Annotated in this window: 41 protein-coding genes, 2 tRNA genes, 1 other RNA gene and 1 pseudogene (1 of these 45 cut by a window edge); 24 read left to right on the forward strand and 21 right to left on the reverse strand. The window is 40.3% G+C overall.

The genetic code is table 11. From position 1 onward, the window contains the following. Positions 1 to 86: 86 nt before the first annotated feature. The 5 genes from M917_RS04690 to rsgA form a co-directional block, all read right to left on the reverse strand. Positions 87 to 3,071 carry an Eco57I restriction-modification methylase domain-containing protein gene (locus tag M917_RS04690; RefSeq protein ID WP_021813629.1) on the reverse strand — a complete coding sequence of 995 codons (2,985 nt, stop codon included), beginning with the start codon at positions 3,069 to 3,071 and terminating at the stop codon, positions 87 to 89. Positions 3,072 to 3,288: 217 nt separating this feature from the next. Continuing rightward, a complete protein-coding gene (gene secB, locus M917_RS04695; RefSeq protein ID WP_021813630.1) occupies positions 3,289 to 3,741 on the reverse strand; it encodes a protein-export chaperone SecB in 453 nt (150 codons plus the stop codon). A gap of 168 nt (positions 3,742 to 3,909) precedes the next feature. After that, on the reverse strand, positions 3,910 to 4,173 hold the full coding sequence (gene grxC / locus M917_RS04700) for a glutaredoxin 3 (protein WP_021813631.1): 264 nt from the start codon (positions 4,171 to 4,173) through the stop codon (positions 3,910 to 3,912). Between the two features lie 292 nt (positions 4,174 to 4,465). Continuing rightward, complete coding sequence (locus M917_RS04705; protein ID WP_021813633.1) at positions 4,466 to 4,921, reverse strand: rhodanese-like domain-containing protein; 456 nt, start codon at positions 4,919 to 4,921, stop codon at positions 4,466 to 4,468. 158 nt (positions 4,922 to 5,079) lie between these two features. Next, positions 5,080 to 6,183: a ribosome small subunit-dependent GTPase A gene (gene rsgA / locus M917_RS04710; RefSeq protein WP_021813634.1), complete on the reverse strand. Its 1,104-nt coding sequence runs from the start codon at positions 6,181 to 6,183 to the stop codon at positions 5,080 to 5,082. A gap of 323 nt (positions 6,184 to 6,506) precedes the next feature. On the opposite strand from rsgA, the gene orn reads away from it, so the two are divergent. Then, positions 6,507 to 7,094, forward strand: a complete 588-nt coding sequence (gene orn / locus M917_RS04715; RefSeq protein ID WP_021813635.1) for an oligoribonuclease — start codon at positions 6,507 to 6,509, stop codon at positions 7,092 to 7,094. Positions 7,095 to 7,168: 74 nt separating this feature from the next. Here orn and M917_RS04720 read toward each other — a convergent pair whose 3' ends face one another. After that, a complete protein-coding gene (locus tag M917_RS04720; protein WP_021813636.1) occupies positions 7,169 to 8,017 on the reverse strand; it encodes a UDP-2,3-diacylglucosamine diphosphatase in 849 nt (282 codons plus the stop codon). Positions 8,018 to 8,090: 73 nt separating this feature from the next. Continuing rightward, positions 8,091 to 8,606: a peptidylprolyl isomerase gene (locus M917_RS04725; RefSeq protein WP_152513956.1), complete on the reverse strand. Its 516-nt coding sequence runs from the start codon at positions 8,604 to 8,606 to the stop codon at positions 8,091 to 8,093. Between the two features lie 305 nt (positions 8,607 to 8,911). Here M917_RS04725 and M917_RS04730 point away from each other — a divergent pair, with 305 nt between their 5' ends. From M917_RS04730 to M917_RS04750, 5 genes are all read left to right on the forward strand, one after another. Further along, positions 8,912 to 10,651, forward strand: a complete 1,740-nt coding sequence (locus M917_RS04730) for a glutamine--tRNA ligase/YqeY domain fusion protein (RefSeq protein ID WP_021813639.1) — start codon at positions 8,912 to 8,914, stop codon at positions 10,649 to 10,651. 392 nt (positions 10,652 to 11,043) lie between these two features. Then, positions 11,044 to 11,634 carry a TFIIB-type zinc ribbon-containing protein gene (locus M917_RS04735; RefSeq protein ID WP_021813640.1) on the forward strand — a complete coding sequence of 197 codons (591 nt, stop codon included), beginning with the start codon at positions 11,044 to 11,046 and terminating at the stop codon, positions 11,632 to 11,634. A 189-nt stretch (positions 11,635 to 11,823) separates the two neighbouring features. Next, positions 11,824 to 12,462, forward strand: coding sequence for a peroxiredoxin (locus tag M917_RS04740; RefSeq protein ID WP_021813641.1), 639 nt, complete (start codon positions 11,824 to 11,826; stop codon positions 12,460 to 12,462). A 306-nt stretch (positions 12,463 to 12,768) separates the two neighbouring features. Beyond that, on the forward strand, positions 12,769 to 13,431 hold the full coding sequence (locus M917_RS04745) for a glutathione S-transferase family protein (RefSeq protein ID WP_021813642.1): 663 nt from the start codon (positions 12,769 to 12,771) through the stop codon (positions 13,429 to 13,431). A 194-nt stretch (positions 13,432 to 13,625) separates the two neighbouring features. Further along, entirely contained in the window at positions 13,626 to 14,588 is a 963-nt protein-coding gene (locus M917_RS04750) for an META domain-containing protein (RefSeq protein WP_040642006.1), read from the forward strand. 91 nt (positions 14,589 to 14,679) lie between these two features. Here the strand turns inward: M917_RS04750 and ruvC are convergent, their stop codons facing one another. Continuing rightward, positions 14,680 to 15,264, reverse strand: coding sequence for a crossover junction endodeoxyribonuclease RuvC (gene ruvC, locus M917_RS04755; protein WP_021813644.1), 585 nt, complete (start codon positions 15,262 to 15,264; stop codon positions 14,680 to 14,682). A 153-nt stretch (positions 15,265 to 15,417) separates the two neighbouring features. Here ruvC and M917_RS04760 point away from each other — a divergent pair, with 153 nt between their 5' ends. Then, entirely contained in the window at positions 15,418 to 16,038 is a 621-nt protein-coding gene (locus tag M917_RS04760; protein WP_021813646.1) for an FxsA family protein, read from the forward strand. 153 nt (positions 16,039 to 16,191) lie between these two features. On the opposite strand, the gene ssrS is transcribed toward M917_RS04760, so the two are convergent. Beyond that, positions 16,192 to 16,387, reverse strand: a non-coding RNA gene (ssrS, locus tag M917_RS13905) — 6S RNA. 244 nt (positions 16,388 to 16,631) lie between these two features. On the opposite strand from ssrS, the gene gpmI reads away from it, so the two are divergent. Further along, positions 16,632 to 18,290, forward strand: coding sequence for a 2,3-bisphosphoglycerate-independent phosphoglycerate mutase (gene gpmI, locus M917_RS04765; protein ID WP_021813647.1), 1,659 nt, complete (start codon positions 16,632 to 16,634; stop codon positions 18,288 to 18,290). Positions 18,291 to 18,335: 45 nt separating this feature from the next. After that, a complete protein-coding gene (locus tag M917_RS04770) occupies positions 18,336 to 19,838 on the forward strand; it encodes a S41 family peptidase (RefSeq protein ID WP_021813648.1) in 1,503 nt (500 codons plus the stop codon). A gap of 218 nt (positions 19,839 to 20,056) precedes the next feature. On the opposite strand, the gene M917_RS04775 is transcribed toward M917_RS04770, so the two are convergent. The 3 genes from M917_RS04775 to M917_RS04785 all read right to left on the reverse strand — a co-directional run bounded on the left by M917_RS04775 (position 20,057) and on the right by M917_RS04785 (position 24,322). Then, the gene (locus M917_RS04775) at positions 20,057 to 21,769 is read right to left on the reverse strand and encodes a sigma-54-dependent transcriptional regulator (RefSeq protein WP_021813649.1); all 1,713 of its coding nucleotides are present in this window, start codon (positions 21,767 to 21,769) and stop codon (positions 20,057 to 20,059) included. A gap of 90 nt (positions 21,770 to 21,859) precedes the next feature. Continuing rightward, complete coding sequence (locus tag M917_RS04780) at positions 21,860 to 23,650, reverse strand: sensor histidine kinase (RefSeq protein WP_021813650.1); 1,791 nt, start codon at positions 23,648 to 23,650, stop codon at positions 21,860 to 21,862. Between the two features lie 36 nt (positions 23,651 to 23,686). After that, positions 23,687 to 24,322, reverse strand: coding sequence for a response regulator (locus M917_RS04785; protein ID WP_021813651.1), 636 nt, complete (start codon positions 24,320 to 24,322; stop codon positions 23,687 to 23,689). 412 nt (positions 24,323 to 24,734) lie between these two features. Between M917_RS04785 and M917_RS04790 the strand changes: the two genes are divergently transcribed. Together M917_RS04790 and M917_RS04795 are read left to right on the forward strand one after the other, a co-directional pair. Next, complete coding sequence (locus tag M917_RS04790; protein WP_021813652.1) at positions 24,735 to 25,817, forward strand: serine hydrolase; 1,083 nt, start codon at positions 24,735 to 24,737, stop codon at positions 25,815 to 25,817. Between the two features lie 115 nt (positions 25,818 to 25,932). Beyond that, entirely contained in the window at positions 25,933 to 26,601 is a 669-nt protein-coding gene (locus tag M917_RS04795) for a thiamine phosphate synthase (RefSeq protein WP_021813653.1), read from the forward strand. 51 nt (positions 26,602 to 26,652) lie between these two features. On the opposite strand, the gene M917_RS04800 is transcribed toward M917_RS04795, so the two are convergent. Further along, entirely contained in the window at positions 26,653 to 26,982 is a 330-nt protein-coding gene (locus M917_RS04800) for a TraR/DksA family transcriptional regulator (protein WP_021813654.1), read from the reverse strand. A 673-nt stretch (positions 26,983 to 27,655) separates the two neighbouring features. On the opposite strand from M917_RS04800, the gene M917_RS04805 reads away from it, so the two are divergent. The 5 genes from M917_RS04805 to ruvB all read left to right on the forward strand — a co-directional run bounded on the left by M917_RS04805 (position 27,656) and on the right by ruvB (position 32,860). Continuing rightward, the gene (locus M917_RS04805) at positions 27,656 to 28,870 is read left to right on the forward strand and encodes a phosphoglycerate kinase (protein WP_021813657.1); all 1,215 of its coding nucleotides are present in this window, start codon (positions 27,656 to 27,658) and stop codon (positions 28,868 to 28,870) included. 251 nt (positions 28,871 to 29,121) lie between these two features. Next, entirely contained in the window at positions 29,122 to 29,508 is a 387-nt protein-coding gene (locus tag M917_RS04810) for a hypothetical protein (RefSeq protein ID WP_021813658.1), read from the forward strand. 436 nt (positions 29,509 to 29,944) lie between these two features. Further along, the gene (fba, locus tag M917_RS04815; RefSeq protein WP_021813659.1) at positions 29,945 to 30,982 is read left to right on the forward strand and encodes a class II fructose-bisphosphate aldolase; all 1,038 of its coding nucleotides are present in this window, start codon (positions 29,945 to 29,947) and stop codon (positions 30,980 to 30,982) included. 115 nt (positions 30,983 to 31,097) lie between these two features. Next, positions 31,098 to 31,721, forward strand: coding sequence for a Holliday junction branch migration protein RuvA (gene ruvA, locus M917_RS04820; RefSeq protein ID WP_021813660.1), 624 nt, complete (start codon positions 31,098 to 31,100; stop codon positions 31,719 to 31,721). A gap of 158 nt (positions 31,722 to 31,879) precedes the next feature. After that, positions 31,880 to 32,860 carry a Holliday junction branch migration DNA helicase RuvB gene (gene ruvB, locus M917_RS04825; RefSeq protein ID WP_040642011.1) on the forward strand — a complete coding sequence of 327 codons (981 nt, stop codon included), beginning with the start codon at positions 31,880 to 31,882 and terminating at the stop codon, positions 32,858 to 32,860. A gap of 197 nt (positions 32,861 to 33,057) precedes the next feature. Here the strand turns inward: ruvB and M917_RS04830 are convergent, their stop codons facing one another. The 4 genes from M917_RS04830 to M917_RS04845 form a co-directional block, all read right to left on the reverse strand. Continuing rightward, a complete protein-coding gene (locus M917_RS04830; protein WP_021813662.1) occupies positions 33,058 to 34,716 on the reverse strand; it encodes an ABC1 kinase family protein in 1,659 nt (552 codons plus the stop codon). 98 nt (positions 34,717 to 34,814) lie between these two features. Further along, positions 34,815 to 35,510 carry a ubiquinone biosynthesis accessory factor UbiJ gene (locus M917_RS04835; RefSeq protein WP_021813663.1) on the reverse strand — a complete coding sequence of 232 codons (696 nt, stop codon included), beginning with the start codon at positions 35,508 to 35,510 and terminating at the stop codon, positions 34,815 to 34,817. 97 nt (positions 35,511 to 35,607) lie between these two features. Then, complete coding sequence (ubiE, locus tag M917_RS04840) at positions 35,608 to 36,423, reverse strand: bifunctional demethylmenaquinone methyltransferase/2-methoxy-6-polyprenyl-1,4-benzoquinol methylase UbiE (protein WP_152513958.1); 816 nt, start codon at positions 36,421 to 36,423, stop codon at positions 35,608 to 35,610. Between the two features lie 459 nt (positions 36,424 to 36,882). Beyond that, the gene (locus M917_RS04845) at positions 36,883 to 37,596 is read right to left on the reverse strand and encodes an FFLEELY motif protein (protein ID WP_021813665.1); all 714 of its coding nucleotides are present in this window, start codon (positions 37,594 to 37,596) and stop codon (positions 36,883 to 36,885) included. A gap of 250 nt (positions 37,597 to 37,846) precedes the next feature. On the opposite strand from M917_RS04845, the gene M917_RS04850 reads away from it, so the two are divergent. Both M917_RS04850 and M917_RS04855 read left to right on the forward strand, forming a co-directional pair. Continuing rightward, positions 37,847 to 39,541, forward strand: a complete 1,695-nt coding sequence (locus M917_RS04850; protein WP_040641914.1) for an ATPase — start codon at positions 37,847 to 37,849, stop codon at positions 39,539 to 39,541. A gap of 617 nt (positions 39,542 to 40,158) precedes the next feature. Further along, positions 40,159 to 41,766: an inorganic phosphate transporter gene (locus tag M917_RS04855; RefSeq protein ID WP_021813667.1), complete on the forward strand. Its 1,608-nt coding sequence runs from the start codon at positions 40,159 to 40,161 to the stop codon at positions 41,764 to 41,766. A gap of 119 nt (positions 41,767 to 41,885) precedes the next feature. On the opposite strand, the gene M917_RS04860 is transcribed toward M917_RS04855, so the two are convergent. Then, positions 41,886 to 43,565 carry an aminotransferase class I/II-fold pyridoxal phosphate-dependent enzyme gene (locus tag M917_RS04860; RefSeq protein ID WP_021813668.1) on the reverse strand — a complete coding sequence of 560 codons (1,680 nt, stop codon included), beginning with the start codon at positions 43,563 to 43,565 and terminating at the stop codon, positions 41,886 to 41,888. Between the two features lie 321 nt (positions 43,566 to 43,886). On the opposite strand from M917_RS04860, the gene msrB reads away from it, so the two are divergent. The 4 genes from msrB (at position 43,887) to M917_RS04885 (ending at position 45,502) form a co-directional block, all read left to right on the forward strand. After that, positions 43,887 to 44,312, forward strand: coding sequence for a peptide-methionine (R)-S-oxide reductase MsrB (gene msrB, locus M917_RS04870; RefSeq protein WP_021813670.1), 426 nt, complete (start codon positions 43,887 to 43,889; stop codon positions 44,310 to 44,312). Positions 44,313 to 44,479: 167 nt separating this feature from the next. Continuing rightward, positions 44,480 to 44,965 (forward strand): glutathione peroxidase, encoded by a 486-nt coding sequence (locus M917_RS04875; protein WP_021813671.1) that lies wholly within the window; start codon positions 44,480 to 44,482, stop codon positions 44,963 to 44,965. A gap of 333 nt (positions 44,966 to 45,298) precedes the next feature. Beyond that, positions 45,299 to 45,374: transfer RNA gene (locus tag M917_RS04880), tRNA-Val, on the forward strand. A 51-nt stretch (positions 45,375 to 45,425) separates the two neighbouring features. Continuing rightward, positions 45,426 to 45,502, forward strand: a tRNA-Asp gene (locus M917_RS04885). Between the two features lie 345 nt (positions 45,503 to 45,847). Here the strand turns inward: M917_RS04885 and M917_RS04890 are convergent. Then, positions 45,848 to 46,336 (reverse strand): annotated as a pseudogene (locus M917_RS04890) (5-methylcytosine restriction system specificity protein McrC); the annotation flags it as partial. Positions 46,337 to 46,554: 218 nt separating this feature from the next. On the opposite strand from M917_RS04890, the gene M917_RS13910 reads away from it, so the two are divergent. Together M917_RS13910 and M917_RS04900 are read left to right on the forward strand one after the other, a co-directional pair. Beyond that, a complete protein-coding gene (locus tag M917_RS13910) occupies positions 46,555 to 46,713 on the forward strand; it encodes a transposase (RefSeq protein WP_161626691.1) in 159 nt (52 codons plus the stop codon). A 434-nt stretch (positions 46,714 to 47,147) separates the two neighbouring features. Next, on the forward strand, positions 47,148 to 50,903 hold the full coding sequence (locus tag M917_RS04900) for a CHAT domain-containing protein (protein ID WP_021813673.1): 3,756 nt from the start codon (positions 47,148 to 47,150) through the stop codon (positions 50,901 to 50,903). Between the two features lie 81 nt (positions 50,904 to 50,984). Here the strand turns inward: M917_RS04900 and M917_RS04905 are convergent, their stop codons facing one another. After that, positions 50,985 to 51,713 (reverse strand): hypothetical protein, encoded by a 729-nt coding sequence (locus M917_RS04905; protein ID WP_040641916.1) that lies wholly within the window; start codon positions 51,711 to 51,713, stop codon positions 50,985 to 50,987. Next, positions 51,619 to 57,671, reverse strand: partial view of a hypothetical protein gene (locus M917_RS04910; protein ID WP_021813675.1) — the 3' portion only. It continues 262 nt past the right edge of the window; 6,053 of the gene's 6,315 nt are visible here — the last part of the coding sequence; its start codon lies off the right edge, out of view — the gene reads right to left on this strand; it ends in the stop codon at positions 51,619 to 51,621. Before M917_RS04910 ends, M917_RS04905 begins: the two co-directional genes overlap by 95 nt.

A 57,671-nucleotide genomic window follows, 5' to 3' on the forward strand; every position in this document is an offset into this window, starting at 1 on the left:
AAAGAATCTAATTTGCTCATCGCTTAAGTCATACAAGATATAGACTAAGCTATCCAGTTGATTCCATAATTGTTTGAGAATAGATTTTAATATAGTTCTATTATTAGGATTTTTTTATACTGGCATTGTCTTTCTTCAATATTTTTTGAAATTTCTGAAAGTTTTAGTATTAGCTCGGGAGAGTTATTGAAATTTTCTATAGGAAAAGGAATAGGTTCCAGAAATTGTTTATTAAATTTAAAATATCCACCATCTTGAGGGTTTGCAATTGATCGAGCCAAAACAGAAAATATAATAGAGTTTACAATTGCTGCAACCGCATAGAGCTTCTCTTTATTAGAGTCGGGTAACTCAATAAACCACATATTTGCATTATCTGCATATATTCTTTCAGAGTTACTTACAGTAGCAAATGTATCTAGAGCTGTCATCGGAATAAATATTTTTGGAGAAACTTTCGTTAAGTTATTGGGTCGAGTATAGAGGTGCCAAAAGTTTGCGCTGTACTTTTCAGGATGCTTCATAGGCATAGTCTCTACACCTCCAGCTTTACCTTTCGGTCCTTCTAATCTTGCTTTTTGGCCTTTAAGATATGCTCCTGCTAAAGGAAACCTTTTGCAAAACTCATCATAAGGAATATCTCTTTTTTTACCATTCTTAATATCATAAGGAAATATCACATAAGTATTTGTACTAGTTGGTCTGAAAGCATAAAAATTTTCATTACAGAATAACGGTCGGCATGCATCAACTTCAATTTCTATGTTATCTACCCATTGGCTACTACCAATTATTATATCATCTTTAAAATATTTTATTTTGATATGATATGCAGCATTTTTAAGCGCCTGAGGACCACCTTTGATTGTTACATAGTCACCAAACTTTCCATTTAATAGAAGTTTATTTCTAATATCAAAGCAGTCAAATGCCCATTCAGTATCTTTGAAATCATTAGTAGAGATGACTTCATATTCAACAGAGCTTACTTCTGGTATAGGCAAGTTGTTTAGGTATGTTGGGATTGATTTACCGTTTTCTTTTATTAAATGGTAGTAAAATTTTTCGTACCCCGATCTATCTAAGATTAAGGTAGCTATATAAGTCAATTGATCCTTAAAGATCGATGTACTACTGAAATCTATAAAAGAAGATAAATAATGATTATCTACAATAAAATTACGTATTTTACTACCATAATTAGTCTTAAATTGACGCTTCTGTACTATAAATCCTAAACGCCCATTATCATTCAAAACAGATAACCCTTTTTCAATAAAAGGAACTGCAAGGTCTATTTTTCCGTTATCTGCAGTAATATATTTGTCTTTAATAAATGAGTGCATATAAGGCATTTCTTGATTAAAGTGTTTAACTTCAACATAGGGAGGGTTACCAACAATGAAATCAAAACCTTTTTTATTTTTGAACACTTTCATAAACTGAACTTCGTTATTCCAGTTGAAAGCATTGGTTTTGAATAACTGTTCGTCATCATTTAATATTTCAGGATATTCTTTATAGACTAGTTCATTGACAAGGGAATTGCCACATACTATATTAAGACCTACTCCATTTAGTATTTGCTTACCAAAGAGACCGATTCTAGTAGAGTCTTCTGGAGATCCTTCGTTATCAATTACTTTCAAAGCAAGAGACATTCTTGCAACCTCTACCGCTTCAGGATCTATATCTATTCCATAAATACAATTATTTAATATAGCTTGCTTACCTTTTAAGTTTAAGACTAATTTACTTTCTGCTTGAGTAAATAAATAGCTATAACTTTCGCTATACGAATTTTCTTGGATTTCAATTATTATACCTTCCAAGTAATCGTAAAGACCGATCAGGAAAACACCGCTACCACAACAAATATCTAATGCAGATATATTTAAAACTCCTTCAATACCTGAGCGTATTAACTTCTTCTTTAGTAAGGTTCTCTTAATTATATCATCTACTATAAATTGTGGTGTAGTCACAGCTCCTTTTGATTTTATATACTCCGTCTTGAATGTATCTAAAACAACTCCTTCATTTAAGATTAGTTTTTTAGAAAGGAATATTTCGTAAATATCACTAAGTAGTTTTGTAGGTATAACATCAAACCTGTAAGGTGATGGGTAGTACAAGTAAGATAAAAGTCCATTGAAAATGTCGTTGTCGATAATAAGGTTGTTAATAACATCTACACGTTCAAATAGAGGACCATCATAATGGTGATAAAAATCTAAATAAGAAGATTTTTTAAATTCTTCCCAAAAACCTTGTTTTTGGAAATATACAAGCAATTGCTTCTCTTCTAATTTTCTTGCTTCACATACTCTAATAAATAAAATTCTATTTATTATAACTTGAACAATATAGCTCAATAAAGAATTGTTATTTGAAATAGCTTCATTATTATTTTTAAGTATATTCTTAGCTAAATCAAGTCTAAAATTTGAGAGTAATTCAGCAAAAGCAAAGTCAATACTAATTCTTCTAAGGCCATCAATCTGAGTTGCTGAATATAATTTTGCTAATTGCCCATTGTAGATATTAGGCTTGTACAAGTAGTTATCTAATAATTCAAAGTTTTCGATATACTCATCGATTCTAAAAATAGATCTACCAATATTTGCTGCTTGCCCTTTCTCTGGTTGGTAACCACAATCATAAATTGCAAATTGTTCGAAGTTAGATATAAATGCACAAGGTGCTGATATTGACCAACCATATGCTTTGATTTGAAAAGCAGCATTCTTATCAGTATTTAAGTCAACTGTAATATCTTTAGCATCTAAAAAGGTTACTTTCTCTTTACCTATTTTAAATGTATAGTCTGGCTGACTATGTGTTGAGTCAATTGTTTTTAATCTTTCTCTTTCTGCTTTCGTTAATGTTTTTTCCTGCAATATCTGAGATGTATCTTGAACGTCCCATCCAAATATGCCTAACATTTCATTTAGCCAAGTACGAATCGTTTCCTCTGAAGTCAGGTCTAGTCGACCTTCTAATTTATATTGCTTATAGCGACTTACAAGCTCTATTAATGCTATGCGTCTTTGTTCAATATCTCTAATCAAAATTGACTCACCTTATTAAATTTTATATCTTTAAATGTAGTCCGCTCATTACAATACTGATACGATATTAATACAGCTAACCATAATAATATATCGGCTATATTATATATAGCCATAAATAAGTTTTATTTGCTGTCAATTTATAAAAAAACCGCTTACTTATAATAAGTAAACGGTTTCCAAATGCAGTTGTACTAATGCGCTATCAAGTCAGAGCTTATGCATTACCTTGAGCATCAACCTGTGCTTGCTGCTGGCTTTGTGCGTATGCCTGATCAAAGTTTACTGGAGCAAGCAACAATTGCGGGAAGCTACCACGTGTTACGATGTCGCTGATGACTTCACGAGCATATGGGAACAACACATTTGGGCAGTATGCACCCAGAATTTGACCGATTTGATCTTCTGGAATGTCTTTTAATAAGAAAATACCTGCTTGATGAACTTCGGCGATAAATGCCGCTTCGTCAGCGTTTTTAGCGGTAACACTTACGGTTAAGACGATTTGATAATGCTCATCATCCAGCTTTTCAGCGTTGCTAGATAGGTTGATATCAAGCTCTGGGTTCCACTCTTTGGTGAATACGCGCGCGCCTGGGACTTCAAGTGACATGTCTTTTACATAAATGCGTTCTAATGCCAACTGTGGTTGAGCTTGTTCTTCAGCCATGATAATTCCTCTAAAGTTAAATCAAATGATTGGGAAAACTGTTATTTTAATAAAAGTGCATTGTAATATAAATCGAAACAAAATCTTGATGTTCTTATTACTCTCTTTTATCTTTATCGCTGTCTATCATTGCACAGGCAAAGACAGACAGAGACAAAAGGTAGCAGACTAACCAGCCAATAGCTCGTCTAGTTTGCCTTGTTGATTCATTTGGTTAAGCTCGTCAAAACCGCCAACAAAGGTTTCACCAACAAAGATTTGTGGCACAGTGCGGTAGTTATTGGTTTTTTTCATTAATGCTTGGCGCTCTTCGCTGCTCATGTCATGCATGCCGATTTCTTCATAATCAACGCCTTTAGTTTTTAGCAGTTGTTTGGCGTTTGAGCAGTATGGGCAGATAGGGGTCGTGTAAACTTTAACAGATACAGTCATGATAAATCCTTATTTATAGGTGTAGAAGGTAACCGTTTTATTATAAAGAGTATTATAAGCAATCATTGAATAAAAATGATTATAATCCGTTACCAACCAGTAAATTGAAAGTGTATTCGATGATGCTTCCTACTAAAGTGGGGATAAGCGTTGTAAATTCAAGTTGCTTAGCGATAAAAGGTTTGACAGTGTAATAAATGCCCCACAAAAAAAGACACCTAACAAAGAGGTGTCTTTTGGTTCGCCAGTATAAATCAGACATCAATTAATATTGGCTTAACATCGCGTTGAATTACTTGTGCAGACTCGGTTTCGCTTTGCTTTTCTTTTTAGGCGTGGTGTCTTTTAACCCAACCAATGGCATGCCAGCCCCTTGCCAGCCACCAATACCGCCTTCCAAGCGATAAACACTGTCTTTACCAATCATTTGAATGGCAGCGCCTGCTTGTACGCCCATATCACAGATGATAATCACTGGCTGCTCAATCGCACGGATTTCTTCTATGCGGTCTTTGAGTTCAGTGAAAGGTATGTTGCGGCTGCCTTGAATATACCCTGATTCAAATTTCTTTTTGGCGCGAATATCGATAAGCTGCGCATTCTGCGAGTTGACCATCATACCTAAGGTATTAGGTGATATTTTTCTGCCACTACGTTTGTTTTCAATAGTAAAAAATAGCACGGCAAGTACGGCTAATATACCAAATAAAAACGGGTGGTTGCCCACAAATTCCAGCGCACGATCCAAACCATACCTCCAAAAAAATAAGTGTTCTGTTAGCCTGAGAAAACAGCCTAACGATATTGAACAAGGCGCTATTATACCGATTAGACCATCCATAGTAAACGTGCGATGGTCAACCTAGTGCATAACAGTTAATAAGGCAGTGTTTAATGAGGCAATGCTTAGTACGGTTTAGTATCAGCCTCTTCTCTTAGGATGACAAGATTTTCAACACGTCGCTGCAATACCTCACCGTCAGCAACTGCTTGCCATAATGCGCAGCCTTTACTGTTATGAGTATGGCGACAGTCGCGGAATTGGCAGTCACCTGCTAGTGGCGCAAGTTCAACGAAGCCTGAGATAATATCATCAGGGGTCAAATGCCAAATGCCATACTCACGAATACCTGGTGTATCGACGATGCCGCCTTGGGTTAAATCGGCTGGATTGAAGGGTAGCAAACGGCTAGTCGTCGTCGTGTGCTGACCAAGCTTAGAGTTCTCAGAAATGATATTCACACTTTGACCAGATGCTGGCAATAGGGCATTGATTAAACTGCTTTTGCCAACGCCAGACTGACCAGCAAAGATAACCAGCTTTTTGTCTATATAGCGTTTTAGCTCATCCAGACCTTCTTGCTCATCACTATCAGCGATATTTTCGGGACAGTCTACCGAGGTCAGCACGCTCTCATAGCCAAGGGCCGCATATTGTGCCAATAGTTCATTGGTATCAACGCCGTTTTCTTGTGCCAATAAATCGGTTTTATTGAGTACCAATAGCGGCTTTACGCCAGCATGATGACAAACGACCAAGTAACGATCGATCAAGGTAGGGGCAGCAGCAGGCAACGGCGCGAATACAATAGCCAGAATATCGACATTGGCAGCCACAGGTTTGAGCTTATGATAACGATCTGGACGTGAAATGAGAGAGGTGCGTGGTTTGACTGATTCGATACGGCCAAAGCCCGTATTAGAGTCGGCGTTCCAGCGCACTTGATCGCCCGCGGCCAGCATCGGCAAGTTGGTACGCACATGACAACGCCAAATATCGCCCAAGGCTAATGTTTGCCAAAATGGCTCAGGGTCATCGGGCGCAAACTCCGGTTGCATCGGTATGACGGCTGGTAAGCTGGTAACTTGTACTTCTAGTTGCTTGCCATAATGCGCCATGACCACGCCATCCATCAAACTCTCATCGATGCTGTCTTGACTTGCCAGCTGTTGTTTGTCGATGCGACGAATCTGTTGTTTGGTCAGCTTGCGTTGCCGAATTAATGCCATGGGTTTTGACCTATTAAAAAAATATTGCTAAGTGTAGCTTGAAAATTTGCTAACATACAGCCTAAAGCGTCTGTACCAGACAGTGGTTTTGTAATAATTTGGATTTTTAAAGTAAGATAAGCAAGCAGGTGCGTAGTAATATATAGCTAAGCCAATATAAAGGGATACAGCGAGACTGGGATAAATTTTTTGTAGCCTCTGTCTGCAACGGCACAGCAAGCAAGAAAAATTTGTGCCAGTCTCGTATCATAATTTTATATATCTACTTTACTCAGTATCGTTAATTTTAAATAAAAGCAGCTCAACCATTATTAGGATATTTTATGACTACCGGCGATCATCCCAACAAGATCAAAATCAAAAATCAAGGCAAAAAAGGGCTGATATGGATTGACCTAGAAATGACCGGACTTGATACCTTAACTGATGAGATTATCGAGATTGCTACCGTGGTCACTGATGAAGATTTGAACGTACTTGCCGAAGGGCCTGTATTTGCCATTAAGGTATCGGATCAAACGTTAAACAAAATGGATGACTGGAATACCAAGCAGCATGGACAGTCAGGATTGGTGGATCGTGTGCGCCGTAGTACCGTGACGCTGGCAGAGGCGGAAGCTGAGACCATCAAATTTTTGAATAAATGGGTCGATAGTGGCAAGTCGCCAATGTGCGGCAACTCAATCTGTCAAGATCGCCGTTTTATGGCGCGCCAAATGCCAGAACTTGAAAAATTCTTTCATTATCGCAATCTTGATGTGTCGTCAATTAAGGAGCTGTGTTTCCGCTGGCGTCCTGATATCTTGCGAAACTTTGAAAAAGGCGGCAGTCATTTAGCATTAGATGACATTCGTGATTCCATTCGTGAACTTAAGCATTATCGTCAGCATTTCTTTCAATTAATGCCTTAAGGTGAGCCTCTATATTAAAAATAAAAGGGTCTGTTGCATATGCGACAGACCCTTTTTTAATAACACACGCTTCATTAGATCATATTACAAGTAAACTCAACCAAACTAAATTCCGCATCGTCATCGTTTTCAGTCACCGCACCAATCACCGCACTCACTTTTGGTTGACGTTTGTTTTTATCGAGCAATCGCCAATCGCCAAGCACGTAGCGTTTTTTATCAGTGGTAGCTTGATGAATGTCTGGACGATGGGTATGTCCATGCAATAGTGCATCGCTAGCAGTGATTGCTTGACGCACCGCCACATCATTCACATCCATAATATGCGCCGCTTTACTGGCATTATTTTGCTGGCTTTTTTGCCGCATTTTATTAGCGATAGCCAAGCGTTTTTCTAGTGGCTTATTGAGCAAATACCACTGAGTTAGAGGGTTGCGCATGATTCTACGAAAAAACTGATACTTTTTATCATCAGTACATAGTGCATCACCATGTTCTAAGCGATAGTTTTGTTGACCGACCATCAAGTTATATGGCTCATAAATAAGCTCGCCGCCGAATAGATTACAAAACGGCTGACCTAATAAAAAATCACGGTTGCCATGCATGACCAAAATTTCACAGCCCGCCACTCGCAGTTTTTTTAACTTAACGATAAGCGGTGTTAGCCAATGCGCTTGACGCTCAGCTTCTGACCTTTTCTCTTTTAAGAGGGACAGATACATATCATCACCCAGCCATACCTCAAACCAATCGCCTAAGATATACAGACGTTTGAGCGCTGGCAGAGCAAGGCAGTCATCAAGCAGCGCCAAAAAAGCCTGCACTAAGGCAGGCTCTTGCGGCGATAAATGCAAATCACTAATCAATACTTGCCGCACTTCATGAGGGCGGGTCGTCATTAAATGATTAAAACTTTGCATTTATCTTTGTCCTTGTGACTTATAGCGAGCATTGCCTAATAAAATTTATTGAGTAATGCTCACTACTTTACCATTATTCAGAAACGATAGTCGCTGATGTGATAACAACAGGCTCTTTTGGTACATCAGCATGCATACCGAAACGACCTGTTGGTACGCCGCGTATTTTTTCGATAACGTCCATACCGCTTGTTACTTTACCAAATACGGTGTAACCCCAACCTTGCATGTTTTTGCCAGAGTGGTTGAGGAAGTCATTGTCTTTTACGTTAATAAAAAACTGGCTAGTTGCTGAATGTGGATCTTGCGTACGTGCCATAGCAATCGTACCTTTGTCATTTTTCAGACCGTTGTCCGCTTCATTTTCAACTGGGGCATTGGTTGGCTTTTCATTCATCTCAGCGTCCATTCCGCCGCCTTGAATCATGAAACCATCAATGATGCGATGGAAAATCGTACCGTCATATTGACCAGATTTTACGTAGTTCAAAAAGTTCTCTACGGTTTTTGGGGCTTTTTCTTCGTTGAGTTCGATAACGATTGCACCCATATTGGTGTTAAGCTCTACTACTGGTGGCATGTCTACCATGTGATATTCCTTTTTAATTGCAGCGCCTAAAACGACGCTGTTAAGTGGTTGATAAAAAGTTGGTTGATAAAAAGTCATGGGTAGTCTAACGGCTTTTTTATCCCATGTCATGTATCAGGCTGTTAATGCGTTCGCAAAAGCTGATAGAATAACGCAACTTTACCCATTTTTGATAAATTTTGATAATGCGGTCGCACTGTCTGATTTTTTATATTCCGATTTATTTTAATACTTTAGTTTGAATGTTTTGTGATGCGTGATGGCACGCATCATGAACCGACAATTTGCGTTAGGAGCAATGCCCGATGAGTGAGCACTCAAGCAACAATGCACAAAAAAATGAGCAAAAAAACGATTTTATTCGTAATATCATTCGTGACGATGTCAATGCGCAAAAATACCAGCAAATTGTAACGCGTTTTCCACCGGAGCCAAATGGGTACTTGCACTTAGGTCACGTAAAGTCTATCTGCCTAAACTTTGGGGTGGCCAAAGAGTTCGGCGGTGTGTGCAACCTGCGTTTTGATGACACCAACCCAACCGCCGAAAAGCAAGATTTCATTGATAATATTGAAAATGATGTGAAATGGCTCGGTTTTGAGTGGGCAGGAGAGGCGCACCATGCTTCAGGGTACTTTGATCAGCTACATGCATGGGCAATACAGCTGATTGAGCAAGGCGATGCGTATGTCGATTTGCAAACGCCTGAGCAAATTAAAGAAAACCGTGGCTCATTCAATGAGGCAGGCACACCATCTCCGCAGCGTGATGCCAGTGTCGCAGAAAACTTAGCGCTCTTTAACGATATGAAAGCTGGTAAATACGCCGAAGGCAAAGCCGTGTTGCGTGCCAAGATCGATATGGCTAGCCCAAATATGAATCTGCGTGACCCTGTTATCTATCGCGTTATGCATCAAGCCCATCATCAAACTGGTGACAAATGGTGTATCTATCCGATGTATGATTTTGCGCATCCACTCTCTGATGCACTCGAAGGTATTACCCATTCGTTGTGTACGCTGGAGTTTGAAGATCATCGTCCCTTTTATGACTGGGTTATCGAAAAAATTGGCTTTGACGTGCCGCCGCATCAGTATGAGTTTAGCCGTCTAAATGTTGATCACACATTGACTAGCAAGCGTAAGCTCAAGCAGCTGGTAGATGAGGGTATCGTCAGCGGTTGGGATGATCCACGTATGCCGACCGTCGCTGGCATGCGCCGCCGTGGTTATACAGCAGAAGGTTTACGTGATTTTTGTGAGCGTGTGGGTGTGACCAAAGCAGATAGCGTGGTTGATTTTCGCTTATTAGAGTTTAGTGTCCGTCAGTCGTTAGAGACGACAACTGGGCGCGGCATGGCAGTATTAAAGCCGTTAAAAGTGACCATTACTAATTTTGCGGAAGCAGTAAGTAGCTGGGAGTCCCAAAAAGCTGATAGCGTCAATGCACGTTTTGATGATGCCACGCAGACGCTTTGGTTGACTCAGCCGAACCATCCAAACGTCGATATGGGCGAGCGTGAGATTCCATTTACTGAAACCTTGTATATCGATCAAGGTGATTACGAGATTGAACCACCAGCAGGCTACAAGCGTCTATCACCAGAAAAGCCAGAGATTCGTTTGCGTAATACTTATGTGTTGGCGGTAACTGAGCATATTACTGACGATAGTGGCAATGTGGTTGAGCTAAAAGCGACAATCGATCCTGCTACTTTGGGTAACAACCCTGAAGGCCGTAAGGTTAAAGGCGTGATTCATTGGGTATCGGCGAGCCAAGGCGTACCAGCGACGATACGCATGTATGAGCAGCTATTTAGCGTCGAAGACCCAAGTAGCGTTGCTGATGTCCATCAAGCGCTAAACCCTAACTCGTTAACTGAGCTAAACGCAGTGGTCGAGCCATCTTTAGTCAATGCCGATGCTGGCACGCGTTTCCAGTTCGAGCGTGAAGGTTATTTCATCTCTGATGCCACAGATCATACTAGCGACAAGCCAGTGTTTAACCAAATCGTCAGCTTGCGTGATAGCTACAAGCCAGCTTAATACTGGTTCAATATATTAAGGACATCACTGCTAAAGTTGATGTTTTTAAATAATACTGAACAATAGTAGTTTGCAAATAAGCCCATTTCTAGTACGCTAGGGATGGGTTTTTTTGTGAACAATGTTCCGTTCTAGAATAAGTTGGCACATTTAGGACGATGTTATGTCAAACATAGCAAATAAAAGCGTTAATCGCAGTTAAAAACATTACATCTTAGGCTTTAAATTAGCCGTTATTGAAAGTATAGAAAAAGGAGATATGACCTACAAACAAGCACCGTTTAATCCACTTAACAAACGCATAGTCAGTCGGCTCAATATAAAAACCATAATCTGACCTGACATTTAATTACCCAACTCTACCTATTATCAAAGGCTCAAAGGAGAGCATAATGAGTTTGCATTGTTATCACTGTACAGCAGAACCCCTTTTACCTACGAAGTTAGACGACACCTTACCGGCGTTGTCTTGTAAAAAATGTCAGGGCATTTATCTTGATTTGTTGACGTACCGCTCATGGCTAGAGAGCCATGCTGCTCACAAAACAAGCGAGGACAGTGAAGCGGCAGAATCAGATAAACAATCATCAAAGACGTTTGATGCAAGCGAGTTAAAAAACACCGACAACGCACTGGTGTGTCAGCGCTGCCGCAAATTTATGCTCAAGTATCGCATCAATAATGAGCATAAGAACACTATCAACGTCTGCCACACTTGTGATGATGTATGGCTTGATCGCGGTGAATGGCCTCTACTCAAATATTTGAAGATGCAAGATAAGCTGACAGCTGTAATGAGTGAGCCATGGCAGCAGCAATTGCGTAATCAAGACCGTGAGCAAACCTTTAATAAGCTTTATCAGCAAAAACTGGGCGATGATTTTGAGACAGTAGAGCGCTTTGCTTTGTGGCTACAGAATCATCCACAAAAGAGTGAAATTCAGCATTATCTGTCGCAATATAGATCGGTATCTAATAAGTAATTTTATATAATCTCTTGCTGATCGCATTACAATCCGTCACAAGACATTCATAACCAGTTTGTTAAGATAAAGTCAGTTTTTACTGATATGCTTCATAGTGTTTTTAGTAGATAAGTATATCGATGATAATAATAGAGCGCATGAATACCTTTTATATCAGTGCTCATCAACATAGCTAAGGAATACAGCATGGCACATTTACGTTTAGGTGATACTGCACCCGATTTTAATGCCACAACCACAGAAGGCGATATCAATTTCCATGAATGGGCAGGCGATAACTGGGTGGTTTTTTTCTCACATCCGGCAGACTTTACGCCAGTATGTACCACTGAACTTGGTCGAGCCGCGGCACTCAATGGCGAATTCCAAAAGCGTCATGTGAAGCCAATTTGTATCTCTGTCGATGGTTTAGAAGATCATCATGCTTGGGCAAAAGACATCGGTGAGACACAAGGCACTGAAATGAACTTCCCAATCATTGCTGATCCCAATAAAGAAGTCGCGGAACTCTATGACATGATGCACCCAAATGCAGACAGCACGCATACTGTCCGCAGCGTCTTTATCATTGATCCAAACAAAAAGGTGCGTCTAACGCTGACGTATCCTGCTAGCTGTGGCCGTAACTTTGATGAAATTATCCGCGTCATTGACGCGATGCAATTATCAGATGAGTACAACATCGCAACGCCAGTAGATTGGAAAGATGGTGATGACGTGATTATTCCACCCAGTGTCAAAAACGAAGATATCGCCGCTAAGTACCCTAAGGGCCATACAGAAATTAAACCTTATTTACGTACGACACCGGCTCCTAATAAATAAGCGGAACGTATGTAATAGTCACTAAAAATAAAAAGCCCTATAACTAAATGTTATGGGGCTTTTTACTATTCAGCTTTTTATTAGAGCAGCAAGCTCGGTAAGACTTTGCTATGATGAGTAGAGCAGATCGAGCGATCTGACCTAGGGCATGTTATCAATTTATCTCATTTTAATTTTCATAATCTTATAGATGACACGCCCTAGAATAAATATTATGATTTGGTCAAAATCATAAATATCTTTTAGCTATTATAAAATCTGAACAGCGCTGAGTCGCTTTTTAACTCATCTTACAAGGAGTTCGTCATGAAAAAACTATACATAACCCGCACAGCCCCCAATCCACGTAAAGCACTCATTCTATTAGCGTCAAAAGGAATCGATGTCGATGATATGGATGATATCGATGTGGTAGATATTGATTTTGCTGCCAATGAGCAGATGTCGGATGAATTTACCAAAATGAATCCGATGCAGACTGTGCCAGTGTTGAAATTGAGTGATGGCACTATACTTAATGACTCGCAGGCAGTATGCGAATATCTTGATCGTGTGTATGGTGAGCGCTCAGTGATGGGCAACGATGTGATACAACGTGCACAAGTTTGCTCGATGCGACGCATTGCCGAGTTTGAAGTGCTCTATAACTTTATGCTGGCATTTCAACATAGCCATCCGTCTAAAGCGCAACGGGTTGAACAAGTGCCCGAATTTGTCGCGCCGTCAATCGCGCGTGCTGATAAAGCTTTGGCTTATTTTGAAACCGTATTGGAAGGTCATGAATACTTAGTGGGTGACCAGTTAAGTTTTGCTGATATCGTGCTCTATTTGGGTTTGGATTTTGGCAAAATACTGAAAGTAAATCCTAATGAGCAAGGCAAGAATCTTGCCCGTTTTTATCAAATGATGAATGAGCGTTTTAGTATTCAAAATATGGCAAAAGCCAAGCCTACTAGTGAGGAGGAATAAAAAAGTAGATTTTTCGAACATGTAAAAATGCAGTTACTATTAACATATAAAATTAAACACTTTATTACAATAGTAATAAACAGCAGCGCTATAGTGGTCGATTTATTATGCTTCACAAAAGCATATGTAATCACTTTTTTAGAATATGAAAAAAGCGGTAATTTGGAAAAGTGTAACCACAGGGCATGGCTGTTATGACATTATCTGGTAGAGTGTTGTTCGTTAAATTAGGTATACATTCAAGTATGCTATTAGCCGTGCTTGCGTTAAGCGCTTGCCAAGATTCTTTTTCCTTGAACGAATCCAATCCACAACAAGAAGTCGCGAACAGTTTTAGTGCTGAAGCAGATAATAGTGCGATTACGTCCGGTACTGATGCTATAGCTGATGAGGTTAGAGCAGATGATATAAGTTCTGAAGAAGCAATGATTAACGCGCTTTCGCGTTATCGTTGGACGCTGAACGCTGTAACGGATGATAAAACTCAGTCATTAAATAAGCTGACGGCAATTAAAGATCAAGTAACCTTGAGGTTCAATGAGTATCAAGGTGAAAACACCTTAAATTATAGTGTTGGCTGCAATATTATAAGTGCTTTTTATCAATTACAAGAATCGACTTTGACGATTGAAGATAGCATGAGCACCAAAATGTCGTGTGGCGACCTTGATATGGCCGAAAATAGTTTAAGTAAGCTGATGCAAGGTGACAGTCAGTTGGCGTTAGTGGAAAGTAACGCGTTTAAAGATGATAAGCCAATATTGACGCAAGTGACTAATAATCGTAGCACCTTAATTTGGGAAGGTAGGCTCACGGCGCAAGCCAAATATAATAGCAAAGGTGAAACGGTATTTTGGGCAGTAAATGCTGAAATGAAACCATGCTTAGATGACAGATCACAGGCGTGTCTACAAGTTAAGCCTGTGACTTATGATGATCAAGGTATAAAAGTCAGCGAAGGTGATTGGGCACCATTCACAGGTATGATCGAAGGGTATCAACATGATGATAAGCATGAAGAGGTGTTGCGTCTACAGCGTTACCCGTTAGACAACAGTAAAGCGATAGAAGCTGATACCACCGCTGTGTTAGGTGCAGATTATGCGTATGTATTAGATGCCGTAATCGAAAGCTCAGTGGCAGAAGAGAGACGTTAAAATAGCGTCCGTCACATATGCTCTATCATAGTTAAATAGCAATTCCCCTAAACACGCGCAAACAGGCGCGTGTTTTTTATGGCTGTTAAACTTAACGCAAATTACCAAGGTCTTCTTCGGTCAAACGCCAACGACCTTTTTTCTTAGAAGCACCCCGTCCGCGCATGGCGCTGTTAAGTATCAATTTATTCATTGAGTGGCTTGAGTGGGCATGACAAATGGCGCAGGCAAGACCATCGGCAGCATCTTGTTGTGGTACAAAATCTAGTGACAATATCCGACAAACCATTTCTTGTACTTGTTCTTTAGCTGCTGCCCCATAACCGCAAACCGCCTGTTTAATCTGGCGAGCGGTATATTCTGACACCTCTAGATCCAATGCCACCATAGCGGCAATAGCCGCGCCGCGTGCTTGCCCAAGCTTGAGCGCAGAGTCAGGATTTTCTGCCATAAATACTTGTTCAATCGCTGTATAAATTGGCTCATCGGCATATTTTAGATGATGCTGAGTGATGCGCGTCAAGCCATTGAAAATACGCTTCAAGCGTTCTGGCATCTCTTTGGTATCTGTACGAATCGTACCTGCATCGATATAGGTCAGCTTATCACCCGTTTGTTGAACGATGCCATAACCTGTCATACGTGAACCCGGATCAATCCCGATAATAATTGCCATAGTATTCCGTCTTGCTTACATTTTGTTTTATGGCTTAAAAGTTAGCCGTAAGTTTGATAGTATAGCAATCAATCCCCATATACATCATATGTTAGCCATTTTAATTTGCATGGCACTCAATTTATTGATTTTTATTTTATAGGACGACACTTTATGGGTCAGATAGTTGGTATTGCCATTGTTTGGTTTATTATCGAGATGCTGCTGTGGTATTTGCTCGCGCAGTTCATAAGTGGCTGGCTAGTATTTATTTGGTTTATTATCGCTGCTGTCATCGGTATTTCACTCATACGTAAAGGCATGGCGTCACTCAATCCATTGGCTCAGCAAATGAAAGCTGGCGGTATGATGAATCCTGCGATGCGTCCGCAAGAATCGACGATGATTAAAAGTGTGGCAATGGCCGCAGCTGGTATTTTATTACTCATTCCTGGCGTGCTTAGCGATTTAATCGCACTATTGGTCGTACTACCGCCAGTACAAAAGAAACTAAAAGATGTCGCCAATAACTATGTCATGAATAATCAGCAAAAAATGATGGAAATGATGGCTAAGCAGATGGGTGGTGGTCAAAATCCATTCGGCGGCGCTGGTGGTGTAGGAGGGCAAAATCCATTTGGCGGTGCAGGTGGTATGAATGGACAAAACCCATTTGGGCAGCAGCAACGGAATCCTTTCGGTGATGTCTTCAAGCAGCATACAACCGTTGATGGCACTGCCAAAAACATCCCTAAAGATGTCAAAAAGATTACCAAGTCTGCTAATGATGAGTAATTATCAGAGAATTGGTTAGTCAAAAATTAGGTATAAAAAAAGCCCTTCGCGTCATCGACGAGAGGGGCTTTTTAGTAGTCGTAATTAATTTTTTATAAATAATAAGTTATCAATAACTTTACTGAATATAAATAAAGCAATTACTGACCGAATATAACAACCGAAGTGCCGCCGTAAGATGGTGACCCATGAACCGTGAAGTTCAGGGCGGATGCGTCACTATCTCGGCAGGTTTCCTGATACACCGCAGGCGGTGCAGGCATACACAATGAGACAGTAGGTACCACATCCTGGTAAAGCATTATCGGCTCAGGGAATAAACATCTACTAGCCAACACTTCAGAATACATTTATCTTACCCAATGACTAGAACGATTGCAAGTCTGATTTATGATTGATGCGTGGTTTTAATAATCAGTATGAATGGTGTTAGGTTTTTACTCTACTTTTCATAAAACAAAGGCATAAGAACAGTTGATTATTCGCTTAAAAGGTGGGTTTTTCAGCTATTTTAAGATGTGTGTTAATATAGAAGGCTTTCAACATCCTAATAAAGCATTATAAGCGTTCATTCACTTGAGGAGCGGTAATCCATGGCCAATAATAAACAACAATCAGCATTTATCGATAATAATCAGGCTCAATCTCATGATAAGCAGGACGGCGAGAAAAATAAAAAAGTGCCGCATGTTCTAATGATACTAGATGGTTTTGGACATCGGGAAGATGACAAAGACAATGCCATTGCAGCCGCCAATATGCCAAATTTAGATAAAATTTATCAACAATATCCGCATGGACTGATATCCGCTTCAGGAGAGGACGTTGGGTTACCAGATGGTCAGTTTGGTAATTCAGAAGTTGGGCACATGAATTTAGGTGCTGGCCGTGTTCTTTATCAAGATTCAACTCGTATATCCAGCGAATTGGCCAATCGTGATTTTTATAAAAACGAAGCATTAGTGAACGCCGTAAAAGCAGCTAATGAGCTTGGTGGTAACGTACACATTATGGGGCTGCTATCAGATGGTGGCGTGCATTCGCATCAAGACCATATCGAAGCCATGTGTCACTCAGCGTTGGTACATGGTGCCAAAAACGTCTTTGTTCATTGTTTCTTAGATGGACGAGACACACCGCCTAAATCTGCTGATAAATACATCAATCGTTTGCGCGACTACATCAATAAGCTTAACGCTCATTATGAAACTGGTCGAGTACAGATTGCTAGTATTATAGGCCGCTATTATGCGATGGATCGCGATAATCGTTGGGACCGAGTACAAAAAGCTTACGAGTTGATAACTGAAGGCAAAGCTGATCGTTTGTCGACACGAGCTGATGGGGCTGTCCAAGCTGCTTATAAAGCGCGTGAGACCGATGAGTTTGTTAGTCCGACGACTGTAATCGGACGTGATGAGGTACCATATACCGTTGAAGACAATGACGCACTCATTTTTATGAATTTCCGTGCTGACCGTGCTCGTGAGCTTGCCCAAGCGTTTGTCTTACCAGATCATGAGTTTTCTGGGTTTGCACGTCAAAAACAGCCAAAACTTGCAGCGTTTGTTATGTTGACTAAATATTCGGATATTTTGGCTGATAGCCCCAAAACTAGCATTGCTTATTATCCGACATCATTGACTAACACCCTTGGCGAATATTTGCAGAATAAAGGTAAAACTCAGCTGCGTATCGCTGAAACTGAAAAATATGCCCATGTGACATTTTTCTTTAGCGGTGGTCGTGAAGCAGAATATGAGGGTGAGACGCGCATTTTAGTGCCATCTCCAGATGTCGCAACTTATGATCTACAGCCTGAAATGAGCGCTCCTGAAGTGACTGATAAATTGGTCGCTGCTATTGAGTCAGGCAAATACGATGTGCTGGTGGTAAACTATGCCAATGGTGATATGGTTGGACATACAGGTATATTTGATGCCGCTGTGCAAGCCGTAGAAGCGTTAGACGTGTGTGTTGGTCGTGTAGAGTCAGCGGTACGAGCTGCTGGTGGTCATATGCTCATTACAGCCGATCATGGTAATTGTGAGCAGATGCAAGACTATGAAAGTGGGCAGGTACATACTCAGCATACCACTGAACACGTTCCCTTAATTTATATTGGTGAACAAAAACTAAACGTACGCAGTGGCGGTAGATTGAGCGATATCGCTCCGACTATTTTGGCATTGATGAATATTGAAGCGCCCACTGAAATGACAGGCGAAAGCTTATTGGTGCCAGCACCATAAGTCAGCCATAATCTTATCCATCTTACTATTTGAATGAGTTCTCTTATGCCTCCTATCTATTTTACTCGCTCATCTGTGTCTAAACGATTTGGCAAAAGAGCGATAAAAGTGTCAACAGCGCCTAATTTTTTTAGGTGTGCACTGACGACGCTAGGTTTCTTTGGGTTGAGTGCGGTTCTTATTCATGCACAAGCAGCAGAAGTATCTACCAATCGTACTAGCGATAGCCCTACGGCAAGTCTCCAACTTATCAGTCTAAATGCCGATAACATAGCAGCAAACGATATGGATGGTTTAGCGGACGTTGCTGATATGTTAGATGCGGCAGACGAAGCTGATGACTCAATAGACAGCGTTGCAGATGCCAGCGCATTAACTGATGATCCAAGTGAGTTTGATACCAGCATTCCACCTGAGGTCGCTCAAGTCTCATTGAATGCTATCTCTCCAGAGACCCTCAAAACATTTGTCGCCGTCGTAGATTTGGTTCGCCGTGAATATGTTGATACGGTCAATGATGAAGAGCTGTTCAATAATGCGATGAGCGGTATGTTGACCAAGCTTGACAGTCATGCTGAGTTTTTAGATGCGGATGCCTATGAAAACCTGCGCGCTTTTACGGAAGGTGATGTCGGTGATGTCGGTATTAAGGTCACTTACCAGCCAGAAGCTGGCTATTGGGTGGTCACAGAGGTTATGAATGATTCACCTGCGGACAGAAAAGGCATCGATGTGGGAGATTACCTTCATCAAGTCGGTGATTTCAAATTAAGTGGAGATGAAGATAGTAATGATATCGAACAACTATTGACAGGCATTGCTGGTACGCAAGTGGATATTGTGACTTCTACAGCGGGTCGTCGCAAACATACCACCACTTTACAGCGTAATAATAGCCATCCTCAAATCGTCGAGACAAAGCTTGTTAATGGTATGGCTATTATCAAATTACCCGCTTTTCAAAACAACAGTCGCGAAAAGCTCTTAGACGGTTTGATTAATCTCAATGCACCTGTTTCAGGTATTTTGTTGGACATGCGTGATAATCCAGGGGGCGTATTAACATCGGCGGTGAGCGTCGCCAGTTTATTCATGAGCGATACCGATGTGGTACAAGTACAAGCGCGTCAAAATGAATCACGTATATTGCCGACTCATGGTGATGCGATACTCAAATCCTTACCTATAGTTGTTCTACAAAATCGTTATTCGGCATCAGCGGCAGAGGTTTTGGCCAGCAGCTTGCAAGCACAAAAGCGTGCTCTTATCGTGGGTGAAGTCAGCTACGGTAAGGGGTCTGTGCAGTCGGTTATACCGCTGAACGATGAGCAAGCAGTCAAGCTAACCGTGGCTCACTATATGACTGCATCAGGTAAAAAAATAGATGGCATTGGTGTAAAACCAAATGTGACTTTATCTGGTAGTGAAAGTACATGGGAGCAGCAGGCGCTCGATTTACTACAAAAGCGAGCGCTTGATTCGGGCATTCGTTTTGTCCGAAAATCTGTTAAAGAAGATAAGATGATAGACAGCAAGGCGATTAAATAGCAGCGGCTTAACCGCATAATATCGCGTATCCATCTCATTTTATATTAACGATAGTCAGATCAATATTAAAAATATACAGTAGGACTGGTACAAATTTTTTGTAGCCTCTGTCTGCGTAGGCACAGCAAGCAAGGAAAATTTGTACCAGTCTCACGTTATAATATCGCGCGTCCATTTCATTCGGTATCTGTTATATAAAGAAAAAGAACCTTTTGATGTTACGGTTCAGATTGATCTTCATCGATTTCTAATTTTTTCATACGGTAGCGTAAAGAGCGAAAAGTTGTTCCTAACAATTTAGCTGCATGAGTTTTATTCCAGCCAGTTTGCTTCAGTGCAGTAATAATTAACTGTCTTTCTTGTTCTTGTAAGTAGTGCTCTAACCCTCGAGATGGCAATTGACTGTCGGTTAAATTGCTATGATTTACCTTTTCGTTTGCCAGTTGCTGATTAGCCTTACTCATTTCTGAGCCGTCATGAGAGTTTAGGTTGACTGAATCCTCTATACTATTGGCTGCTGGTCGCTGTGTCATTGATGGATAATGCTGAATATGGGTGCGATACGGATGTAAGTTAGTCGTTACTTGTTTAGGTTTTTCAGGCGTTATCTCATTCGTAGTCTGGATAGTAGTTGCTTGACTTTCTATCGATTGAGGGATGATTTGATCCTCTATTTTTTGGTCAGACAGTTGCGCATTATTAATGGCGGTCGGTCTATTTTGATCTTTAAAAAGATTAAGTTCATGATTCGCATCATCTTCAATGTCGGGCAGGCCTAAGTGGTTCACGTCGATGATGGACGTTTCTGCTAAAGTCACAGCGCGCTCCAGTACATTACGTAGCTCACGGACGTTACCAGCGAAGTTATGGTGTTGCAAGCGCTCATAAGCCTCTATAGTTAAGGATGGCGGCGTTTCTAATTGCCATTCACTAGTAATCGTGGACAAAAAATGCTCAGCCAAAACGGGTATGTCGTCACGGCGCGCATTAAGTGTCGGCAGCTTTAGTTCAATTACATTGATACGGTAATAAAGATCTTGTCTGAACGTACCATCTTCCACCAACTGATTCAGGTTTTTATGGGTTGCGGATAAGATACGAATATCAACGGAGGTCTCCTTGGTATCACCAATGGCTCTCACCGTTTTTTCTTGGATAGCACGTAGTAATTTAACTTGCATCGCCAAAGGCAAGTCTGCCACTTCATCTAAAAACAACGTCCCGCCATTGGCCTGTTGAAACAAGCCTTGTTTGTCAGCCACAGCACCAGTAAAGCTGCCTTTTTTATGACCAAAAAACTCTGACTCCATTAGCTCCGAGGGTATCGCACCGCAGTTGACTGGCACAAAGCTACCATCTCTACGCGGACTCAAATCATGAATCAGTCTAGAAACCACTTCCTTACCCGTACCTGAAGCACCTGATAAAAACACGGGTGCTTGTGATCGTGCCAATTTTAAAATAGTGTTTTTAAGAGGATGCATCACGGCTGAATTACCAATCAATCGGCTATTCAACAGTTTTTGCTCAGGGGAGCATTCAGGTGTGGTTTTTGCTTCATTGTCTTGATGAACAACCTTTAGGGCATTTTCTACCAGCTGACGTAGACGTGGTAATTCAAGTGGTTTATTAACAAAATCGAATGCCCCAAGCTTTAGCGCTTCAATAGCCAAATCCATACTACCATGCGCTGTAATAACAGCTATTGGAGTATGAGAGCTATTGCTCACTTCTTTTACCAACTCCAATCCTGATCCATCAGGTAGCTTCAAATCAGTTAAGCAAAAGTCATAATCATTTTTTTGCCAGAATGATCTTGCTTGTGCCAACGTATAAGCCACATCACTTTTTATGCCCATTTTGGTCAAGGTAATTTGCATTAATCGGCATAGATCCACTTCGTCATCAACGACTAGCGCGGTTGTTGTCATACATCATCTCATCGAATTCAATAGCTGTAAAATATCAAAAAATTAGCAGAATTTATTAGTAGAATATTTAATTTAGGGTGAACCTGTTACTTACAAAAAGCGTTCATTAAAGTTGCTTTCTGCCATATTTATACTTGTGTCAGAGTTGACAGCAGGTGCTATCAAGCGAAAGCAAGTTTTTGCATGCTCAGGTATATAGAGCAAACGCGCTTGGTTGGCTTCACAAAAGGCTTGTGATAAATACAATCCTAACCCTGTGCCTGATTGATCCGTTGTAAAAAACGGATTAAACAAATGCTGTAAATCCTCGAAGCCAACACCAGTACCACCGTCTAGAATATCAATTATAACATCGTTATCAGCACAATAAATCTCGATTTCCACATAAGCATGAGGGTGGGCGTAGCTACTATAACGCAAGCCATTGTTAATTAAATTGATTAAGACCTGCTCTAACTGGTGAGTATCGAATGATATGGTAGGTTGTGTTTTTACGTGTAGAAAAACGTCGTGTTCCTTAAAGTAGTTCTCTAAAAATGTTGGCATCCATTCAGCCAAGACAATTGACTGCTGATTTGCGGTTTGCTGGCGAGACAATTTTAAGACGTCTTCAATAATACGGTTTACACGCTTTGTTTGTGAAAATATCATTTTATAAAGTTCATGATTACCTGTCTCATCATTATTTGAAGTGTTCGCCACCATGCTGTCACCCGTCGATTGCTCTATATTGCTTTCTACTACATCTTCCATCAGTAGCTGACTGGCTTGTGAGATGGCTGCCAATGGGTTTCTTATTTCATGAGCGATACTGGCCGTCAATTGCCCCAAAGAGGCCAGTTTTAACTGTTGCGCATTGGCTTGCTCACGGCGTAAATCTTCTAGTAGTATTAATTTACTATTGTCTTTTAATGGAATGATTTGTACACGTAATTTGCCAAATATTGAGGCGTTTGCTACCGCAGGCAAGTCATAAATAAAGGCACGAGATTGACCAGCAGCCACTGACAAGCAAGCTTTGAATAGCTGGGCGTGCTGTTTGCTGAGCTGCTGCTGAAAGTTAGATAGCAGTAGATTGCGGTGGGTACTCTGCGTATCTTCTATATCTACAAAGGTAGGATGCAACGATACTGACGGGTTATGAGAGACGCTGAGTAATTGATGCGCTGCAAGATTTGCTAAGACGATACGTTGTTCATCGATGACGATGACGCCATTGATCATTTGCGTAATGACTTCTTGATTGATCACATTCAGTCGCTCAACTTCTTTGGCATGACTGGCTGCCATCTTTTCAAGTTGTACCAAGCGCTGTGAAATAGACCAGCTCAAGCCACCAATTGCCAAAAAGCTGGCTGACATGAGCAGGGCATCTCCCAAATTGGTCAAGCTCATACTATTGGCGATGGCATAAAAAAATTGCTGGTAAATAACAAAAATAATAGCAAGTAGGGTGATGATTAATGCTTGTGAACCATGCAAAAGCATAAAGCTGGCTGCTACCACGACCATATATAGCATGGTTAGCTGTAAGTCAGGAGCGCCCGCTGTATAAAGAAGTAAACTGAGAATAATGACGTCTAATGCCAAGCCAAAAGCCAGCTGCCGTCGCATCTGTTTAGAGACAACATAAAACAATCCGAGTAAAATTAAACTCAGTAATACATAAAAACTCAGAACCGTTTGTTGCAAAAAGCTCGGTAACGTCGGGCTACTATCAGAGCGAGCGCTAATATAGACTATCAGCATAGAGAACAAGCTGAGGATGAAGCGGTAACTACTATAGATCAGTCCTAATCGACGCAATTGCGGCAGGGCTAAGGTATCATCGCGGCGTAAATAATGAGAAATGGTAACGAGAATGCGAGGAGCAGGCTTCATAAATTGACCGTAATACAAGGAGAGTTGCTAAAAATTTTACGGTTGAATCAAACCATGACGAATCGCCAGATGGGTCAGTTTGACATCACTATCCACACCGACCTTTTCATAAATACGGTAGCGATAAGTATTGATGGTTTTGACACTGACAAATAACTGGTCTGCGATTTGCTGCGGGCTTTGACAATTAACCACCATCATGGCGACTTGTTTTTCGCGATCACTTAATAAATTAAAAGGTGAGCTGGCATTATCTGATAATAAAACATCGGCCAACTGTTCGGCGACATCTTGACTAAAATAACGACTGCCTTGATAGACTTTTTTGACAGCTATGATCATCTCATCAAGCGGAGTCCCTTTAGTGATATAGCCGTTAACACCTGCTTTTATGAGCATTGAGGGATAAGGCTGCGCTGACATACTGCTGACTGCTAATATCTTGATACCCATATCCAGTTGAACCAAGCGTTTGGTGGCTTCAAGTCCGCCAATATTAGGCATATTAACATCCAGTAAAACCACATCAGGACGCAATTGTTTGGCTAGCTTAATGGCCATATCACCGCTGTCTGCTTCGCCAATCACTTCGATGTCAGCACTGTCTGATAACATACGGCTAATACCCATTCGTACTAAATCATGATCGTCTACTACCAATACTTTAATCATAACTAAACTCTTTATTATTTGTCAGAATGAAGGTTTTGCCAACATGATAGGAAAAATACGTCTACATCGCTTAAGTTTTTTTAATTTTCATAAATTTAAAATATTGCTAATATACTATACAGCTATCATGACTTTATATAACAAAAAGCGAATAATGAGTGCTCGTAGAGTTAAGATATATTGCTAAAGTGTGAATTAATGTTTCTGTAATATAAAGTGGTTGTAGCAAAATTTGAATGAGGCCAAAATAAACCATTAAATCAGCTTGATACCTTAGACTTAAATCCAAACCATGATACACTAAAAATATAAAAACTCTATACGAGTACTTACAAACACATCCATAAACGCTACGTACGTTCATGGCGTCAGACAGTACGTCATTGGCGTGATAACGACAGCAGGAGGCATAATGAAGCAACTACCATTAACCAAACAGCAATTGATCGCTGCTATGATTTCATTGAGTTTGGGCAGTGTTGCACAAGCCGCACTTACTATTAATGGTAGCACTGATACTGGCTCTAGTGCTCGTATGAGTTGGGGCGGTGCTGATAGTTTGTCTGAAGCACGCAATATTATGTACAAATCCAATGGCTCTGCTATCAAAAAAGTAGATAGCGGCTATGGCACGACCACCATCACTAATGCCAATAATTTCGGTAGTAGCAGTAACAATAGCAGTAATCGCTATAACACGACTTACCGCGGCGCATTTGGTAGTAGTGATATGATTCCGATCAGTGTGGATTCGCGTAGTGTCGCAGTTATCGATGCCGAAACAGGTGAATCTATTTACGAAAAAGACGCTGATATTGCCCGTCCTATGGCCAGTATTAGCAAAGTAATGACGGCGATGGTTGTGTTGGATGCTGGTCTCGATATGCGTGAAGAGCTTACACTTGATCCAGAGGATTTTGTCGGCCCTAAGCGTGCCAGCTCAAACCTCAAATCAGGCGACCGTCTCAATCGTGCTGAAATGCTGTTAATGGCATTAATGAAGTCAGAAAACCCAGCAGCGAAGAGTCTTGCCCGTAACTATCCAGGTGGCTATAGCGCCTTTATGCGGGCGATGAACCGCAAAGCTCAAGATTTGGGTATGACTACGGCTTTCTTTGGTGATCCAACGGGTCTTGATAAGCGTAACGTGGCTTCATCGAAAGACTTGGTAAAAATGGTACGTGCTGCTGGTAATTACGATGTGATTCGTCGTTTTTCTACCACCAAAAATTATGACTTTTATGTGTCTAATTACTCTAGTGGTAATCGTACTTATAAAGCCAATAACACCAGTAGCCTAGTTCGTGATGGTGCTTATCCAATCGGTATCTCAAAAACAGGTTTCATCAATGAAGCTGGCCGTTGTGTGGTGATGGAAACGCGTGTGAATAATCGCCCAGCTATTATTGTTATATTAGGAGCGAACAGCTCAGCCACGCGTTGGGGCGATGCAAAAAACATTCTTAACAGTTTGGCGACTCGCCGCACAGTGTAAGCTTATTGCCCAAATTTTTATAAAAAGTAGTATTTATAAAAAAGTAAGCATTTATAAAAAGGCTGTTATGTTATATAACAGCCTTTTTATTGTGTTGAAATCAAGGACGCATGATATGATTCAATCACCCACTTCTCCTATGCCGCGACTATATTTACTAACCAATGACGATGAATTTGCACTTCTTTATCAGAAGTTAGAGGCAGCATTGGCAACAGGGTTGATCGCGCTATTACAAGTTCGTCGCAAACAAACACTGACATTGCCTGATGGTGAGTCAATACTTTACGAAGAAGCGCTAAAGATAGTTAATTTGGCCAAAGCTCATAACGTGGCAGTTGTCATAAATGATGACATTGATTTGGCAAAAAAGCTTGGCGTTGGTGTGCATTTGGGTCAAACCGATGGCGATATTAGTGACGCTAAACAGCAATTAGCCTCAGATCAGATCATCGGCCGCACTTGTCACGGTGATATGGATTTGGTTGCTGAGGCGAAAAATGATGGGGCAAGTTACGCGGCAATGGGTGCTGTTTTTACTTCTACAACTAAGCCAAACGCTGATATTGTTTCTCGGTCGCAGCTGATGCAAGGTTGTCAGCAGGGTATAGCGATGTGCGTGATAGGGGGACTGACGGCAGAAAACGTCTCAGAGCTGGTAGGTTTGCCCATTACGTATGTGGCGGTCGTTGGCGATATTATGGATTTGCCAATAGAGCGCATCGCAAATCGCTGTCAGCAATGGCAGCAGGCATTTTCCAATTGGAATAAGCCTGCTTTATAATAGCTAACCTGAATAATAAATACCCTAAAAGTAGTAGGACTGACCGTCATACTATGCCGCATGATCCATACATAAGGTCGCATAAGGAAGTGCTTCTAAGCGTTGCTCTTCGATTTTTTCGCCGCATACTTCACACGCACCATAAGTGCCATTTTCAATGCGGCTTAAGGCATTCTCGACGTGAACTAAGCTTTGACGTGCTTCACCCATAAGATTTTTGCGCATGTCGTTTTGACGATAAGAAATCGCTTGATCCTCCCAGTGCTCATTCAGATCGTCTTGTGGGTTTTGAATATGATCTTCGATTTTGTCGATTCGAGTTTTGTATTCATCTTTCAGTTTTAATAAATTTTGCTTAGCAGCATTTAGATCGATACTCATTGTATTCTCCTAATGATTTTTTATTGTTAACGGTTCTAGTTTAAAGAGGCTAACTGATGAGTACCACCACAAAATGTTACTGATATTTAGGGCGTGTTTGATATTCACAAATAGGCACTGCTGATCGCTAAAACGGTTCCAGACAAGGCGCAAGTCGATGATAATGTGAATACCTTAGCGAGACTTGCAACACCGTATGGGGCAGTTTTAGCATCAGCCCCAATCATAAAAACAGGGGGCAGAACTCTTTTTTGCCGTTTCATTGCTAAAAATAGCCATATAGAATGACTATACTTACTATTTTTACCGTCGAATCGCCTAAAAAATAGTCTCTGTCAGTGCCATGGTCGAATGCTCAACACTCCCTAATTTATCTTCGAATCAGTCCGAAAGTTTTTCGCTTGCAATGTGGTGTTAATCTGTTGCGTTCATTAAATTATGATAGTCAAATCCAGATAGGTTCTCTATGAGCAACTGCCAAAAAGCTGGTAGAATACACCGCCGTTAATTTTTGCTTGCTACGCCTATTGAATACAGTGGATTTAACGTGCAGCAAGACAAATCGATAAAACACCGCCAATAAATAGCAATTGATCGCCATCTTTTTATAACAATTCTTCAGTAATAATAGTAACCGTAAATTAACCAACAGATTGATCCATAGGAGCAGGTAATGAATTTTTTGCGTATGAGTGAGCTGAACTTAACGGATAAAGTAGTATTGATTCGAGAAGATTTAAACGTGCCTATCAAAAACAGTAAGGTTACGAGCGATGCTCGCTTGCAAGCAAGTTTGCCTACCATTAAGCTAGCACTAGAAAAAGGCGCTGCCGTCATCGTTTGCTCGCATTTAGGACGTCCCACTGAGGGAGCGCCTGAAACCGTATATTCGTTGGCACCTGTGGCTGATTATTTGACTGATAAGCTCGGCTCACAACTGTCTACTCCAGTCAATCTCAATCGTGACTATTTGACGCAAGGCGTGTCGATTAAAGCTGGTGAAGTTGTCTTGTTAGAGAACGTACGTTTCAACATCGGCGAAAAGAAAAATGATGCCACTTTATCGAAACTATATGCAGATTTGTGCGATGTGTTTGTAATGGATGCTTTTGGTACAGCACACCGTGCGCAAGCGTCAACTGAAGGCGTCACTCAAGCCATGCGTCAAGCAGGTAAAACGGTATGCGCCGGACCTTTGCTAGCTGCCGAATTGGATGCTTTGAGTTTGGCGCTTGAAACGCCAGCACAGCCCATGTTGGCTATCGTTGGTGGATCGAAAGTATCGACAAAGTTAGAAGTACTTCATAGCTTGGCAGAAGTATGCAGCCAAATTATCGTTGGCGGTGGCATTGCCAATACTTTCTTAGCAGCACAAGGTCATAGTGTGGGTGCTTCCTTATATGAAGTAGACTTGCTTGATACTGCTCGTGAGATTATGAGCAAAACTGAGATTTTATTGCCTGAATATGTTGTCGTAGCAGACAAAAATGACATCAATTTTGACGATTTCATTGGCTCACTACAACAAGCCACTGCGACCATCAAATCTGTTGATACGATTGGCGACAATGACATGATATTAGACATTGCGCCTGAAAGTGCACAGCAGCTTGCTGATGCGGTGAGCCATGCAAAAACCATCTTATGGAATGGGCCGGTAGGTGTTTTCGAAGTAGATACTTTTGGCAGTGGTACGCAAATACTGGCGGCGGCTGTAAAAGATAGTGAAGGTTTCTCGATTGCGGGTGGCGGTGATACCTTGGCGGCAATTGATAAATATCAAGTTGCTGATGGTGTTAGTTATATGTCAACAGGTGGCGGTGCATTCTTGGAGTTTGTAGAAGGTAAGGTTTTGCCTGCAGTCGCTGCGCTACAAATTGATGCTTAAGCAATTAACATTACTCAGCTATTTAGTAACATTAGATGTACATCTAATAGTAATGGTCTAAGGTAGGCTGTGAAAATAGTGCTTTGGCTATTGTTTTATTTATTTATACATTAAATAGTAGTGGCCATCGATTATTATTAAGTGGTAATTATTTGTTTCTAAACTGAAAATTGTTATTGCATGTCTTATTTGCACTCTATAAAATAGCGCAACCATGTATTTTGACATGCTTTATTTACGAGAGGTTTATTATGTTAAAACGTCATTTATTACTTGCTAGCGTACTTGCTGGCACTTTTGCAGTTACTGCATGTAGCCAACAGACAGAAGAGAACACTGAAGCTGCTGTTGAGTCTGCAGGCGATGATGCTGCTGCCAATACTGAAGCCGCTGCTGCTGAAACCGAAGCTGCCGCTGCTGAAGCGGAAGTTGCTGCTCAAAATGCTGGCACTGAAGTTGCCGAAAGCGCTGAAACTGCCGGTGCTGCTACTACCGATGCACTAGCAAATACTGGTGAAGCGGTTGTGGTAGGCGCAAATGAAGCCGTTGCCAATACTGCTGAAGTGGTTGCCGATGGCGCAGCTGCTGTTGAGAATAAAGCCAGTGAAAATGCAGTAGAAGCAGAGCAACAGTACTAATTAGCAGTTTTAATTTTAAGCATTGGTTATAAATACTAATTGCTTTATAAGCCCTCAAAATATTTAAAAAGCTTTGGTAATAGCCAAGGCTTTTTTGTATTTAAAACATTCATCTAGCACAGGCAAATCAAAGACATAAGGTATTTGGTTTATGGGTATTTATAATAAACCTGTATATGAGATAAGTCCTACCAAATAGATTGATAAAAACTGACCGTATTTTTTATAAATTAAGCAAAGAAATAAATAGTCGGCTAAGCGCTACGAAGCGGTGACAATTTTTGCTATAATCACGGCGTAATAATTACGATAAAAAATACCGGTTTTTCGCTGGTCTGGCTATATAAGGCTAGGATTTTAGGGCAATTGTTGCAACATCGTATTTTTAAGAATGATTTCTTAATATCATATTCAAAATTTAATCAGAGAGCGTTTTATGGCCTTAATATCGTTACGTCAACTTCTAGATCACGCCGCTGAGCACAGCTACGGTGTTCCTGCTTTCAACGTCAATAATTTAGAGCAGATGCGTGCAATCATGATGGCGGCTGATGCCTGTGACTCACCTGTCATCGTCCAAGCCAGTGCTGGCGCACGTAGTTATGCAGGCTCGGCATTTTTGCGTCATCTGATTATTGCTGCTATCGAAGAGTGGCCACATATTCCAGTAGTGATGCATCAAGACCATGGTATGTCACCAGCTATTTGCCAGCGCTCCATTCAGCTGGGTTTTTCATCAGTAATGATGGATGGCTCACTTGGTGAAGATGGCAAAACGCCAATGGACTATGATTATAATGCCAGCGTCACTCGCGAAGTTGTCAAAATGGCACATGCGTGCGGTGTTTCTGTAGAAGGCGAGATTGGTTGCTTGGGCAGTCTTGAGACAGGAATGGCAGGCGAAGAAGACGGCTCTGGTGCAGAAGGCGTGCTTGATCACGAGCAACTATTGACCAGTGCTGACGAAGCCGAACAATTCGTAAAAGATACTAATGTCGATGCGTTGGCTATTGCGATTGGCACAAGCCACGGCGCTTATAAATTTACACGTCCACCAACGGGCGATATTTTATCTATTGAGCGGGTAAAAGAGATTCATGCGCGTATTCCGAACACCCACCTTGTAATGCATGGTTCATCATCAGTCCCGCAAGAATGGCTAAAAGTCATCAATGAGAATGGCGGTGATATTGGTGAAACTTATGGTGTGCCAGTTGAGCAGATCGTTGAAGCGATTAAACATGGTGTGCGTAAAGTAAACATCGATACCGATTTGCGTCTAGCGTCGACAGGTGCTATCCGTGAGTTTCTGGTAAAAAACCCAAGTGAATTTGATCCACGTAAATATTTCAAAGCGTCTATGGTCGCGATGTCAGATATCTGTACCAATCGTTTTGAAGCCTTTGGTTCTGCTGGTCAAGCGCATAAGATTCGCCCAATCAGCCTCGAAGGTATGGTTGCTTTTTATCAGTAAATGACGTTGGTATCAATACATGACGTTGGTAAAAGATAGCCGTTAATACGGTCATTAACCCTGAAATGACAGTGGATTGTATTTTTATAATAGCCCTTATAAGAGGTAGTAAGTGATGATTGGATTGATTACCGGACAGGTGCAGTATTTGATGGTGCCGACGGCCTGTATCATGACAGCCTCTGGTGTGGGTTATGATGTTGAGCTGCCACTGCCTTCCTTTTGCCAACTTCACCTTAATGAGCAAGCCAGCATTTGGACACATTTTCAAGTTCGTGAAGATGCGCAGTTGCTATATGGTTTTATTGATCGTAAAGAGCGTGATGTCTTTCGTCAATTGATAAAAATCAACGGTGTAGGGGCAAAAATGGCACTAGCGATGCTGTCAGCGATGTCAGCGGCCGAGCTTAAGATGCATGTTGAGCAAGAGTCAGAAACCGCCTTGACCCGTATTCCGGGTATTGGTAAAAAAACAGCCCAACGTTTATTGATTGAACTAAAAGACAAGCTTAAAAATATCGAAGTTGATAATACGTCTTTAGAATTAACGCATCAGTCCGTAGCCGTATCAGACGAAGGTAATATCATCGCTGAGGTAGAGGGTGCATTGATTAGCTTGGGTTATAAAGAAAAAGAAGCCCAGCAAGCCATCAAGGCGGCGAAAAGTAATGGCGATGTCTTTGCCGATACGCAAGGCTTGTTAAAAGCCACTTTGCAACAGTTTCAAAGTTTTAAGTAGCAGTATTTTTATACAATAATAGCAATTAAGAACAAGCGACATTATATGTCGCTTGTTTTTGTTTTGCCGCAAGCTTTATGATGTTTTGCATGACTTATGCGTGACGTTTGGTTATGCTATTTAGTATTCAATTTTTTAATATAATGATAAAACTTATGATGCAAGATCGTTTAATTAATCCGCTAGAAGGAGCAAGTGATGCGCCAGATGCCAATATCCGACCGGCATTATTAGCAGAATATATTGGTCAGCCAGTTGTGCGTGAGCAGATGGAGGTGTTCATTGGTGCAGCACGCGGCCGTGAGGAAGCGCTGGATCATACCTTGATATTTGGGCCGCCGGGTTTGGGTAAAACGACACTTGCCAATATTATTGCTCGTGAAATGGGTGGTAATCTGCGCTCAACGTCGGGTCCTGTTCTTGAGCGTCCCGGCGATTTGGCAGCGATGCTGACCAATTTAGAAGCGGGAGATGTGCTCTTTATCGATGAAATTCATCGTTTAAGCTCGGTTATTGAAGAGATACTGTATCCAGCCATGGAAGATTTCCAGCTGGATATTATGATTGGTGAAGGGCCTGCCGCGCGTTCTATTAAGCTTGACCTGCCGCCATTTACTTTGGTTGCGGCAACGACAAGGGCAGGGTTACTAACGTCGCCGTTGCGTGATCGTTTTGGTATTGTTCAGCGGCTTGAGTTTTATAATATTGCTGATCTGACCACGATTGTCAGCCGAGCCGCCCGCTTGATGCGGGTACCAATGAGCGAGGACGGTGCGGTGGAGATTGCCCGCCGTGCTCGTGGTACGCCAAGGATTGCCAATCGTTTATTACGCCGTGTACGTGATTATGCCGAAGTCAGAGGTGATGGCAGTATCAACGGTGCAATTGCTGGTAGTGCGTTAGACATGCTGGCAGTCGATAGACGTGGTCTCGATCACTTGGACAGACGCTACATTGAAATACTGCAAGAGCGTTTTGATGGGGGTCCGGCAGGCGTTGAAGCGGTCGCCGCTGCGATGGCCGAAGATCGCGGGACACTTGAAGACGTGATTGAGCCGTATCTTATTCAGCAAGGTTATGTGCTTCGTACGGCTCGCGGTCGTGTATTGACCCAAATGGCGATTGATCAAATGTTATAAATTAGAATGGGCTATTCATGCCCATATTAATGCAGAGGGTATTTTGAAAAAGAGTGTTGCTAAAGGTCGTCAAAGCATGGATTAATCTGGCCATATCTAGAATGTTTTTTAGCGATAAATTTTTTATGTCCCACTTCGTCCTCTGTATGACGGCATACTCTTATAAAAATAGGGCAGCTATAATCATGCTCAGTATGTTAAACCAGAATCCGCCAAACAACGAAAACAATAGCCAATAGATAGAAAATCGGTGCCAGCCATCCGACTTGCGTCGCAATCGCGATGAAGATTGCAAATCCTGCCAGCGCTAGCCAATCACGGCGACGGTCATTGAGCATATCAGCGCGTATTTGTTGTATTTCCCTGAGTTGGCTGTCTTGGCGCGACCCTTGTGAGGCAAGGCTTTGTAATCCTTGATCTAGCAGTTTGGGAATATCGGTAGTTGATAATAAGATCTCTGGCAGTTGTGCCCGTAGCTGCTGCAAATTACGCATAGGATCTAGCTGCTCTTTGATCCAACTACTCAAAATAGGCTTGGCAAGTGACCAAATATCGAGGTCAGGATACAGATCGCGACCTAGTCCTTCGACATGCACTAAGGTTTTAAGCAATAGCATTAATTGCGGTGGAATACTCATATGGTGGCGACGCGCAATATCCAAAATCTGCATCAAGACACCCGCAAAATCGATGTCGTTAATGGATTTTTGAAGCATTGGACCGACTGTGCGTTTCATATCGCGCATCAACGCGTGTTTGTCAGTATTTGGTGGTATCCATCCCGCACGGCTCACAATATCAACCATCGCAGTGAAGTTATTATTCATAACAGCCAAGAGCATGCGCGCTACAATAAGCTGATCGTCTTTAGATAGCGTACCCATGATGGCGCAGTCAAGACCGATATAGCGCGGCTCATAGCCTAAGTCCATCGCTACCATGTCAACATTCAACGTTTTTACAGGGGGCGTCTCTACAAAGACATTGCCCGGATGCATGTCGGCGTGAAAGAAGTTGTCACGAAAGACTTGAGTAAAAAATATCGTTAGCCCTTTTTCTGCCAATGCTGCACGGTCATAGCCAAGTTTATCGAATATCTCCACTTGTGAGATCGGAACGCCTTGAATACGCTCCATCACCATTACGTTCTTGGCCGCATCATAGACTTCCGGTACATACATCAATGCAGAGCCTAAAAAATTGTTGCGCATTTGCGTGGTATTGTCCGCTTCAAGGGTCAAATCCAGCTCATTGAGCATCACTTGGCGATAGTCTTCGACAATATCGATGATGCGTATGGCGCGCGCTGCTTCAATACGAGCAGATGCCCAATTGGCTAACTCACGTAATAGCTCAAAGTCAGCAACGATGGTAGTGCGAATATTGGGACGTACTACCTTTATCACCACTTCACGGCCATCATGAAGGGCTGCGGTGTGCACCTGAGCAATTGAGGCCGCCGCTAAGGGCTTAACATCGAAGCGTGCAAATAACGTACCGATTGACTGACCAAGACCGTGTTTAGGATCTTGTATTTGCGCAATGGCGACATTAGAGTCAAAAGGCTTAACTTTGTCTTGTAGTTGAACCAATTGGGCAATAATTTCAGGTGGTACCAAATCGCGACGCGTAGAGAGCAGTTGTCCCAGTTTCAAAAACAGCGTACCCATGTCCTCGAGTGCATATTTGATGGCGTTTGGTTGATGCTTTTTGCCCCACGCTGCTGGATGCAAGCGGATCATGCGCGCTAAAGGTTGCAGTTGCGGCGCTTCCTCGATAGAGAGGTGCGTGTCAATTCGGTAGGTTGCGGCGATACGCCAAAGCTCAAGTAAACGGGCGCGATGAGATAATAGCATAAGGTCTGGGTACTCTAAATAAAGTCGGACATAGGACAGAGCGGTGCGTATTTATAGATAATTTTACTCGATAATCGATAACCGTTAAAGATTGTTGATTAACGGTTATTGATTAAGCGAGCTTGCTCATCTTTGATAGCAGCCAGTCTGGCTTCTTCACGTTCGATATCAGTGCGAAGTTTTAACAGTTGCTGTTTGAGATCATTAACTTCTGCCGCATCCACAGGGTCGGGTACACTATTACCCGTTACATCATTGGCCCAGTCACTGACGTCGTCAAATGCACGTTTGGCACTGTATCGCCAGCTGCCTTTGAGCTGCAATATGAGTAGATGCAACTGACTCGCCATAGGCTTACCAATCAATGGCTCAAGCTGACCCGCGACATCTGGATCAAAGCCTGCCACCAGTTGTTTAAGTTGCATTAGCACTTTATAGTCACCCGCGATCGGTAAGTTACCTTCCGCGCCGCGTATAAGGTTAAGCAGTTGGGCTGGATTGTCTACAGTGATGACACAGTCTGGACGGCTATGACCAATGCGTGAGCGTTCCATACTGGCTTTTTGGCGCTCATCCATGTGGCCGCTTGGCTCAAATACGCTATCGGTAGTCACCGGCTCAAACCGCAAACGCTCATGGGTGAACAGTATATCCAAGTTCAACTCAGGCATCGCCATATTCAGTCGTAACACTTTGCCTGCGAGTGGTGCAAGACCAGCTTTGGTAATTTCATCACTAGCAATAGCAAAGTTAATCAGCTTTTCGGCACCAGCCAAGAGTAAGACAGTCAGCATAAGGCTCTCGCATATATAGTTGAGCGCCTTTAACAAGCGCATCGTTTATTAGGGACAATGTTTACGACAAATCGGCACTATTGATCTTATATTAGCCTTAAGCTTTAAAACCACGATGTACGGCGACGATACCAGCGGTCAGATTATGATAATCGCAGTTTTCAAAACCCGCTTGTTGCATCATTTGTTTTAGCGTTTGTTGATCTGGGTGCATACGAATCGATTCAGCCAGATATTGATAACTTTCAGCATCATTGGCAATCAGCTTACCCATGATCGGTAATGCGGTAAATGAGTATAAGTCATAAGCTTTCGATAATGGCTCAAAGACAGGTTTTGAGAATTCCAAAATCAACAGACGACCGCCTGGCTTAAGCACACGGTACATGGCTTTTAGGGCCGCATCTTTGTCGGTGACATTACGTAAACCAAAGCTAATGGTGACCAAATCAAAGCTTTCATCATCAAAGGGCGCTAATGTCTCAGCGTTTGCTAATACAAAATCAACGTTATTACAGCCAGCATTGATAAGGCGCTCACGGCCGACTTCTAGCATGGCGGCGTTGATGTCTGATAGCACCACGTGGCCGTTTCTGCCGACTTCACGGCTAAAGACTTTGGCCAAATCCCCTGTGCCACCAGCGATATCGAGCACATGTTGACCAGAACGTACGCCTGATAGACTAATGGCATAGCGTTTCCATAAACGATGAATACCAAAAGACATCAAGTCGTTCATGATGTCGTATTTTTTAGCGACGGATGTAAAAACGTCAGCCACACGTGCTTGTTTTTCAGCTTTGTTGACCGTTTTATAACCGAAATGCGTTTCTTCATTGCCATCCGTGTCCGGCGTATGCGGGTTATTGATGTCATCACGCTGATTGAAAAGGGTCGTTTTTTTGGTCTGTATAGTTGCTTGTCCAGTGGCATTGTGTAAGCTGTTGCTGATGCCATTATTTATATTATTATTTACATTGCTATCTACAGTATTATTGGTGCTATTGGCAGTGTTGTGACTTGTATTGTTAACTGGCATAGTGGTTTGTTGACCTTGTGGCGTTCCAGTGGGTAGATCTTGGACTTGCGTAAAGTCGTTAGTGCGATTACTACTATCTTTTGTTAGTTTCTCGGACACAACTGTATTAGGTATTTGGTTTTGACGCACTTGGGCACTGATATTTTGGCTGTGGGCAATACTATCTTTGACCAATTTATCCTGTAAATGACCGTTGCTAGTAGTCTGTTGGTCGAGATGAGCGTTATTATTATTTGCAGTATCGGTCATAGTATTATCCTATTATTTATTTTTGCGGTTGTCTTTTTGCGACACATAAAGTGGCCGTTGTAGTAGCTAAACAAACCATCAGCCTTATGATACACCAAACGCTACTGGCTTACCGCCATTATCCGTATCATGAACTTGGTCAATAATTTCAAGCTCACGCTCACAAAACGGTTCAATAAAGCTGCTTACACTTTTAAGAGGTTTCATGGCTTTAAAGCCTGCATCAATAAAATCATAAAGAGGCTGAAAGTTATAACGATAGGCGGTGCCTTTAGCTAAACCAAAAGCTTTTTTGAGCATAAATGAGTTTAAGTGTTTGTCAGTGCGATAGCAGACTTCTTTTAGGTTATTAATCTGTACGCGGCGCTCCTCTGCTTCATCAACAGCGAGATAGGCAGCTAGCATGTTTTCTTCATTAACGGGTAAATCTTGAGCAAGTAGCCATTTTGCTAAATGTAAGTCTAGCTCAATCGCTAAAATTGCCGCTTGGATGCCCATACTACCAGCTTCTAAGGCTGATTCTTTAGCGAGACGTTCAAGTTTTTTCGCTTTTGGGAGAATGCGTTCTAACTGTTCGGCCAACACCTTAAACTCTTCACCACCATACAGTTGTGTCAGAAAATAGTCTGCCATCAGCTTATTTTTTGGTTGTTCGAATAAGTCACTATGAGTACGTTTGAGTCGTGATTGTTGCCATGCTTGAACCTCATTGAGTTTGGTGTTTAGTGCAGCATCTTGATGATGTGGTAGCGCCCAAAAACGTATCAAATGCTGTTGTAAATCGGCTAAAGCAGACATGGTAAAAATCCTCTATAAAAGTAAAAGTTGTGACTGAATCAAAAGTCAGCCGACCAAAGTAGTGCTGAGCGTTAGGCTTCTATTTATGTTTAATCATATATCTCAAAGCGTGCCTCTCAGATTGTGAATACCTTAAAAGAAAATAAAGCAGAATACAAACGTCAAACTGTTACATAGCAGCGTTATTTACTCAATGAGGCGAATGCTATGATTGAGCTGGTAAGTTTTCAATTATAAGAGGAGTCCAATGATGAGCAAAAAGAACAATACGACGGAACCAGCAGCCCCGCAAGCAGTCAGTGCACAGTTTAGCCAACACATTATAGATGAGCGATTAACGCCCAATCCTATCAGTCAGTTTTCTATGGACAAAGATGCGCTGAGATTGGCACTGGTCACTGCCCAATATGCGTTGCGCGCCACGCGCCAACAGACGCCGCCCACTACCAACAAACCCACAGGACTGTTGGTGCTCATCAATGGCATGGAGCAGGCAGGCAAGGGCACAGCCGTCAAACAACTGCGTCAATGGGTAGATCCTCGGCTTTTAAAAGTTGAGGCGATCATTGGTGATTGTCCATTGGATTATCAGCCGATTTGGCAAACACATACCAAGGTTATGCCGCGTCATGGTGATGTTATGGTGTACTTTGGCAACTGGTATGCTGATTTGCTTTATAACGTCATGCGTATGGCAACGTTAGATAGTGAAGAAGACAATAAGCCGGCAGAAGATAAACAGTCAAAAAACGACAGTGGTGAAGACGTCAGCAACCTTACTATTGCAACATGGCAAGACTATTTGCAGCAGCAACTTATTAGGCTAAAAGAGTTTGAAAAAGATCTCGTCTCCAATCAAACCAGATTACTAAAATGTTGGTTTCATGTCGATATTGATACACTACAAGCGCGGCTAAATGACAGCGAAGCAGATCCACAGTTTTTGTATCAAATTGATTGGAATAGCAAAAAAGTCATCGAGACATTTAATGACGTGGCAGTGACTCTGCTACGTCAACAGGAAGATTGGATCATCATTAATGGCGAAGACAAGTCGCAAGCTGCCGAACAGTTTTGTCACGAAGTACTGCACGCCATGCAAACCGCGTTAGTGAGTAGTAAAACAACGGCTGATAAATCTGCCAAAAATGAGCCACAGTCTGTGAAATCTGCTATTGATAAATCGCCGGATCAAACAATCGAACTCAAAAAATTCGAAGCTGTCAAAATACCTAAGTGCCTGAAAAATATCGATGATTCAGAGATAGATAAGTCTGACTATTGTACAGCGCTGGCAGAAAAACAAACTCGCCTCGCTGAACTCCTACGTGCACGCCAAGGTCGTCATATTGTTTTCGCATTTGAAGGAATGGATGCTGCTGGCAAGGGCGGCGCGATCAAAAGATTGGTTGCGCCTCTCGACCCACGGGAGTATCAAATTTATAATATCGGCGCGCCGATGTTATACGAAGCGCAGCACCCCTATCTGTGGCGTTTTTGGACAAAATTGCCCAATGAACAAAGAAATCGCGTTAGCCGCATCGCTATTTTTGATCGTACGTGGTATGGGCGGGTGTTGGTTGAGCGTGTTGAAGGATTTGCTGACGATGAGGCATGGCAACGTGCTTATGACGAAATCAATCGCTTTGAAGCGGATCTAACAGCAGCTGGTACAATAGTCATCAAATACTGGCTGGCTATCGACAAAAAAGAACAGCTGAAACGTTTCAAAGCGCGCGAAGAGACCCCGCATAAGCAATTTAAGTTAACTGACGATGATTGGCGCAACCGCGATAAGTGGTCAGATTACGTACAGTCAGCTGCTGACATGCTGGCGCGTACTGACACAAAAGCGGCGCCTTGGTGTGTCATAGCAACCAATGAAAAGCGTCAAGCGCGATTAGATATTTTGGATCATGCGATTGAGCAACTATCAGCAGTATAGGGAAACTAACATATATTGCGCGTTATAATTTTGTCGCTGTTTATACACTCTCATGAACGGCGTTTAAATTTTAGACGACCTATGAAAATAGAGCGCAATCGATGGTTGAGTAACCGTATTATCTGAGTTATATGCTCGCAGTTACAAATCTCGCAATATCATCATGCATTATGCGCTTAGATTTAATATAATAGCGCGTCATAGATTCTGCTGGCATTTAACTGTACCCAGCAAGCAGAGTATTTTGGTTGTCTGATGCACATGTCTTAACCGTTTTGACCAAGATTTTGACAGTACTCATTATTCATATCAAAGATATCACTATAAAAATCTAAGCCGCAAGATGCTGTAATCAGATGATTTGGCAATATTACTTGCGGCTTTGTGATCTATGGAATGATGTTTTACCTTATTTAATATCGTCAAGTAAAGCCAAACGTCAAAGCGATAGGGTAGTGCATCAAAACAGTCATTAGAAAACACGCTATTTATAGAGCACGTTGCGCGTTTTATTCACGTTATCTTAATGTCAAATGCCATAACAAACATTATCGATAGCGACGCAATGCCATCAACCGCATATAATTTCAATCAGCTTACGCAGGACGTATCAACGTATGGGTATTAGCAGCAGTTCTACAGAGCCAACCAAATCAGTTGGCTCTATGAGAATAAATTTATTTTTTGCCATTTTACTGATTGCGATGACCGCCTACTTTTTGTGGTGGGGTCTAGATTACACAATGCGCCAACAGACAACGCTATTTATTGTGGCGACCGCTTTTGGTGTCTTTATGGCATTCAATATTGGTGGTAACGATGTCGCCAACTCTTTTGGTACTTCAGTGGGTGCGGGGACATTAACTATCCCGCAAGCGTTGGGTATAGCGGCGATATTTGAAGTATCTGGCGCAGTGCTGGCAGGCGGTGAGGTGACAGACACTATTCGGAGTGGCATTGTCGATTTAGATGGCCTATCGGTGACACCCAACCAGTTTATTTATGTCATGCTTTCAGCGCTTATTGCGGCCGCATTTTGGTTGCTATTTGCGACCCGTAAGGGTTTACCAGTATCGACCACGCATTCTATTATCGGCGGTGTCGTAGGTAGCTCTATCGTATTGGGTATCACTTTAGGTGGTACTGAAATGGCATTGTCTACCGTCAATTGGGGCACGATTGGCACTATCGCTATTTCTTGGGTATTGTCACCATTACTAGGCGGTGTGTTGGCCTATTTGCTGTATGGACAAATTAAAAAGAATATCATTGAGTATAATGATAAGACAGAGGCGCACCTTGCAAATCTGAAAGGCGACAAAAAAACCCTAAAGCAAAATCACAAAGAGTTTTTAGACGCTATGACAGAGTCAGAACAATTGGCTTATACGTCAGCGATGTTACGCGATCAAGAAATCTATAAGGATGATGATTGCGTCGTTGGAGATTTAGAGACTGATTATTACAAACAGCTTTATGAAATTGAGAACGAGCGTAGTAACCTTGATACGCTAAAAGCACTTAAGCAGTGGGTACCTATTATTGCTGCGGCAGGCGGTGCGGTCATGACCTCTTTGGTTGTCTTTAAAGGCCTTAAAAACGTCAATGGTGGCATGACGACGTTACAAGGCTTTTTAATCATGGGCATGATAGCGGCGCTGGTATGGTTGGCGACGTTTATTTATACCAAGAGTATCCGCGGGAAACATAAAGAAGACTTGACCAAAGCGACGTTTATTATGTTTAGCTGGATGCAGGTATTTACTGCGTCAGCGTTTGCTTTTAGTCATGGTGCAAATGATATCGCCAACGCGGTCGGCCCTTTTGCTGCGATTATGGATGTGATTCGTACCAATAGTATTTCTGCAGAAGCGGCGGTACCCCCTGCTGTGATGCTGACTTTTGGTGTGGCGCTTATCGTCGGTCTTTGGTTCATTGGTAAAGAAGTGATTCAAACTGTCGGTACCAATTTGGCAAAAATGCATCCCGCTTCTGGCTTTTCAGCTGAATTGGCCGCTGCTGCTGTCGTTATGGGTGCATCGACATTGGGTCTGCCTGTATCGAGTACGCATACTTTAGTAGGAGCAGTACTGGGTATCGGTATTGTCAATAGAGATACCAATTGGGCACTTATGAAGCCGATCGGTTTGGCATGGATTATTACACTTCCTGCAGCCGCTGCGATGTCTGCAATCAGCTATATTATATTGGTTAATATTTTTTAAGACTGTTTAATTGTTAAGACAGCTCAAACAGTCACATAGACTGTGCTGTATAATTGAAAACAATAAAAAGCGCTTATCGGTATCATATCGATAAGCGCTTTTTTATATCAAATTAACGTTTAATTCGTGCCAAATTGCTGACGTTTTTTGGCAAAGAAGCGATCTAAGCGATCCATCGCATCTTCTAAGTCATGCAGGTTTGGTAAAAACACCAAGCGAAAATGATCTGGTTTATCCCAATTGAACCCTGTGCCTTGCACCATTAACACGTTCTCTTCAATCAGCAAGTCCATCATAAAGCTCATATCGTCTTCAATAGGGTATACCTCAGGATCTATTTTTGGGAAGCAGTAAAACGCGCCTTGCGGCATAGTGCAAGAAATGCCTTTAATTGCGTTGAGGCGCGATACCGCCATTTCACGCTGCTTATAAAGGCGACCTTTCTGCGATGTCAAATCTTTCATACTTTGGTAGCCACCCATCGCTGTTTGAATGGCATACTGACCTTGGACATTAGAACACAAACGCATGGATGCCAGCATATCCAAGCCTTCAATAAAGTCAGTGGCATGTTGTTTGCGACCAGATACCATCATCCAACCTGCACGAAACCCAGCAATACGGTGCGATTTTGACAGGCCATTGTATGAAAGAACAAGCACATCGTCAGTCAAGGTACTCATTGGCGTGTGTACTGTATCATCATAAAGAATGCGATCATAAATCTCATCGGCCATGATGATTAAATCATGCTCTTTAGCGACATCAATAATTTGTCGTAGCAAGTCATCACTATAAAGTGCGCCTGTCGGGTTATTGGGATTAATCACCACAATGCCCTTCGTTTTACTGGTGATTTTGGATTTGATGTCTTCGATATCAGGGTGCCAGTTGTCTTCTTCATTACAGCGATAATGCACGGCTGTACCGCCAGAGAGATTGGCCGCTGCCGTCCAAAGCGGGTAGTCTGGCATTGGAATCAGAACTTCATCACCATCGTTCATCAACGCCTGCATAGTCATGACAATCAACTCAGAGACACCATTACCAAGATAGACATCACGGACATCGACTGCCGATAACAAACCTTTTGATTGGTAATATTGCAATACCGCCTTGCGCGCTGAAAAAATCCCTTGCGAGTCCGAATATCCTGTAGCCTCAGGCAAGTTCATGGCCACGTCACGCAAAATCTCATGAGGGGCTTCTAGACCAAAAGGTGCGGGATTACCAACGTTAAGCTTTAATATGCGTTTGCCTTCGGCCTCCATTCTATTAGCGGTCTGTAATAGAGGGCCACGAATGTCATAGCAAACGTTTTGTAATTTATCAGATTTTTTTAGTGTCTTCATAGAGTGACCGCTCATCGGGTTGTCTTGTGAGTTTTTGCGACTATCTACAGCTGTCTTTGCAGAGGCTGTGATTGATGTTTTTGGTTGAAGTGAATCTTCATCATGAGTCAGTACATGAGTAGCCGAACCTGCACTTAGATTTTCGTTCTTGTGTGCAGTGTCGTTTATTGAAGTGCTATTTATTGAGAGAGTATAGTCATTGACGTCGTTTTTTAGCTCGCCCCGCAATAGATAGCCTTCGCTACAGCCTAAAATACGCGCTAGTGTGGGTAGTTTGGATGAGACAATGCCATTTGTTCCACGCTCCCAATTAGAGATCGCCCCGCGACTAACCTTTGCACCTGCTGCTGTCATCGCTTGAGCCAGTTGTTCAGCAGTAAAGCCTTTATCACGGCGTAACTGTACCAACCGTTCTGCTTGTGTGCCTTTGCTATTGTCATAGACCATGTTCATCCAAGCCTTTTTGAATCAATTATTTCGTAACAGATAAAGTGCTAATGCAAGATATTATTGCATATGTCAGATTAATTCAAGATGAAATTCAAAATTTTTTGAAACTATAATTAATTGCAAGAATATCTTGCATAATGTAAGTAATAACCTGCCTTTGACCATAGACATTAGTACCATTCTTGTAATATATGGCTTGAATAGTGAGCATATAGCCAACAGATACAGCACATCGTTTTTGTAATAATATGACGATAAATTTTGATAGCTGCTCAAACATTGCCGCTTAGATAATACATAATTAAATAAGGATAAGTCATGCAAGACAACCAACTAAGTAAAGAAGAAATCAGCCAACTTACCGAAGCTGATTGGAAAGAGCGCCTAAGCGCGGATGAATACCATGTGATGCGTGAGAAGGGCACAGAGCGCCCATTTACAGGTGTCTATAACGATGCGACCGATGATGGCGTTTATCGCTGTAAAGGCTGCGGCGCCAGCTTGTTCGATTCAAGCAGTAAATTCGATGCTAGCTGTGGTTGGCCAAGTTTCGATCAAGGAATCGATAACAGTGCTATAGAAGAGCATGTTGATAATTCTTTGGGCATGACGCGGACTGAGGTGACCTGTAGTAACTGCGGCGCACATTTGGGTCATGTCTTCCCTGATGGACCACGTGAAACGACAGGCATGCGCTACTGCATCAACTCCGTATCTATTGATTTGGATAAATCTGAAAAGTAGTTTCGAATATCAGCAGTAGATTACCATAATCAAAAAGTATATAAAGGAAGCACGTGTTGCTTCCTTTTTAATGATGAGTCCTAAAATCAGCACTATTTACCATGTCATTTAAAGAGTAGTGATACCCAAAATAGCACATACCAAATCAATCAATTTAAGGATAAATGATGAGCACTATTTATGATTTTACCGCTGAGCGCATGGACGGCACTGCACAAGAATTCTCTGAGTATAAAGGGAAGGTGTTGCTAATCGTGAATACCGCAAGCAAATGTGGGTTTACGCCACAGTTTGAAGGACTAGAAGCGCTGCATAAACAGTACGAGAGTCAAGAGTTGGTTATCATTGGCTTTCCTTGCAATCAGTTCGGTAGCCAAGACCCTGGTAGCAATGATGAGATTGGTGCGTTTTGCCAAAAGAACTATGGTGTCAGCTTCCCAATGATGGCAAAAATTGATGTCAATGGTGCAGATGCTCACCAAATCTTTAAATGGCTCAAAGACCAAAAGGGCGGCTTGCTGACAGATGGTATCAAATGGAACTTTACCAAGTTTTTAATCGGAAGTGAGGGGCAAGTTATCGATCGTTATGCACCAACCACCAAACCAGAAGCAATAAAAGCTGATATCGAAAAAGCATTAGCCAGTAAGTAAGTGGCCAAGTTAAAATTTATTGATTTTATATAAAGTATAAAATCAATAAAAACATATGGTTGTCAGCATAGCGCATAAAAATATTTAAAATACGTTAAAAAAAAGTAAATACTGTTTGACAGCCATGTGTAAATCTATATAATACACACCCACAGCAAGGGGACTTAATTAAGTTAGCTTCTGTGAAAGTTGATTAAGAGGTGACAATCTTAATTGGCTAGATTTTAAAGAAATTTTCAAGCCAATTAAAGGTGTGAAGTTTCTAGAATTTTCCCTTTAAGGAAAATTCTCTTGCGAAGCTAAAATTGCAATGCAATTTTTATACGCTTCTCAGGGTGATTAGCTCAGTTGGTAGAGCGTCTGCCTTACACGCAGAATGTCGGCGGTTCGAATCCGTCATCACCCACCACTCATTTAGCGAAGTGGGCTTTTAAAGAGCGAAACGCTAAGAACGACCTAAGCAGCGGTAGTTCAGTTGGTTAGAATACCGGCCTGTCACGCCGGGGGTCGCGGGTTCGAGTCCCGTCCGCTGCGCCATATTTAAAACGAATTTAGACTTACGAGTTTAAGCAAGTTTCGCCTCAAACATTAGATTGTTTGGGGTTTTTTTGTGTCTGCAGTTATTCTAGAAGCCTGTGTTTATAAGGGTTGGATGTTTTCCCTATGTTGACCTTTACGAAATGCTCTACTCTTTAACAATGCATGAATGACAAGTTTTCTTGCAAGCACTCTATGCTTTGAAAATCGGTGACCAAGTGCTCGGTGACCAAACGGTGACCATTTTGTGACCAAGGTTGTTAAAATTTGCTGACGGTAACTGATCGCCAATTTTTATGCTTATCGATAAGTTTGGGAGCTTAAAGGATTAGCCTCAAACTAAGTTTAAGATAAAGACGGAAACTTTTCTACCCATTCACTGGTAACCATTTTGCCAGTTTCAATACAAAATGGTATAGCCCACAATCTCAACTCTTCTGCCAAATAAAAGCATTCCAAAGATGTTTCAAATTGATGATGTTTAGGATAAATAAGCATCATGTCCCCACACCCATTCAAATATTTGTGACCATAAGCAAATAGCTGATAAATATCATCCTGTTCTATACTGAAACTATTCTTATTTGAGCTTATTAACTTCCATTTGGTATCGAGTATATGGTAGTTTTTTCTTTCTTTACTGATCAATAGATCAGGATTTAATTGAAAGCGCGATTTTAAATCTCCTCGGTCATTCACCATGTACTTACTAGAAGCTTGTGCTGTTAGTTGCCAAGGCGCCTTGATATCTCGTCGTGAGCAGTTTGCCACATACTTCTCGAACAAAATCTCCATTGGGAATAGCAAGGCAATACCCCGATGCTCTTCCTTTTCAAAGTTTGGATTGAGCTTTTAAAGTATTAATTGGCACCCTGGCTTTATCGCTCGGTAGGATTACAATATTTTGATATCTGACCATTTTAGCCTCAAACATTGGCTTGTTTGAGGTTCTTAACGTTCCATAGTTTAATTAATAATTTACTAGGCATATAGTGGCATAATAAATTGAACAGCCTATGAGAAGTTATATTACCCAAAAGAGGATAACTAGTATGACTACCAAACGCAGAGAATATACTCGAGAATTTAAACTCGAAGCCATTAGCTTAGTAGTTGATCAAAAGCGCAAGATTGTGGAATTAGCAGAGTCGCTAAGGATTGGAGTTTCCACCCTAGATAGGAGGGTACGTAAGTATAAAAAAGAGAAATAAGTTCAGCACTACAGATGGTATACCACACCAGAGTTAAGCGAAATGCTGTTCTATTTCACTCTGTTCAAGGTATACAATACACCAGTAAGACGTTCGCTGAATCCGTGGTTAGTTGTGAGGGTATGATATGACGCAAATTATGAGTCGTCTTGGCAACTGTTGGGGCAATGAGCCCACTGAGCGCTTCTTTAGAAGCTTCAAAACGAAGTAGATTCCAAAGAGTGGCTATGAGGATATTGCTGAGACTTCAAATGCCATAAATGATTATATGTGGGGCTATTATCAAACTGAAAGAGCGTACAGCTTTAATGATTATTCATCACCAGTTGAAACAGAGAAATGTTATTTTAATCAAAACCTCTTATCAGGCGTCTAAAATTAGTTGACCACTACAAAAATATGAAAAGCTATTTCTAATACAGGATTTATAATAAATGGATATTACCAGCCAAAACAAGAATATATATCAATTCTTTCAACAACGTATTGACAGTGGTATAGATTTACCTCTACCAGACAATATGGATTTATTTTTCTGGGGAGACGAAAAAAACATAAATATATATATAGATACCTTGATTTCGTACTCGGCACTTATACAAATTTCAGACTCTGAATATCTTTACAAAAAAATAATTATTATCAATACCAATCTAAATATAGATATCGAAAAAATAGAAACCCACTATAACTCAATACTTAAAGATAAATTAACCCTCGAGTTCATCACTGCTTCTTACTTTAATACTTCAGAACTAGAAAGTATCATAGACAGTATGGAGAACGCATTCGTTATTGTTTTAAATACTGAGAAATACTTACCTTCAGACTATGACCCTAAACTGACTCAGATATTAAACGGCAAAAAGCTAACTGATTTTGAGCTTAGATACTTAAATGTTGCCAATACTGTTCTTAGCTTTGAGAATAGAGGCAGTAGTAACTTTATTGTATTTGACACACAACTGTATATGTTAGATTTAGACTTTATTTCACCACTATACGAGATTGAAGCACTGAGTATTTGCGGGTTCACTAACACAATGAAGAATAAAGAACAAGACATAAAGCTTAAAATTCAAAATATGATTGATGACAATGCTATTGCTGAACTCATTGAATATATAAATAATTTAGAAGGTATTGATGATAAAGATTTTTTAAAATTACAGGTCTACTCACAATTAATGGATGATAGAGGTTTTTTCAAGAAAGAAATTGATTCCCTATTCGAGTCAATTAATAAGAATAACTTGTCATCGCATCATTATCTAAAGTTAGCTGAAATTTCTAAAAACCTCTATACAAAAGAGACAACTATTGGTCTACTGAAACAAGCATTAGCCTTAACTGATGACTACTTTTATCTAGCAAAAATATCTGACTTAAGTGAAGGTCTAAATGATGAGATATATTTTGAAGTTATTAGCAAGATAGTAACTCTATTCCCAGAATCTAATAAAGCTAAGCTATACAAAATTAATGAAATGATTAAAAGTAAGAATTATGAAGATGCGTATAATTTCTCCTTGAACAATAGCTTTGAGCAGGAATTCATAGATTATATGCTCTATCTCAAAGATAATATAAATGAACTAGATACGAACCCCTATGTATTCTTTACTAAAGCTATAGAAAGTATCCATGATAGATACTTAGTTTCATTATTGCATATAACTAAAGAGAAATTGCTATCTGAAGGGAAATATATAGAATTATATCATTTGATATTAAATCATCGTGATTACTTTGATAATATCTTTGTTTATTCACAATTGGTGTCTCTAGCTAAAATACTTCTTTCTAAACCCCATGAAGAAATAGGAGTTGACTCTGATTTACTGTTAGACATACTTGAATATGTCTTTGAATTAACAAATACTGAGAATCAATCAATCACTTATGTTAAGGATAAATTAGCTGAATTAGTTGATTATGCTAGTAACTATGGATATGGCTTTGCTTTTATTGTTAGCTATATCTACAATAAATTTACAAGTGATGGCTTTGTACTAACTGATATTGATGAAATTGATAGATCTAGTATAACAACTGATATAAATACCCTAAAAAAAGAAACAAAATCTATTTGTGATGAGATATTTTCTACTGGTACTTTAATTATAGGAGAATATCATGCGTTTCCACAAAATGTTATTCCAGAGCAAAAGGTTGTAGACGACATAATCAGACGACAATTCTACGGAGTCTTCGATAATTTAAAGCAAAATATAGAGGAAATTAACGAAGAGATTGAAAATGTTAATTACGCGTTTTCATTAATTCATAACTTAGCACGTTTTTCTTCCTTCAAGAATAGCGACTTACATTTTTTAAGAGTTGTTCTTTCAGTTATGACGCTCAAACACGATAGTCAGAAAATCAGAGACTACCTACAATACTTACTCTTTACACCAAAAACATTAGAGCGTAAAAAAATTGGTCTACTGGGTTATGCTGATGTGTCTCATAGAATAAATGATACAGATGAAGCATTAACTTGTCTGGCGCTATCAATGGAAGATGGTGAAATTAGTGTGAACTCATACTACTTAACAGGAATCCTTACGGCACGAATTCTTAGAGATTTAGATTTTAATGATAAAGCGTTAAAAGTGCTTGAGATCGTCGAAAGAAATATTGGTGACTTTAATAGAGATATTCTTGATTCAACTGCGAATGAAATTAAATCTATTCGACTAGCAGTCAAATTTAAGACTTACATACGCCAGGTTGATACCGATATAACGAAACTGATAAGCCTATTACCTGAATTACTTGAATTTTATGAAAATGAATTGAAACTTCATCATGATATAAAACCATCTCTAACTTTAGCTATTCAGTCTTATAAAATGCTTCAAGATAAAGAGGTTGATACTCAAAAATTTGATGACTTCTTTAGGAAATTAGACTCCACTAACTCTAAGCTACCAGACTTTCTATCAGCGTTAATAAATGGTGATTTTAATTTCATATTTAACTTGTATCTTAAACAAGAAGGACGTTATTCTGAAAAGTCTTCAGAAGACTTTACTAAACTAAAAACACTATCACACATGTATTTAAATGATATAAATAATAAAAATGAATATGAAATTCTATTTTGTCTAGAGATTCTCGCAGAGCATGCTATAAGAGATAGATATTCTTATCAAATAGATGCTCCAATAAAGCCTTTTGCTACTATCGATGAATATATAGCTAGCGTAAATAATTTGAGAAGAGATGCGGATATTATTTATTTAGGTCTTAACCAAATTAATCAATTGGTAATTGCTAAAATTAGAGAAAGCATAATTGAGATTGAAAAAAGTAACACTTTTAACCTTGATGCCTTTATTGAATGGAATAAATCATTTCCAAAGCAGTATGGCTATTATGATGCTAACGAAGAACCAAATTTATTTTATGACTCAATAGAACTATTGGGACTGAATATAGAGACAACACGCAGCACAATTTTTATCTTTGATACACAATTACATTCCTTGATACCTAATCTGTTTTTAAATGAGGGTAAATTTATAGGAGCGGAAAACGTCATAACTACTGCTCCCTCTATAACATGGTTAAATTATGTAGTTAACTCAGAGGAGGGTCAGAAAAAATCGTCATTAAAAGCATGGATATCTAATGCTGATACAGAAGGATGGACTTTAAAGACGATTATTGATAGGTATACTGATAATAATACATTTGAAAATTATAATATAGACTTAAATACTAGCCATTATTTGCCAACAAGCTTACAGAATAGTAAATTGGCTTTGATTACTGCTCATGGAGGTACTACTGGAAAAAGTAACTATTTTTCATCAGTTAGCGATGAAGGGGGATTCAAAGTTCATTATCAAAATTTTGCACAAAATTTACGTAATTGTGATGTCGTTATTCTATTTGTCTGTAATGCTGGAAGGTTCAATAACCATCCTTATTTATCAACTACAATCAGCTTACAGAAAGAACTATTGAGAAATGGGTGTGAAACTATTATTGCTTCACCTTGGCCATTAGATGCAATGATGACACCAAACTGGTTTGAATATTTCTTACGAAGATGGGTTGATGATGCTTTAACAGTTGCCGAAGCTGTTTTTCAAACCAACAAGCACTTCTATACTAGAGATTATGAGGCCGATAAATACTTAGCTTTAAGTGTATTTGGAAATCCATTTAAAAAATACTAAGGTATGTGTCATCAATTAGTTTAATGAGATAGGTTGTACAAATATCGTCAACGAATTTTTAGTATAGACTCGGCATGTGCTTCAAAGTTTCGTAGCTGGTTGCTGCTTTTCCAAGTCTGATATTTCATCTTCAATAGCCCTCATAACACTTTCACTTAAGGATCTGAACTCTTCCATAGTTGCGAGCTTACCTCTCAAAGACTCTATTTTATCTTGGTTCGCTTTAGACTCATCTTCATCTGGATAAAGGAATCTAATATTAACAACGGGGTCTTCTAAGGGCTGTGCTATTTCATTAAGCCAGCTCTTGGTATCTTCATCTATAGTTTCTTTAATGGCTTGGTCAATACAAAAATATATAAGGATACGGGCAGTTTTATCTAAAACCTTCGACATTTTAAGCCAATTGTTCAAATCCTTGTCATCCTTATCTGAAGAGAGCTGAGCAAATGGATTAGATAAGTATCTATTGTTTTGATTATTAGGATTTAGCGAAACCAATGTTTCTAAAATGGGTTCAAGATTTTCAAATGGACGTTTACCATCAGGAAATGACGAGTGTCTTTCCCAAAGGCTAAGTATAATGTCAAAGCACTCTTGCTTAGTATCCTCATTATCAGTTTGTTCAGCTAATAATATTTTTTCAGCGATATAGTTACACATCCATGCTGTTATCTCATCAACTTCATTGTCTCTGAAATTATCAATTAAACGCTTACCTAAGTTGATAACGCTTTGTTGTGTCTCTAAGCTTTCCATCTGCAGATAAGAGGAAGGTTTTGCTGTATGGCGGGATGTATCCGAGGTCATCGTCATTACTCCATCTACTGAATGAGTCTTTATATCTTCTTTTAATGTCAACTTGTATGGCAACTTCTACGTTCATTTGCTTGCATATGAGGGTCAATAAATCTAAAGATGCTAACGCTTGATTACCATTTCTTATATAGTCGTCATTATGACTTGGGTTATCCTCGCTCCAATATCTGCTTTGTAAGCATGGCTTAGCATCAAGTTGCCAGTCTTTCATATCACGACTATGAGTACAATCAATTACTTGGGTAATATCAGAATGCAACTTAAATGGCTGTATTCTCCTGACGCCACCAAGGGAGGGATCCTTAGAGCCAACACCGTATTTCTGTCTATCTAACTCAAGTAATTTTACTGCTGTAAATACTTTGTCGTCATGTCCATCATTGATCGAGCAAAAGTCATAGAGAAAGCATCTATGGATATAGTTCTCATGATTGATAGTAGTGTGCAGTAAAGACTGACTAAAACGCTTGGATACTAGTATGCTTTTAAATGAGACGCGTTCGATTCTACTATGTTCAACCTCTTCCCATTCGCCTTCTACATTCAACCAAGTATCATTACCTTGAGTGCTAAGTAGTAAATCAATAAAATCACTCTCTTGTATTTGCCATTGCCATTCTTCACTGTCATCTGCAAACACCCAATCTCTTCTATCGATAGGTATATAGTCTCTGCTTTCTGACAACAACTTAAGATTATCATCTAGTAATAGGTGTCCATCCAACCATTCTAACCAAGACGATTTTTCGTGATAGCTGACCTGAACAACTGGCATGGCTTCAATTAATTTTGAAGCTACCGCAAACATCAAATGATAAGAGATATAAAAACCATAACTATCAATATCGGGGTAGTCACCACCTCTGCCATACATATCGTACTGACGTGAATGGCTATTTAGTTTTTTCCAAAGATTTTGTCTACTGTCATTCGTCCATTTACCATCAAGTACCATCTCCCATTCATTAAATAGAATATCTTTTGCTATATCTTCTACTTGTTTTGTTGAAATACCAAATACGCTTCCGAGAGGTGAAAGCCAAGATTTATCAAAATCATATCCAAAATGGAATTCAGGTAGGGTGACGTTAAACTCCCCATCCTTGTGCCATGGTGAATTTGTACTGTAAGTATATTTGTTGTCGTCAGCTTGAGGTAGTTGAGATACGCATTTCTGCTTGATAGCACTTAAAGCTGTCTCATTGAGACTATCAGGACACTTCTTGTATATTTGCAAGCATATTTGTTTAGCGTAGTATTGAAGTAAGACACCTTGATTGTTATCTAACGTTATAGAGGTGAAAGTTGTCATATATTTAACTAACAGATCTACTTCTATTTGAACACAACGCGTCAATGCAACTAACAGATACAGTTTGGCATGTAGCTCGTAGAAATCATAAGCTGGTGGAATAAAAATATCTAACACTCCATTAGATAGACAATCCATCAGTAAGTCTATTTCCTCATAACATTTCAATTGATATAATCGTATTACTGCATGTACAGCTCGCCAGCGCTCCTCTACAAAAGGCGATCCTAGGTTTGCATAGATATAATTAACTATTGCATGCTCTATACTGGTCGGTAATAGAAACTCATCATTCCATACGCCGTCTGCATATTCTGAATCGATATATTTTTCAAAACGAGAGAGACCGAAGTCTACCAAGTCTTTAGCTTCTGCAATAGTTAGTTGCGATGCATAATAACGCGCAAACTGAAAAAGTGAACCTGCATCCTCAACCAGTCCAGTTTCAGACAATCCTTTGGTTGCTCCTAGACGAATCGCTTCTCTAGAAGTCTCATTAATGATAAAGGAACCTAAGAAGTTTTTCTCGTAACGATTATTATGTGTGAAATTAATAGGAAATCTAGAAGCTAAGTGACTTATCAAGATAGACCAGTGACTCAATAAAGCGGGTCGAGCTTTCCATTGTTCTGGGATAGCTTCGAAGGCGTCCCTTATCTCATGAAAGCTTAATTCTTCTGAATTGACAACTATATCTAAAAAAACTAGTGACTTTCTAGAACTTACCTGCTCAAAGCAACCTTGCCAAAAATAATCATCATACTGTCTAGACCTTCTGTTATCTTTAAAAATAGTAAAAGCCTCTCTAAAGCCATTCTTTGTTAGAATATCTACATGGCCGTAGCGTTTTAGCCAGTTCTGAGTTTTTTCGCTGTTATCTTTCTTTTTAGAGAAATTATCAATAGGTACCATATTAAAATCATTTTTTTCATCCATCTCATTTAATCGTTCTAAATCATTTAATTCATTATTGCTTAAACTGTACTGGCTCGCTATGTCTTCGATGGTGTTCCAATCTCTACCGACACGGCCTTTAACTCTTAAATCTCTAATCACATGATCAAGCATAGTCTGCTGACTCTGATTATCAGGTGTCATAGCAACGATCTTATCAAAAAAATCTACCAAACTATTATTAAAACTGAATGCTGTGAATGCCCATAAGTTAATCGGATTAATCTCTTCAATGTTTAGAACACCATTGACGAGGTTTGAAATACCAATCCATCCAACATTACGCTCTTTCCATCTACTTGCTATTGCCAACGTTGTTAAAGGCGATAACTTTAAGCAAGTAGAGAATATTTGTCTCTCATCCCAATAGTTTTGCCCTGTATCAGAGTCACCGATCAGCTCTGCCACGCGCATGTAACGATGGGCAAGCTTTGGACTATATAGTTTGTCTTCAACGCTACGCTGAGCTATAGCAGATATTGCTTCCCATCTATGGGCTACTTCATTGCCAAAATTTGTGGCTTTTTTTAAGCCCATATCGAAATAAACTGATGCGGCGTCTGTATCGATAGCTAATATTGCTCTAGCAAAACTTATATAACTATCGGAATACGTCTCTGGTGACTCTTCAATATCAAACTTGTTTAAAAGTTTGTGTAAGTCAGACTCAAAGAAATCAACTAATTCTTCAAGCTCCGGATGTTGACAACTAGCACTTAGAAAATAAAAATTATTCTGAAAGCTACGTTTGATTGTGTCTGTCTTAAGTTGTTTGGTAAATATATCTATAAATAAGTCGGATTGTCCAAAGAGTATGATCTCAAACTTTGCTTTAGTTGCTAAATAAGCTTTAGGGTCGTAATCTTGATAATAACTAGAATGCGGCTTGGTAAAAACCTCTTCGTTCTTATTCAAGTTACCTAAGCTTATAATGTTTAATCCACTAAGTACTTTTATCCTTAAAATATACAGTGGTAAAAACTCATTGATTAGAGCACAGCTATCTTTAAACTCCTTTTCTGACTCGTAGTCTTTTTTATCATCCCTTTGAAAGCATTTTTTAATAAATGCCTCACGATCTACCTTAAAGTTATCTTGAAAACTTGCTTGTAAGGATAAAAAACGTAAGAAACTCTCTACTTCGTCCCCATGAGCTCTTATTTCTGAAAGAGCGTATAAATTGGGTAGACTATAGTAATAGTTTAAACCTCTTCTAATATTTTTGATCGGTAGCTTCTCTACCAAACATGCTTCGAAAAAAGATAAGAAAGTATTGTTAGAATAAGAGCTTTTCTCAAAGCTATGCTGATTATGCTTATTAAGTCGTGTTTTAGAGTTAATGATTAGATTAAGACATCGTGTCAAGCATTCTCGTGGCGGTGTTATACCTACTTGCATAAGTGCTTCAGTTACTGCAAGTATAAAATTAGGATCACTCTTACCATGAGCCGCCATTTTACAAACAGTATTTATATCGCCTTTATTAATTAGCCTCTTTACAAATGGTAAAGTGATACGGTAGATACTTTGTAGCGGTCTAAAACGCAAAAAGCAGTCCACACAATATACATAACCATAAATATTGAAACGTGCTGAGGTAAGCTCTACGATATCAATGTCGTCAATCTGTTCATAGAAATGCCCATCCGTATCTTCATTGTGCTTAGCTCTTTTTTCAAAATAGCGGCGTAAAAAGTGTTCAGCAGAACGCAGATAAACTGTAGCCTGTCCTTTTGAATCGGGTAAGCTTGCGAGTAATGACGCCGAATACACTAACTCAGAGCCTTGCCACTTTCCTCTTATGACCTTTTTGTGGGCTAGTTCCGTTATTCTGCCTTCTGATAGATTTTGAGTGACTAAATCAATATTATTTTTGAGTACTTCATTTTGACGCTCGTTACTAGCAATTTCTTCACCCGCTAATAATGCGAGCTTAGTAGCGTCATAAATACGATTAACTTTTAGTGAGGCTTTGAAAGCATACTGTAAACGTGTGATCTTAATTAGGCTCTTATCGTATGGACTGCCTTCAGGTAAATATTCATTAGACAGTGCCAATGCCACTAATTCATCATACTTTTCAGACTTATGAAGTAATATGGGTAGAGCTTCAGCAATATATGGGCTAACGATATCAAGGCGTTTGATAGCATTAATATAGTTTGATATTTGATCTTTGGTTGCACTAAAGTTGTCTTGAAACCATTTTTCGGTAGGTTCGTCCCGAAACTGAACAGCGTGGTCTGTTAGCCATAAAGGACGTCCTAAATCTGCTACAAAGCTTTTTACTAAATCTACTGGAACACTTGCAATAGTAGCTAATACGGATAAAGGAATAAAGGGTGGCAAGGTTGCCAACCCTATACAAATGCTATCGATGTCCTGTCTAAAAGCTGATGGGAAATCGTTTTTCAAATTGTTAATAGCTTCTTCTAATTGTCTTTCTATTAAGTCTTCAACAGTTATAGTTATTGAATTAAAAGATAAAAGCAATTCGTGCAATGACTCATGACTCAAAACCAGTGCATTGGCTTGAACCCGAGGGTTACCATCTGTCAAACTATTAAACTCTTCTGCTTGCGCTGCATTTACATCAGCATAATGTTGTTGAAGATTTTTTAGCGTTTCTTCAATGGTAAAGGGTGATAGCTCTAGTGGTACGATAGAGCTTGGTGGATCAAGTAGCTCCAACCTTTCAGGCCTACAGGTAAAAACCAACCGACAATTATCGGGCACATCTTCCTTTAAAAGCTGATTAGCAAAGCAACTTTCATTGAACTCATCTGCCGCCATCACGGCGTTATCTACAGCATCAAATACGATGACCAGTAATGCTTGAGGATGATCGGCTATTAAGTTGCTACAAGCTTCATTTATCCTGCCTAGAAACTGACGAATCCAATGTTCATCAGGCTCATTTCTAGTAGGGATAATTTGTAGGCAATATCCATCTTTGGCTAATTCATTGATAACCTGCGTCATTGCATTTTTAACAGTATGTCGTTTTTCGCTGGTCTTACGATAGCCTCCGTTACCAAAGCAGTCATAAGCAATCACTATATTAGGTATAGGTAAAATATTAACTAAATTACTGCTTAGAATTGACTTGCCTATACCCCCTGATGCCGTGATGATAGTGTGAGTGTTAGTAGATTGAATACTATTGATTATGGTGTTTTGCTGTTGGCGAGGAACATAGTTGTTTGGAAGGGCTTCAAATTTTGGTGGTGCAGGGAAAAAGTCATTAATATCAGTAATATTAAACGCTTCAAGAATGTCCTCTTTTTTTATCGTGTTACTCTTATTCGGTTCTAAGCGTTCCCAAACTGTTGCTACCAATAAATGTTCCATATCGGTAACGTTCTTTGATATCCAAATTCTAGATAGTTCTTTATGAATATTTTGCTTTTGTACGTTAAGATTGCCTTCGATATCATACAAATTAAGATGTGAACAAAAATCTCTTAAATTTGTTTCATTAAGCTTTGTATATTTTTTTAATGTATTGACAGAACGAGTATCTGCAGTAAGCCCTTTAGCAAGGTTATCGACAGTTATTTTAAATTTAGGGCATATTTTTCTATTGGTTATTATAGTAAATTCAAAATCTGCATAGTCTTTACTATCTTTTGTATCTACAAACCTTTGAGAAAATCCAACAATAGTATCTTTGAGATCGGATA

This window comes from Psychrobacter aquaticus CMS 56, from assembly GCF_000471625.1.
GTDB lineage: Bacteria > Pseudomonadota > Gammaproteobacteria > Pseudomonadales > Moraxellaceae > Psychrobacter > Psychrobacter aquaticus.

Bases quoted from the DNA above. Each gene is read 5' to 3' on its own strand.
- secB (WP_021813630.1), bottom strand. From the start codon at position 3,741: ATGGCTGAAGAACAAGCTCAACCACAGTTGGCATTAGAACGCATTTAT.
- M917_RS04900 (WP_021813673.1), top strand. From the start codon at position 47,148: ATGGATATTACCAGCCAAAACAAGAATATATATCAATTCTTTCAACAA.
- M917_RS04780 (WP_021813650.1), bottom strand. From the start codon at position 23,650: ATGAAGCCTGCTCCTCGCATTCTCGTTACCATTTCTCATTATTTACGC.
- M917_RS04720 (WP_021813636.1), bottom strand. From the start codon at position 8,017: ATGCAAAGTTTTAATCATTTAATGACGACCCGCCCTCATGAAGTGCGG.
- gpmI (WP_021813647.1), top strand. From the start codon at position 16,632: ATGGCCAATAATAAACAACAATCAGCATTTATCGATAATAATCAGGCT.
- M917_RS04770 (WP_021813648.1), top strand. From the start codon at position 18,336: ATGCCTCCTATCTATTTTACTCGCTCATCTGTGTCTAAACGATTTGGC.
- M917_RS04740 (WP_021813641.1), top strand. From the start codon at position 11,824: ATGGCACATTTACGTTTAGGTGATACTGCACCCGATTTTAATGCCACA.
- ruvB (WP_040642011.1), top strand. From the start codon at position 31,880: ATGCAAGATCGTTTAATTAATCCGCTAGAAGGAGCAAGTGATGCGCCA.
- M917_RS04810 (WP_021813658.1), top strand. From the start codon at position 29,122: ATGTTAAAACGTCATTTATTACTTGCTAGCGTACTTGCTGGCACTTTT.
- M917_RS04785 (WP_021813651.1), bottom strand. From the start codon at position 24,322: ATGATTAAAGTATTGGTAGTAGACGATCATGATTTAGTACGAATGGGT.
- M917_RS04750 (WP_040642006.1), top strand. From the start codon at position 13,626: ATGACATTATCTGGTAGAGTGTTGTTCGTTAAATTAGGTATACATTCA.
- M917_RS04760 (WP_021813646.1), top strand. From the start codon at position 15,418: ATGGGTCAGATAGTTGGTATTGCCATTGTTTGGTTTATTATCGAGATG.
- M917_RS04730 (WP_021813639.1), top strand. From the start codon at position 8,912: ATGAGTGAGCACTCAAGCAACAATGCACAAAAAAATGAGCAAAAAAAC.
- msrB (WP_021813670.1), top strand. From the start codon at position 43,887: ATGCAAGACAACCAACTAAGTAAAGAAGAAATCAGCCAACTTACCGAA.
- M917_RS04855 (WP_021813667.1), top strand. From the start codon at position 40,159: ATGGGTATTAGCAGCAGTTCTACAGAGCCAACCAAATCAGTTGGCTCT.
- M917_RS04905 (WP_040641916.1), bottom strand. From the start codon at position 51,713: ATGACCTCGGATACATCCCGCCATACAGCAAAACCTTCCTCTTATCTG.
- M917_RS04835 (WP_021813663.1), bottom strand. From the start codon at position 35,510: ATGCTGACTGTCTTACTCTTGGCTGGTGCCGAAAAGCTGATTAACTTT.
- fba (WP_021813659.1), top strand. From the start codon at position 29,945: ATGGCCTTAATATCGTTACGTCAACTTCTAGATCACGCCGCTGAGCAC.
- rsgA (WP_021813634.1), bottom strand. From the start codon at position 6,183: ATGGCATTAATTCGGCAACGCAAGCTGACCAAACAACAGATTCGTCGC.
- M917_RS04875 (WP_021813671.1), top strand. From the start codon at position 44,480: ATGAGCACTATTTATGATTTTACCGCTGAGCGCATGGACGGCACTGCA.
- M917_RS04775 (WP_021813649.1), bottom strand. From the start codon at position 21,769: ATGACAACAACCGCGCTAGTCGTTGATGACGAAGTGGATCTATGCCGA.
- M917_RS04795 (WP_021813653.1), top strand. From the start codon at position 25,933: ATGATTCAATCACCCACTTCTCCTATGCCGCGACTATATTTACTAACC.
- grxC (WP_021813631.1), bottom strand. From the start codon at position 4,173: ATGACTGTATCTGTTAAAGTTTACACGACCCCTATCTGCCCATACTGC.
- M917_RS04800 (WP_021813654.1), bottom strand. From the start codon at position 26,982: ATGAGTATCGATCTAAATGCTGCTAAGCAAAATTTATTAAAACTGAAA.
- M917_RS04845 (WP_021813665.1), bottom strand. From the start codon at position 37,596: ATGTCTGCTTTAGCCGATTTACAACAGCATTTGATACGTTTTTGGGCG.
- M917_RS04805 (WP_021813657.1), top strand. From the start codon at position 27,656: ATGAATTTTTTGCGTATGAGTGAGCTGAACTTAACGGATAAAGTAGTA.
- M917_RS04850 (WP_040641914.1), top strand. From the start codon at position 37,847: ATGAGCAAAAAGAACAATACGACGGAACCAGCAGCCCCGCAAGCAGTC.
- M917_RS04790 (WP_021813652.1), top strand. From the start codon at position 24,735: ATGAAGCAACTACCATTAACCAAACAGCAATTGATCGCTGCTATGATT.
- M917_RS04860 (WP_021813668.1), bottom strand. From the start codon at position 43,565: ATGGTCTATGACAATAGCAAAGGCACACAAGCAGAACGGTTGGTACAG.
- M917_RS04725 (WP_152513956.1), bottom strand. From the start codon at position 8,606: ATGGTAGACATGCCACCAGTAGTAGAGCTTAACACCAATATGGGTGCA.
- M917_RS04745 (WP_021813642.1), top strand. From the start codon at position 12,769: ATGAAAAAACTATACATAACCCGCACAGCCCCCAATCCACGTAAAGCA.
- orn (WP_021813635.1), top strand. From the start codon at position 6,507: ATGACTACCGGCGATCATCCCAACAAGATCAAAATCAAAAATCAAGGC.
- ruvA (WP_021813660.1), top strand. From the start codon at position 31,098: ATGATTGGATTGATTACCGGACAGGTGCAGTATTTGATGGTGCCGACG.
- M917_RS04830 (WP_021813662.1), bottom strand. From the start codon at position 34,716: ATGCTATTATCTCATCGCGCCCGTTTACTTGAGCTTTGGCGTATCGCC.
- M917_RS13910 (WP_161626691.1), top strand. From the start codon at position 46,555: ATGACTACCAAACGCAGAGAATATACTCGAGAATTTAAACTCGAAGCC.
- ruvC (WP_021813644.1), bottom strand. From the start codon at position 15,264: ATGGCAATTATTATCGGGATTGATCCGGGTTCACGTATGACAGGTTAT.
- M917_RS04735 (WP_021813640.1), top strand. From the start codon at position 11,044: ATGAGTTTGCATTGTTATCACTGTACAGCAGAACCCCTTTTACCTACG.